The organism is Pseudomonas nitroreducens (assembly GCF_024170165.1).
Lineage (GTDB): Bacteria > Pseudomonadota > Gammaproteobacteria > Pseudomonadales > Pseudomonadaceae > Pseudomonas > Pseudomonas nitroreducens_C.
On record NZ_JALJXP010000014.1, the window covers coordinates 1 to 55,674 of the forward strand.

The window sequence follows — 55,674 nt, forward strand, 5'->3', positions numbered from 1 at the left end:
GCTGGACGAAAGGGAGCGAAGTAGGCGATATCTGAAGATGCGAGTGTCACCCATGTGACTGAACTCGTTTGTTACCTATGTGGTTGTCTCCTACACCCCTACATCCGGCTTTTCGCTTCGCGAAAAGTACCCTCGGTTCTTCGGAGTTTCAGGGGCCCGCTGCGAAGGGCCATCCCTGGCCCATCGCAGCTCTCGCGACATCCATGTCGCTCAACCCCTGAAACTCCGATCACCTTCAGCCTCCTGAAAGGGGCACTCCGGAGCATGCGGGTATTTCACTGGAAGTCTTTAAGAGCCAAGAGCTCGATGCGCTTTTCGTAGGAGCGAGCTTGCTCGCGAACTGCTGCGCTGCGAACTCACTTGTAGGGATCGGGCCACGCTCGCAAACAGCGTCCGTTGGTGCTGTTGAAAATCAAGCCTTCTGATCCGCCTGCCAAGCATCGATCACTTCCTGCGCCGCACGGAAGGCATCGATAGCCGCCGGAACACCGGCATACACCGCGCAATGCAGCAGCGCCTCGCGAATCTCTTCCACCGTGCAGCCGTTGTTCAGCGCGCCGCGTACGTGGCCTTTCAGCTCCTGCGGGCACTTGAGCGCGGTCAGCGCGGCCAGGGTGATCAGGCTGCGGGTCTTGAGCGGCAGGCCCTCGCGGTTCCACACGCCGCCCCAGGCGTGCTCGTTGACGAAGTCCTGCAGCGGTTGGGTGAACTCGGTGGCGTTGCCCAGTGCGCGGTCGACGAAGACGTCGCCCATCACTTCACGACGGACCTGCTCGCCGGCCTTGCGGTTTTCATTGCTCATGACGGGTTCCTTCAGAGTCCTTCCAGGCGCACGCGGGCGGTGCCGGAGCGCAGCATGTTGAGTTGGTCGGCAGCAGCCTTGGAGACGTCGATGATCCGCCCGCGGCCGAATGGTCCGCGGTCGTTGATGCGCACCACGACGCTGCGGCCGTTGTCGAGGTTGGTCACTCGCACCCGCGTGCCGAAGGCCAGGGTGCGGTGGGCGGCGGTCAGGGCGTTCTGGTTGAAACGCTCGCCGCTGGCGGTGCGCTTGCCATGGTGTGCCTTGCCGTAATACGACGCGGTGCCTTCGGCGCGGTAGCCGCGGCCGGAAACCTCCGAGTCGCTGTCGTATGACGTGGTGCTACAGCCGGCCAGCAGGGCCAGGCAGCCGACGAGGGCCATGGGTCGCAGCATCGAACCTCCGGACGTAAAAACGCCGGGCAAGCCCGGCGTCGTTGAAGTGTGGGCTCAGGCTTCGAGCTTCTTCTTCAGCAGTTCGTTCACTTGCGCCGGGTTGGCCTTGCCCTTGGCGGCTTTCATGGCCTGGCCGACGAAGAAGCCGAACATCTTGCCGCGCTTGGCTTCGTCGCTGGCGCGGTACTGTTCGACCTGCTCGGCGTTGGCCGCCAGCACGTCGTCCAGCAGCTTCTCGACGGCGCCCGAGTCGGTGTTCTGCACCAGGTCCTTGGCCTTGATGATCTCGTCGGGCGAGCCTTCACCCTCGGCCATGGCGGCGAACACGGTCTTGGCCGCCTTGCCGTTGATGGTGCCGTCCTTCAGACGCAGGATCATGCCGCCCAGGTGCTCGGCGGAAACCGGCGACTGCTCGATTTCCAGGCCGTCCTTGTTGAGCAGGCTGGAAAGCTCGCCCATCACCCAGTTGGCCGCCAGCTTGGCGTCGGCGCAGATAGCCTGGACCTGTTCGAAGTACTCGGCCATCTCGCGGCTGGCGGACAGCACGCTGGCGTCGTAGGCGGACAGGCCGTACTGGCTCTCGAAGCGCTCGCGCTTCTGGTCCGGCAGTTCCGGCAGCTGGCCGCGCAGTTCTTCGAGGAAGGCACGCTCGATCACCACCGGCAGCAGGTCCGGGCAGGGGAAGTAACGGTAGTCGTTGGCTTCTTCCTTGCTGCGCATGGAGCGCGTTTCGTCCTTGTTAGGGTCGTACAGGCGGGTTTCCTGCACGACCTTGCCGCCGTCCTCGATCAGCTCGATCTGCCGCTGCACTTCGTGGTTGATCGCCTTCTCGATGAAGCGGAAGGAGTTCACGTTCTTGATCTCGGCGCGGGTGCCGAACTCGGCCTGGCCCTTGGGGCGTACCGAGACGTTGCAGTCGCAACGCAGCGAGCCTTCGGCCATGTTGCCGTCGCAGATGCCCAGGTAGCGCACCATGGCGTGGATCGCCTTGACGTAGGCCACGGCTTCCTTTGCGCTGCGGATGTCCGGCTCGGAGACGATCTCCAGCAGCGGAGTACCGGCGCGGTTCAGGTCGATGCCGCTCATGCCGTGGAAGTCTTCGTGCAGGCTCTTGCCGGCGTCCTCTTCCAGGTGCGCGCGGGTGATGCCGACGCGCTTGACGGTGCCGTCTTCCAGGGTGATGTCCAGGTGCCCCTTGCCGACGATGGGGTGGTCCATCTGGCTGGTCTGGTAGCCCTTGGGCAGGTCCGGGTAGAAGTAGTTCTTCCGGGCGAAGACGTTGCGTTCGGCGATCTCGGCGTTGATCGCCAGGCCGAACTGGCAGGCCATGCGTACGGCCTCCTGGTTCAGTACCGGCAGGGTGCCGGGCATGGCCAGGTCGACCAGGCTGGCCTGGGTGTTCGGGGCGGCGCCGAAGGTGGTGGCGCTACCGGAGAAGATCTTCGATTGGGTGGAGAGCTGTGCGTGGATTTCCAGCCCGATCACGGTTTCCCATTGCATGTGTGTCGTCCTCAGAATCCAGCCGGTGCTTGTTTGTGCCAGTCGCTGACCAGTTGGTACTGGTGCGCGACGTTGAGCAGGCGGCCTTCCTGGAAGTACGGCGCGAGCAGCTGGACACCCACCGGCAGGCCGTCGACGAAGCCGGCCGGCATGGACAGGCCCGGGATGCCGGCGAGGTTGGCGGTGATGGTGTAGATGTCTTCCAGGTACTGGGCGACCGGGTCGTTGTTCTTCTCGCCCAGTTTCCAGGCCGGGTTGGGCGTGGTCGGACCGAGGATCACGTCGACTTCGGCGAAGGCGTTGGTGAAATCGTTCTTGATCAGACGGCGAATTTTCTGAGCCTTCAGGTAATACGCGTCGTAGTAACCGGCGGAAAGCGCGTAGGTGCCGACCATGATGCGGTTCTTCACTTCAGCGCCGAAACCTTCGGCACGGGAGCGCTTGTACAGGTCCTGGAGGTCCTTCGGGTCTTCGCAGCGGTAGCCGTAGCGAACGCCGTCGAAGCGCGACAGGTTGGAGCTGGCTTCTGCGGGCGCGATCACATAATAGGCAGGGATCGCGTGCTGCATGTTTGGCAGGGAGATCTCCTTGACCACCGCGCCGAGCTGCTTGAGCTGTTCGACCACCTTCATCACCGCGTCGGCGATGCGGCTGTCGAGACCGGCGCCGAAGTATTCCTTCGGCAGGCCGATGCGCAGGCCGGTCAGCGGTTTGGCCAGGGCGGCCAGGTAGTCGTCCACCGGCTGGTCGACGCAGGTGGAGTCCTTCGGGTCGAAGCCGGCCATGGCGCCGAGCATCAGTGCGCAGTCCTCGGCGGTGCGGGCCAGCGGGCCGCCCTGGTCGAGGCTGGAGGCGTAGGCGATCATGCCCCAGCGCGATACGCGGCCGTAGGTCGGCTTGATGCCGGTGAGGTTGGTCAGCGCGGCCGGCTGGCGGATCGAGCCGCCGGTGTCGGTGCCGGTGGCCGCCGGGATCAGGCGCGCGGCCACGGCGGCAGCGGAGCCACCGGAGGAGCCGCCCGGTACGCGGGAGGTATCCCAGGGGTTCTTCACCGGGCCGTAGTGGCTGGATTCGTTGGCCGAGCCCATGGCGAACTCGTCCATGTTCAGCTTGCCCAGGCTCACGGTGCCGGCGTCGGCCAGGCGCTCGACGACGGTGGCGTCGTAGGGCGAGACGAAGGCGTCGAGAATCTTCGAACCGCAGCTGGTGCGCACGCCCTGGGTGCAGAACAGGTCCTTGTGGGCGATCGGTGCGCCCAGCAGGGCACCGGTCTCGCCTTTGGCGCGCCGCTCGTCGGCCGCCTTGGCCTGGGCCAGGGCGTTTTCTTCGGTGACGGTGATGAAGCTGTTCAACTGCGGGTCGAGCTGCTGGATGCGCGCGAGCAGGGCAGTGGCCAGTTCCTGGGCGGAGAATTGCTTGTCGGCGAGTCCGCGGGCGACTTCGGCGAGGGTCAATTGATGCAGCATATGTCCGTGTCCTTAGCGCTTACTCGATGACTTTCGGGACGAGGTAAAGGCCGTCTTCCACGGCCGGCGCGATGGCCTGGTAGGCTTCGCGGCGGTTCTCCTCGGTGACTGCGTCGGCGCGCAGGCGCTGCGTGGCTTCCAGCGGGTGGGCCAGGGGCTCCACGCCATCGGTGTCGACCGCCTGCATGGCATCGATCAGGCCGAGGATGTTGTTGAGGGTGTCGGTGGTGCGCGAAATGTCGGCTTCCTCCAGGCCCAGGCGGGCGAGGTGGGCGATCTTTTCCACGTCGGAGCGTTCAAGCGCCATCGGGGTCTCCAGCTAGAGCGGCCCGGTTCGAACTGGACCTGGCCGGAAGGAATTGAGGGGGCAGGGAACAGAACCCGCGGCAGACGGTCGAAGGCCGCTGGGACGGGCCGGCAGGCCCGAAAAACGAGGAATCTAGCATAAATTGCCGCCTTGCCCAAAACCCCCGTCATTGTTAGAGTTTGCCGCACTTTTTTACCCGCGCACTTTTCACCCACGCGCCACCTATGGGTTTCTTTCCAATGTTCAAAAAACTGCGTGGCATGTTCTCCAGTGATCTGTCGATCGACCTGGGCACTGCCAATACCCTTATTTATGTGCGCGAGCGCGGCATCGTCCTGAACGAACCGTCCGTGGTCGCCATTCGTAGCCACGGCAGCCAGAAGAGCGTCGTAGCGGTCGGTACCGAAGCCAAGCGCATGCTCGGCCGTACCCCGGGCAACATTGCCGCCATTCGTCCGATGAAGGACGGCGTGATCGCCGATTTCAGCGTCTGCGAGAAGATGCTGCAGTACTTCATCAACAAGGTTCACGAGAACAGCTTCCTGCAGCCCAGCCCGCGAGTGCTGATCTGCGTGCCGTGCAAGTCCACCCAGGTGGAACGCCGCGCCATCCGTGAATCGGCCCTGGGCGCTGGCGCCCGTGAGGTGTACCTGATCGAAGAACCGATGGCCGCAGCCATCGGCGCCGGCCTGCCGGTGGAAGAGGCCCGTGGTTCCATGGTCGTCGACATCGGCGGCGGCACCACCGAGATCGCCCTGATCTCCCTCAACGGCGTGGTCTACGCCGAATCCGTCCGCGTCGGCGGCGACCGCTTCGACGAAGCCATCGTCACCTACGTGCGCCGCAACTACGGCAGCCTGATCGGCGAATCCACCGCCGAGCGCATCAAGCAGGAAATCGGCACCGCCTTCCCGGGCGGCGAAGTCCGCGAAGTCGACGTCCGTGGCCGTAACCTGGCCGAAGGCGTACCGCGCAGCTTCACCCTGAATTCCAACGAAGTGCTCGAAGCGCTGCAGGAATCCCTGGCGACCATCGTCCAGGCGGTCAAGAGCGCCCTGGAGCAGTCCCCGCCGGAACTGGCTTCGGACATCGCCGAGCGCGGCCTGGTGCTGACCGGTGGCGGCGCGCTGCTGCGCGACCTGGACAAGCTGCTGGCCCAGGAAACCGGCCTGCCGGTGATCGTCGCCGAAGACCCGCTGACCTGCGTCGCCCGTGGCGGCGGCAAGGCGCTGGAAATGATGGACCGTCATTCGATGGACCTGCTGTCCACCGAGTAAGTTGGACGTGGAGGTTGGTTGACGTTTTGCCCGTGCTGGTGAAACTTCAACCGACCTTGCACAGCTAGGAGCCGGTCATCAAACCGATATTCTCCAAAGGGCCCTCGCTGGGCGCGCGCCTTCTGGTGCTCGCTGTCCTGTCGGTCGCCTTGATGGTGGTCGATGCCCGCTTCGATTATCTGAAACCGGTACGCAGCCAGATGGGCCTCGTGCTGAGTCCCTTCTATGGCATCGCCGACTTCCCCGTTCGTGCCTGGGAAGGCGTGCGTGACCAGTTCACCAGCCGCAGCGAACTGCTGGCCGAGAACGAGCGCCTGAAGGCCGAGCAACTGCTGATGCAGCGCCGCCTGCAGAAGCTGGCCACCCTCACCGAACAGAACGTACGCCTGCGCGAGTTGCTCAACTCCTCCGCCCTGGTCGACGACAAGGTGCTGGTGGGCGAGCTGATCGGAGTCGACCCCAACCCCTTCACCCAGCGCATCCTGATCGACAAGGGCGAGAAGGACGGCGTGTTCCAGGGCCAGCCGGTGCTCGATGCCAGCGGCCTGATGGGCCAGGTGGTCGAGGTCATGCCTTACACCGCGCGCGTGCTGCTGCTGACCGATACCACCCACAGCATTCCGGTGCAGGTGAACCGCAATGGCCTGCGCGCCATCGCCGTGGGCACCGGCAACCCGGAACGCCTGGAGCTGCGCTACGTCGCCGATACCGCCGACATCAAGGAAGGGGACCTGCTGGTCAGCTCCGGCCTTGGCCAGCGCTTCCCCGCTGGTTATCCGGTGGCAGTGGTGAAGGAAGTGCTGCACGATACGGGCGGGCCTTTCGCCACCATTCGTGCCGTACCGACCGCCAAGATGAACCGCAGCCGCTATGTGCTGCTGGTATTCAGCGACAGCCGCACCCCCGAACAGCGCGCCACCGATGCTGCCGAGGCCCAGGCCGAGGCTGACCGCAAGGCTGCCGAGTCCGGCGCGCCGATACAGCCTGCACCGGGCGCCCCGGCAGCCCAGCCACATGACGGCGCGCAGCCCGCTGTCCCTGCCGCTCCCGCCGCGCAGCCTGCCCATCCGGCCGGCAGCAATGGTGCGGCCCCTGCCGCGCCTGCCGGTGCGCCGGCTGCGCACCCGGATGCAAGGACCCGCCACTGATGGCGGCGCAGGGCTCGAACAACGGCTGGGCCATCTGGCTCACCCTGCTGGCGGCGCTGCTGCTGTCGGTGGCTCCGATGCCCAGCTTCATGGAAATCGGCCGTCCGCTGTGGCTGGCGATGTTCCTCACCTACTGGGTGCTCTACCTGCCGCACAAGGTCGGCATGCTGACGGCCTGGGTGTTCGGCGTTGCCGAAGACGTGCTCTACGGCAGCCTGCTGGGGCAGAACGCCCTGATTCTCAGCCTGATCATCTGTCTGGTGCTATCGCTGCATCAGCGCCTGCGCATGTTCCCCATCTGGCAGCAATGCCTGGTGTTGCTGGTGGTCTTCGGTCTCGCCCAGCTGGTCCAGCTGTGGATCAGCGCCCTGACCGGCAACCGCCCGCCAACCCTGGTGTTCCTCCTGCCGGCACTGGTCAGCGCCTTGCTCTGGCCCTGGGTCTACACACTGCTGCGGGCCCTGCGGCTGCGCCTGAACATCAACTGATCGCCCCCTTGCGGGGGAATCGCCGGGTCCGCGCTGCGCAGGCCCGCTTCGGAGTCCCTGATGGCCCAGCTGTACCTCGCCTCCAGTTCGCCGCGCCGCCGCGAACTGCTCACCCAGATCGGCCTGCCGTTCCATATAGTGCCTGCGTCCATCGATGAAACGCCCGAGTCCGGCGAGTCGGCGCATGCCTATGTCGAGCGCCTGGCGCGCGGCAAGGCCCAGGCTGGGCTGAACTTCCTCGCCCAGCGTGCCGACGTCTGCGTGCTGGGGGCCGATACCGCCGTGGTGCTGGATGGCCGCATCCTCGGCAAGCCGGTGGATCGCGACGACGCCCTGGCCATGCTGCGGGCCCTGTCCGGCCGTGAGCACGAAGTGCTGACCGCCGTGGCGGTGGCCGATCGGGATCGCTGCGAAGCGCGCGTGGTCAGCAGTCGCGTGGTCTTCCGCGAGGTATCCGTCGAGGAAGCCGAGCGTTATTGGGAAACCGGCGAGCCGCAGGATAAAGCCGGTGGCTATGCTATCCAGGGGCTTGCGGCGGTGTTCGTCAGCCGCGTCGAGGGCAGCTACAGCGCCGTGGTCGGCCTGCCTCTTTGCGAAACCTCGGCATTGCTGGCTGACTTCTCCATTCCCAGCTGGCAGTCTTGATCGGAAAGTAGCGCTGGCACGACTCCGGGCGCGATAAGGAAGGGCGCATGAGCGAAGAGATCCTGATCAATATCACGCCGATGGAATCGCGCGTGGCGGTGGTGGAGAACGGCGTCCTGCAGGAGGTCCACGTCGAGCGCACGCTGCGCCGCGGGATCGTCGGCAACATCTACAAGGGCAAGGTCGTGCGCGTGCTCCCCGGCATGCAGGCGGCCTTCGTCGACGTCGGTCTGGAGCGCGCGGCCTTCATCCACGCTGCGGAGATTTCCAATCGCGAGGGTAGCGCCGTGGAGAGCATCGGTGCGCTGGTCCACGAGGGGCAGAGCCTGGTGGTACAGGTCACCAAGGACCCCATCGGCACCAAGGGCGCACGCCTCACCACGCACCTGTCGATCCCCTCGCGCTACCTGGTCTACATGCCGCGCACCAGCCATGTCGGCATTTCCCTGAAGATCGAGGACGAGCACGAGCGCGAGCGCCTCAAGCAGGTGGTCGCCAAGTGCGTCGAGGCCGAGGGTATCGTCGAGCGAGGTGGGTTCATCCTGCGCACTGCGGCCGAGGGCGCTGGTGAAGACGAGATCCTCGCCGATATCCGCTATCTGCGCCGCCTCTGGGACCAGATCGACGCGCAGATCCAGACCGTCGGCGCGCCGACGATGATCTACGAAGACCTCTCCCTGGCCCTGCGCACACTGCGCGACCTGGTGAATCCGCGCATCGAGAAGATCCGTGTCGATTCCCGGGAGAACTTCCAGAAGATCACGCAGTTCGTCGAAGAACTGATGCCGGAAATCGCCGACCGCCTGGAGCACTACCCGGGCGAGCGGCCGATCTTCGACCTCTACGGCGTCGAGGATGAGGTGCAGAAGGCGCTGGAGCGCAAGGTGCTGCTCAAGTCCGGCGGCTATCTGATCATCGACCCGACCGAGGCGATGACCACCATCGACGTGAACACTGGCGCCTTCGTCGGCCATCGCAACCTCGAAGAGACCATCTTCAAGACCAACCTCGAGGCGGCCACCGCCATCGCCCGCCAGCTGCGCCTGCGCAACCTGGGCGGGATCATCATCATCGACTTCATCGACATGGAAGACGAGGAGCACCGCCGCCAGGTCCTGCGGACCCTGGAGAAGCAGCTCGAACGCGACCATGCCAAGACCAACATCATCGGCATCACCGAGCTGGGCCTGGTGCAGATGACCCGCAAGCGCACCCGCGAAAGCCTGGTGCAGGTGCTCTGCGAGCCCTGCCCGAGCTGCCAGGGGCGCGGCATGCTGAAAACGGCCGAGACCATCTGCTACGAGATATTCCGCGAGATCCTTCGCGAGGCCCGGGCCTACCAAGCCAACTCCTATCTGGTGCTGGCCAATCAGAAGGTGGTAGATCGCCTGCTCGACGAGGAGTCGGGCAATGTCGCTGACCTGGAGCTGTTCATCGGTCGTCCCATCAAGTTCCAGGTCGAGGCCATGTATTCCCAGGAGCAGTACGACGTGGTCCTGCTTTGAGCAGCGGATCGCACAACCTGGGGGCTCGGCAGGAGGCCGTCGTGCAATGGGGTTTTTTGGAGCTTTGCCTGACGCACACTGTCAGACCTGGTTCGACATTGCCTGGCTGGGAGGCCGCTCGATGACCCTTCGCTTCACTGCACAGGCAGCCGGCTGACATGGAGCGCGCCGGCCGACTGTTCGCCACTTCCCTGCGCATCATCCTGGGCCTCCTGGCGCTGGGGCTGGTGTTGCTCGCGCTGTATGTCAGCCTTGGCCGGCAGCTGGTGCCGCTGGTGGCGGAGTACCGTGACGACCTGGCGCAGAAAGCCAGCGAGCAACTGGGCCTGCCGGTGGCCATTGGCGCGCTGGAGGGGCACTGGCGTGGTTTCAGCCCGATCATCGTGGTGCGCGATATCCAGTTGGGCGAGGGCAACGACTCCCTGCGCCTGGAACGGGTGCGCCTGACTCCGGACATCCTCGGCAGCGTGATGGCGCGCCAGCCGCGCATCGACAGCCTGGAACTGGAAGGCCTGCACCTGACCCTGCGCGAGGACGAGGACGGCAAGTGGCATGCCGACGGCCTGCCCAGCCGCGGCGGCGACACCGATCCACGCAAACTCATCGACCTGCTGCTGACTCCGCGTCGCCTGTCGCTGATGGACAGCCAACTGACCGTGCTGCCGCAGCAGGCCAACCCGCTGTCGCTGACCTACGTCGGCATGACCCTGCGCAGCAGCAGCCGCCAGCGTCTGGAGGCACGTCTCAGCCTGCCCGGCGGCGAGCCGGTGGCGGCGCGCCTGGAAACCCGCCTGAACCGTGACGACTGGGCGAAGAGTTCGGCCCAGTTGTACCTCAGCCTGCCGCAGGCCGACTGGGCCAAGTGGCTGCCCGAGCGCCTCACGGGTGCCTGGAAGCTGTCCCAGGCCAAGGCTGGCGGCGAGTTCTGGGCCACCATCGACAAGGGCGTGCCGGTGTCCGCGGTGGCGCGCCTGAACGCGCCGAAGATCGACGCGGCGCTGGGCGATCGCAAACCGGTGAGCCTGAGCGACCTGGGCGTCAGCCTGTTCTTCCAGCGGACTGGCGACGATTTCGAGCTGCGCGTCGCCGATCTGGCGGCGAACCTCGGCGAAACCCGTTGGGGCGAAGTGGAACTGGAGCTGACTCGCCGCATGAAGGGCGAGGAACACTGGCAGCTGCGCGCCGACCGCCTTGACCTGACCCCGCTGGGGCCGGCCATTACTGCCCTGGCACCGCTGCCGGACAAGGCCATCGAGTGGCTCGACGGCCTCAAGCCGCAAGGTGTGCTGCACAACGTCAACTTCGATTACTGGCCGCAGCGCGAGGGTGCCGAGCGCGTTGCCTATGCCACCAACCTGGAGAAGGTCGGCGTCAGCGCCTTCCATGACGTGCCCGCCGTGGCCAATGTCGATGGCACCCTGCGCGGCGACCTGGAAGGCGGCACACTGGATGCCAACGCCCAGAACTTCATGCTTCACCTGGCAACCCTCTTCCCGGAGCCCTGGCACTACCGCACCGCACACACGCGCATGTTCTTCCAGCTCAACGACGAGGCCTTCACCCTCGGCAGCCACCTGATGCAGGTGGAAGGCGAGGAGGGCACCATCGCCGGCGACATGCTGATCCGCCTGATGCGCGACCCGGCGCAGGAGGACTACATGGACCTGCGTGTCGGCATGAGCAACGGCGATGCGCGCTACACGGGCAAGTACCTGCCGACCGTCATCCCGCAGATGAGCAAGGACCTGGCCGCCTGGCTCAAGGGCTCGATCAAGAGCGGTCGCATCGAGCAGGGGTATTTCCTCTGGCAGGGCTCGCTGCAGAAGGGCTCGGCGCCCGAAGCCCACGCCATGAGCCTGTATTTCAAGGTCCACGACGGCGTACTCGACTACCAGCCGGGCTGGCCCGGCCTGAGCAAGGCCGAGGGCGAGGTGCGGGTCGAGGACAGCGGCGTCAGCATCAACGCCAGCAGCGGGCAGATCCTCAACAGCCAGGTGCGCGATGTCTCGGTGGAGATTCCCCATTCGGAGCCGGGCGAAGTCGCTCATCTGCACGTGAATGGCGACATCGACAGCAACCTCGTCGATGGCCTGAAGATCCTCCAGGATTCGCCGATCGGCGCGACCCATACCTTCGCCGGTTGGGAAGGCTCCGGCGATCTGAATGGTCACCTCAATCTCGACATTCCCCTGGCCAAGGGCGAGGCGAGCAAGGCACGGGTGATAGTCGACTTCGACACCGACAAGGCGAAGTTGAAGATCGCCAAGCCCGAGCTGAGCCTCGAACAGGTCAAGGGCAAGTTCCGCTACGACACCGACAGCGGCCTGAGCGGGCAGAACATTGCGGCTCAGGTACTGGGCGCTCGCGTCACCGGTAGCATTCGCGCCGAAGGCCGCAACGGCGTACCGCGTACGCGGGTGCTGGTGGGTGGCCAGGTGCCGGTCAAGTCCCTGCTCGAGTGGGGCAAGGTGCAGAAGCAGTTGCCGGTAGACGGGCGCATTCCCTTCCAGCTCAACCTGCTGCTCGACGGCAAGGACAGCCAGTTGCAGGTCGCCTCGAACCTGCAGGGCGTCACCATCGACCTGCCAGCGCCGCTGGGCAAGGCGGCGCAGGAGACCCGCGAGAGCGAGTGGCGCATGACCCTGGATGGCGCCGAACGGCGTTACTGGGCAACTTATGGCGACCGCGCCAGCCTGGCCTACGCCGCCCCGGTGGAGCAGCCGCTGGCCGGCCGTGGCGTACTGCGCCTGGGAGGCGATCCCGCCGTGCTGCCCAACTGGAGCGGCGTGCAGGTGCGCGGCAAGGTCGACGAGGTCGACGCCGACGCCTGGATGGCCGTCGCGAAGAAGTACTCCAACACCGGGGTCGAAGGCGCGGCTGGCCTGCTGCGCGGCGCGGACCTGCAGATCGGTCGCTTCAAGGGCTTCGGCCAGACCCTGGAAAACCTTACGCTGGATCTGGCGCGTGTCGACAACAGCTGGCAGGTCGGGCTGGTCAGCTCGCTGGTGTCCGGTAAGGTCACCCTGCCCGACAGCAAGGTGAAGCCGATCCAGATCGCCCTGGACCGCATCGACCTGCCCAAGGGCGAGGCCATCGATTCCGAGAAGGCGGTGGAAGCGCCGGACCCGCTGGCGAAGATCGACCCGCGTACCCTGCCACCGATGGACGTGACCATTCGCCAGGTGCTGAAGGCTGGCAAGCCGGTCGGCGCCTGGAGCTTCAACGTGCGGCCGACGTCCACCGGCGTTGGCTTCAACGACGTGAAGCTGGACCTGCGCGGCCTGTCGGTGAAAGGCAACCTGCGCTGGGACGGCATGGAGGCCAGTGCCCGCAGTACCTTCCAGGGACAGCTCGACGGCAAGAACCTGGGCGACGTGCTCAAGGCCTGGGACTTCGCGCCCAGCGTGACCAGCGAGCGCTTCCGCGTGGACATCAACGGCAACTGGCCGGGTTCACCGGCGGCGCTGAACCTGCGGCGTTTCGGCGGCACCCTGGACGCCAGCCTGCGCAAGGGCCAGTTCGTCGAAGTGGAGGGCGGCGCCAATGCCCTGCGCGTCTTCGGCCTGCTCAACTTCAACGCCATCAACCGCCGCCTGCGCCTGGACTTTTCCGACCTGCTGGGCAAGGGGCTGAGCTACGACCGGGTGAAAGGTGTGCTCACCGCCACCGACGGCGTCTACTTCACCCGCGAGCCGCTGCGCCTGGACGGCCCGTCGAGCAATCTGGAACTCAACGGCACCCTGGACCTGGCCCACGACCAGATCGACGCCAAGCTGCTGGTGACCCTGCCGGTGACCAATAACCTGCCGCTGGCGGCACTGATCGTTGGCGCGCCGGCCATTGGTGGTGCGCTGTTCGTGGTGGACAAACTGCTGGGCGACAAGGTCGCGCGCTTCGCCAGTGTGCAGTACAGCGTCAAGGGCCCGTGGCAGAGCCCGACCATCGCTTTCGAGAAACCTTTCGAAAAGCCTCATTGAGCCCCTCAATCGAGCACAAAGCCCGGGCTTCAGTTAGCATGAAACCCAGACACCGACGGAGCTCAGCATGTCCATTGCCGTCATCCAGATGGTCAGCCAGGACGATGTCCTGGCCAATCTCGCCGCCGCCCGTCGCCTGCTCGCGCAGGCCGCCGAGGGCGGCGCGCGCCTCGCCGTACTACCGGAAAACTTCGCCGCCATGGGCCGCCGTGATCTCGCGGACATCGGTCGTGCCGAAGCCCAGGGCAGCGGGCCGATCCTGCCCTGGTTGAAAAGCACCGCCCGCGACCTCAGGTTGTGGATAGTCGCCGGCACCCTGCCGCTGCCGCCCGAAGGCCAACCGGACGCGAAGGCCAACGCCTGTTCGCTGCTGGTGGACGAGCGTGGCGAAGTGGCGGCGCGCTACGACAAGCTGCACCTGTTCGACGTGGACGTCGCCGACGCCCGTGGCCGTTATCGCGAGTCGGATGACTACGCCTTCGGCCAGCGCGTGGTGATGGCGGATACGCCGGTCGGGCGCCTGGGCATGACGGTCTGCTACGACCTGCGCTTCCCCGAGCTCTACACCGCGCTGCGTGAAGCCGGTGCCGAACTGATCAGCGCCCCGGCAGCTTTCACCGCGGTGACCGGCGCGGCGCACTGGGAAATCCTCGTCCGCTCACGCGCCATCGAGACGCAGTGCTACCTGCTGGCGGCCGGGCAGGGTGGTACCCACCCCAAAGGACGGGAAACCTGGGGCCAGTCGGCCATCGTCGACCCCTGGGGGCGTATCCTGGCCGAACAGGCCAAGGGCGAGGCCGTGCTGCTGGCCGAGCGCGACAGCGAGGAACAGGCGGCAGTCCGGCAGCGAATGCCGATTGCCCGGCACAGAAGATTTTTCCCGCCGGTCGAACCTCGACCGGCGCGTACGGAGTGAATATGAGCGAACTGTTGTCATCCGTCAGTCAGCACCTGCTGGCCCCCGGTGGTCTGGATATCGACCAGCTGTCGCCGATCCTGCACGAGCTGAGCGGCCCCGGCATCGACGCCGCCGACCTGTACTTCCAGAGCCAGGTCTCCGAGTCCTGGATGCTGGAGGACGGCATCGTCAAGGAAGGCAGCTTCCACATGGACCAGGGCGTCGGCGTGCGTGCGCAGTCCGGTGAGAAAACCGGCTTCGCCTACAGCAACGCGATCAATCATGAAGCGCTGATCCAGGCCGCCCGCGCTGCCCGCTCGATTTCCCGTGCCGGGCAGAACGGCAAGGTACAGGCCTTCCAGGCCGTGGTACCGACCCGCCTCTACGCCGGCGAGAATCCGCTGGACGTGATGAGCCGCGCCGAGAAGGTGGAGCTGCTGCAGAAGATCGATGCTGCCACCCGCGCCCTCGATCCGCGCATCCAGCAGGTCACTGTCAGCCTCGCCGGCGTCTGGGACCAGGTGCTGATCGCCGCGGCGGACGGTTCGCTGGCCGCGGATATCCGCCCGTTGGTGCGCTTCAACGTCAGCGTCATCGTCGAGCAGAACGGCCGCCGCGAGCGCGGTGGTCACGGCGGTGGCGGGCGCACCGATTACCAGTATTTCCTCCAGGAAGACCGTGCCATGAGCTACGCCCGCGAGGCGCTGCGCCAGGCTCTGGTCAACCTCGAAGCGGTACCCGCCCCGGCCGGCAGCCTGCCGGTGGTGATGGGCGCCGGCTGGTCCGGCGTGCTGCTGCACGAAGCCGTGGGCCACGGCCTGGAAGGCGACTTCAACCGCAAGGGCAGCTCCAACTACAGCGGGCGCATCGGCGAGAAAGTCGCTTCCAGCCTGTGCACCATCGTCGACGACGGCACCATCGCCGGTCGCCGCGGTTCGCTGTCGGTGGACGACGAAGGCACGCCGACCAACTGCAACGTGCTGATCGAGAACGGCATCCTCAAGGGCTACATGCAGGACAAGCTCAACGCCCGCCTGATGGGCGTGGCGCGCACTGGCAATGGCCGTCGCGAGTCCTACGCGCACCTGCCGATGCCGCGCATGACCAACACCTACATGCTGGCCGGGCAGAGCGATCCGCAGGAAATCATCGCCAGCGTCGAGCGCGGCATCTACTGCGCGAACCTCGGCGGCGGCCAGGTGGACATCACCAGCGGCAAGTTCGTCTTCGCCACCAGTGAGGCCTACCTGATCGAGAACGGCAAGATCACTCGCCCGGTGAAGGGCGCGACGCTGATCGGCAACGGTCCGGAAGTGATGAGCCGGGTGTCCATGGTCGGCAACGACCTGGCGCTGGACAGCGGCGTGGGCACCTGCGGCAAGGACGGCCAGTCCGTGCCGGTCGGTGTCGGGCAGCCGACCCTGAAGATCGACGCGATCACCGTCGGCGGCACGGGCGGCTGAGGCCGTTGCCGGTGGGGCTGGAAGCGCGGGACGCGGCTGCTCAGCGCAGGCCGCGTTTCAGTTCGTCCAGCTCGCGGATGTACTTGAAGATCTTCCGCGCGGCGGCCGGAGGCTTGTTGTGAGCGGCCTCGTGCTGGGCGTGGCGGATCAGCTGCAGCAGATGCTGGCGGTCGCTTTCCGGGTATTCGCCGAAGAAGGCCGACAGCGCCGCGTCACCCCCGGTGATCAGGTGGTCGCGCCAGCGCTCCAGGGCGTGGAAGCGTTCGTTGTACTGGCGGGTGGAGGTGTCTACCTGCTCCAGCAGGGCGAGGATGGCCTCGACGTCCTGGTCGCGCATCAGCTTGCCGATGAACTGCCGGTGGCGTTTCTTGGCGGCGTTGGCCTTGTGCTTGGGAGCTTCTTCCAGTGCGCGGCGCAGCGGGTCGGTGAGCGGCATGCGGTCGAGCATGTCGGCCTTGAGCGTGGTCAGGCGCTCGCCGAGTTCCTGCAGCGCGTGCATTTCGCGTTTTACTTGCGACTTGCTCTTCTCATCGAAGGACGAGTCGTCATCGTGAATTTCAGCCATGGCGGGGGTCTCGTTGAAAACGCCGCCATGATAACGAGTCAGGGGCCGCTTGTCCGGCCCGCGCCGGTCGCCGCCGCCTGATGGCGGGGCCGGACCATGAACAGGAGAGGCATGCAATGAGCGAACACAACCCGGCAGTGAGCCCGGAGGTCCTTCCCGAGCTGCGCGAGCAGGTCGAGCGGATCATCGCCGAGGCCACCCGGCAGGGCGCCAGCGCCTGCGAGGTGGCGGTGTCGGTGGAGCAGGGGCTGTCGACCTCGGTGCGCCAGGGTGAAGTCGAGACCGTCGAGTTCAACCGCGACCAGGGCTTCGGCATCACCCTCTACGTCGGCCAGCGCAAGGGCTCGGCGAGCACCTCGGCGACCGGCGCGGACGCCATCCGCGAGACCGTGGCGGCGGCGCTGGCGATTGCCAAGCACGCCTCCGAAGACGATTGCGCCGGCCTGGCCGATCCGGCGCTGATGGCCCGCGACCTGCCGGACCTGGACCTTTACCACGGCTGGTCAATCACCCCCGACCAGGCCATCGAGCGCGCGCTGGCCTGCGAGGCCGCCGCGTTCGCCACCGACAAGCGCGTCACCAAGGCCGACGGCACCACGCTGAATACCCACCAGGGCTGCCGCGTCTACGGCAACAGCCACGGCTTCGTCGGCGGTTACGCCAGCACCCGCCACAGCCTGAGCTGCGTGATGATCGCCGAGCTGGAAGGGCAGATGCAGCGCGACTACTGGTACGACGTGAACCGTCGTGGCGAGCTGCTGGCCACGCCCGAGTCCATCGGCCGCCGCGCTGCCGAGCGCGCCGCCAGCCGCCTGGGCGCGCGCCCGGTGCCGACCGCCGAAGTGCCGGTGCTGTTCGCCCCGGAAGTCGCGGTGGGTCTGTTCGGGCACTTCCTCGGCGCCATCTCCGGCGGCAGCCTGTACCGCAAGTCGTCCTTCCTCGAAGGCGCACTGGGCCAGCGGCTGTTCCCGGAATGGCTGACCCTGGACGAACGCCCGCTGCTGCGCGGTGCGCTGGGCAGCGCCTCGTTCGACAACGACGGCCTGGCGACCTACGCCAAGCCCTTCGTCGAGGGCGGCGATCTGGTGTCGTATGTGCTCGGCACTTACTCCGGTCGCAAACTGGGCATGCCCAGCACGGCCAACTCCGGCGGCGTGCACAACCTGTTCGTCAGCCATGGCGACGAAGACCAGGCCGCCCTGATCCGTCGCATGGGCCGGGGCCTGCTGGTCACCGAGCTGATGGGGCAGGGCGTCAACCTGGTGACCGGCGACTACTCCCGTGGCGCTGGCGGCTACTGGGTCGAGAACGGCGAAATCCAGTTTCCGGTGCAGGAAGTCACCATCGCCGCCAACCTGCGCGATCTGTTCCGCAACATCGTCGCCATCGGCAACGACGTGGAGTACCGCGGCAACCTGCACACCGGCTCGGTGCTCATCGAAAAGATGATGGTCGCCGGCAACTGATCCAGCGGCCGCGGCCCCGCTGGCCGCGGCTTTCAGCCCTTCTTCAATTCCCTTCTCCAGACGAACCGCCCAGCGCATTGCGTTCGGGCGGCTTGTTTTTTTGATCTTCGCAAACAATAATCAATCTCATTATCGATTGAGGGATTGCCATGTTTGCCGAAGTCGACAGCTCGATCACTGACCGCTGGTACCGCCTGGGCACCCGCATCCGCTGCGCCCTGGAGCCGAATGAGCCGCGTCTGGTCGAGCAATACCTCGGCGAAGCGCGCTACCTGGCGGCCTGGGAGCCGGTACCGGCCTGGCGCCTGTTCGAGAAGTGCTTCGCGCTGCTGCTCGACAGCAGCCGCGACATCGCGCTGCCCTGGCATTGGCGCGTGCTCTGCCTGGATCACGCCTATCTCCCGCTGCGTGAACTGCAACGCCTGGCGACCTCGACCGCCCAGCGCCAACGTCTGTGCCTGCTGGCCCGGCGTATGGCGCAGCAGGAGATGGCGCCTTCCCTGAGACTGCAAGAAGGAATCGAGAATGACTGACAGCCGTATCGAACGTGACAGCATGGGTGAACTGCAGGTGCCGGCCTCGGCGCTGTATGGCGCCCAGACGCAGCGGGCGGTGAACAACTTCCCGGTGAGCGGCCAGCGCATGCCGCGTCCGTTCATCCGCGCGTTGCTGCTGGCCAAGGCGGCCGCGGCGCGCGCCAATGTCAGCCTGGAACAGCTGGATGCCGAGACCGGCGCGGCCATCGTTGCCGCCTGTGAGGAGCTGCTGGCTGGCGACCTGCAGCCGCACTTCCCGGTGGACGTGTTCCAGACCGGCTCAGGCACCAGCTCGAACATGAACGCCAACGAGGTGGTCGCCACCCTCGCCAGCCGCCGCCTGGGCAAGCCGGTCAATGCCAACGACCAGGTCAACTGCGGGCAGAGCAGCAACGACATCATTCCCTCGACCATTCACATCAGCGCCGCGCTGGAGATCCACCAGCACCTGCTGCCGGCCCTGGACCATCTGCACGCCACCCTGGAGAAGAAGGGCAAGGCAGTGCACCAGCACGTGAAGACCGGACGCACCCACCTGATGGACGCCATGCCGGTGCGCCTGAGCCAGGTGCTCGGCGGCTGGGCCCAGCAGGTCAGCCAGGCGTCGCAAGGCATCGAGGCGCAACTGCCAGCGCTGCAACAGCTCGCCCAGGGAGGCACTGCCGTTGGTACCGGGGTGAATGCCCATCCGCAGTTTTCCGCGCGCTTCTGCGAGGAGCTCAACGGCCTGACCGGCCTGGTGTTCCGCCCCGGTGACGATTTCTTCGCGCTGATCGGCGCCCAGGACATCGCTGTGGCCACCTCGGGCCAGCTCAAGGCCCTGGCCGTGGCGCTGATGAAGATCGCCAACGACCTGCGCTGGATGAACTCCGGCCCGCTGGCGGGCCTGGCCGAGATCGAGCTGGAAGCGTTGCAGCCAGGCTCCTCGATCATGCCGGGCAAGGTCAACCCGGTGATTCCGGAAGCCACCGCGATGGTCGCCGCCCAGGTGATGGGCAACGACACCACCATCGCCGTCGCCGGGCAGTCCGGCAACTTCGAGCTGAACGTGATGTTGCCGGTGATCGCCGACAACCTGCTGCACAGCATCCACCTGCTGGCCAACGTCAGCCGCCTGCTGGCGGACAAGGCCCTCGCCAGCTTCAAGGTCAATGAGGCGAGCCTGCGCGAGGCACTGTCGCGCAACCCGATCCTGGTCACCGCGCTGAACCCGATCATCGGCTACCAGAAGGCCGCGGAGATCGCCAAGCAGGCCTACCGCGAGGGCCGGCCGATCATCGATGTCGCTCTGGAAAATACTGATCTGGATCGCGCCCGCCTCGAACAACTGCTCGATCCCGAGAAGCTCACCGCCGGCGGACTCTGAGTCCGCCCCACCCGCTGGAGGAACCTGCCATGCGTCATTGGCAACGCACCATCGAACTGGGCAACCGCTGCTTCATTCGTCAGGAACTGATCGATGCCCGTGAGCACTACCTCCACGCCCTGGCGCTGGCGCAGGTGCTGCTGGATCGCTGGCACGACGCCGAGGAAGCGGTGATGGCCTTCGTCATCTCCCACCACAACCTCGGCGATCTGCACCTGCAGCTGGGCCAGCCGGAAGAGACCGCCGAGTACCTCTGCGCCTGCCACGAACGGCTGCTCGCGCTGGGTGAAGACCTGCGCAAATGCTCGGATCTGCGCGCCGCGGCGGTTCAGCACAGCCGCCGTACCTACGTCGAACTGCTGAACTTCATCGGCGAACACGGCACCTACCCGCGCACCCAGCGCCTGCTGCGCCGCCAGGGCGCGGTGGAGCTGCGTCCGGGGTTGTTTACCGCCGTGCATTCAATGCGCTACCACTGAGAAGGTTCGAAGATGCCCCACGTCCTGCCTGCCTTGCCCTACGCCTACGACGCCCTGGAACCGCACATCGATGCGCAGACCATGGAAATCCACCACAGCAAGCACCACCAGACCTACATCAACAACCTCAATGCCGCGCTGGAAGGCACTGAGTTTGCCGAAGTGCCGGTGGAGCAGTTGCTGCAGAAGTTAGACAGCCTACCGGCCGCCCTGCGCGGGCCGGTGATCAACAATGGCGGCGGCCACGCCAACCATTCGCTGTTCTGGACCGTGATGGCGCCGGACGGCGGCGGCCAGCCGCAGGCCGAGCTGCGCCAGGCGATAGATGCCGAGCTGGGTGGGTACGACGCCTTCTGCCAGGCCTTTACCAAGGCTGCGCTGACCCGTTTCGGCAGCGGCTGGGCCTGGCTGAGTGTCGATCCGCAGGGGCGGCTGCTCGTCGAGAGCAGCGGGAACCAGGACAGCCCGCTGATGCAGGGCAACCTGCCGATCCTCGGCCTGGATGTCTGGGAGCACGCCTATTACCTGCGCTACCAGAACCGCCGGCCGGAATACATAGCGGCTTTCTATAACGTGGTCGCCTGGCCGGAGGTGCTGCGCCGCTACCGTGTGGCGCAGCAGGCACGGGGTAAAGGATGAAACCGAAGGCGGCAGCATGCGTCTGATCGTGCAGAGTCTGCGTGAAAGCGGAGGGCGCAATTTGCGTTGGTTGCTGGGACTGGGCATCGTCCTCGGCGGCAGTGTGCTGGTGGTCTTGCAACTGATGGAGCTGGCTCGTCTGCAGCTCTCTCCGCCGATGTATCTGGCCCTGCACGGTGGCATGCTGTGCGCGCTCGGGACTGCCCTGGGTGCGCTGCCCGTGCTGCTGGTGCGCAGTATGCCGGCGCGCATAGCCGACGCCATGCTCGGCTTCGGCGCTGGCGTCATGCTGGCCGCCACGGCCTTCTCCCTGCTGCTGCCGGCGCTGGAGGCGGCGGAAGCTTCCGGGCGCCCGACCTGGCTGGCCGCGCTGCTGGTCAGTCTCGGTCTGGCGCTGGGAGCCTTCGGTCTGGCGGTGTTCGGTCGGGTGCTCGAGGATGCCCAGGCGAATATCCAGGGCGTGGCTGATGGCAAGGTGCCTGCGCGCATCCTGCTGTTCGTCGCGGCTATCGTCCTGCACAACATTCCCGAAGGCATGGCCGTAGGCGTTGCCGCCGGGGGAGAGGTGCAGGGCGCGAGCGGCCTGGCGCTGGGGATCGCGCTGCAGGATGTGCCCGAAGGGCTGGCGATTGCGCTGGTGCTGGCTGGGGCGGGTGTTTCGCGCAGCAAGGCAGCGCTGGCGGGTGCGGCTTCCGGGCTGGTGGAGCCGCTGTTCGCGGTGCTCTGCGCCTGGCTGATCGGCATCTCGCGGATGTTCCTGCCCTGGGGGCTGGCCGCGGCGGCGGGCGCGATGCTCTACGTGGTGGTGCGCGAGATCATTCCGGAATCGCAGCGGCGCGGCCACGCGGCACAGGCCACCCAGGGGCTGATCATCGGCTTCTGTCTGATGATGGTGCTGGATACGTCGCTGGGCTGATGGCCCGGCGCGTCACTCGCCTTCGTCGAAGTAATTGTTGATCAGGTCGACCAGCGCCTTGATTGCTTCGTCTTCCTGCTCACCCTCGGTGGCGAGGTGCAACTGGGTGCCTTTGCCGGCAGCCAGCATCATCACGGCCATGATGCTCTTGCCGTCCACCGTACTGTCCGGATTACGGCCCACGCGAACCTGGCAGGGAAACCGCCCTGCTACGCCGACGAATTTGGCTGCCGCACGGGCGTGCAGGCCAAGCTTGTTGATGATGGTGACTTCGAGGGCGGGCATCGCGAGGGGCTGTCCTTTTGTTGTCTGTCGCTGCTTAGCTCAGGTCGCGGTGGCGAATCTGTACGTTGGTGAGGGTTTCCTTGAGGGCCTGGCCAATGCGCTCGGCAATGTAGGTCGAGCGGTGCTGGCCGCCGGTGCAGCCGATGGCGATGGTCACGTAGGCCCGGTTGCTCGCGGCGAAGCGCGGCAGCCATTTGTTCAGGTAGGCGAGGATATCCTGGTACATCTCCTCGACGTCCGGTTGCGCCGCCAGGTACTCCTGGACTTCCGTTTCCAGCCCGGTGTGCTCGCGCAGCTCGGGTTTCCAGTACGGATTGGGCAGGCAGCGCACGTCGAACACCAGGTCCGCGTCCACCGGCATGCCACGCTTGAAGCCAAAGGATTCGACCAGGAACGCAGTGCCCAGTTCTGGCTTGTTCAGCAGGCGCAGCTTGAGCACGTCGCGCAGCTGGTAGAGGTTCAGGTTGGTGGTATTGAGCTTGAGGTCGGCCAGGTCGGCGATCGGCGCCAGCAGGTTCGACTCGTCGCTGATGGCCTCGGCCAGGGAGCGGGTGTCGGTGGTCAGCGGGTGGCGCCGGCGAGTCTCGGAAAAGCGTTTGAGCAGGGTTTCATCATCGGCATCGAGGTACAGCACGTCGCACTGGATGTGCTTGTCGCGGGCTTCCTGCAGCAGTTCGGGGAAGCGCTGCAGCTGGCTGGGCAGGTTCCGCGCGTCGATGGAGACGGCAACCTGCGGGTGCAGCAGCTCGGTATGCAGCAGTGCGCGCTGGGCCAGGTCCGGGAGGAGGCTGGCCGGCAGGTTGTCGATGCAGTAGAAGCCGTTGTCCTCGAGTACATTGAGCGCGGTGCTCTTGCCCGAGCCGGATCTCCCACTGATGATGATCAGGCGCATGATCAGTGCCCGTTGTTCTGGAAGTCCACGACGATCCGGTACAGGTCCTCGCCGTTGGCGGCGTGACGCAGGCGGTCGCGGACGTCGGAGCGGTCGAGCATGGAGGCGATCTGTCGCAGCAGTTCCAGGTGCTCCTCGGTGGCTGCTTCCGGCACCAGCAGCACGAATACCAGGTCGACCGGCGCGCCGTCGAGGGCGTCGAAGTCTACCGGGTGATCAAGGTGCAGGATGGCGCTGATCGGCGACTGGCAGCCGGGGAGGCGGCAGTGCGGAATGGCGATGCCATTGCCGAAGCCGGTGGAGCCCAGGCGTTCCCGGGCCACCAGGCTGTCGAAGATGTCTTGGGAATCGAAACCCGGCAGCTCGCGAGCCACCAGGTTGGCGATTTGTTCGAGGACACGTTTTTTGCTGCCGCCCGGCACGTTCACCAGGGAACGGCCGGGGGTCAGGATTTGCTCAAGTCGGATCATAGAGAGGGGTTAACGGACGCCAACACCTTGCTGGCGTTCGAGGTATTTTTCCTTGTGCTTGATCAGTTGGCGGTCGAGCTTGTCGGTGAGCAGGTCGATGGCCGCGTACATGTCTTCATGTTCGGCGCAGGCCACCACTTCGCCACCGGCGATGTGGAGGGTGGCTTCAATTTTCTGCTTCAGCTTCTCGACCTCCATGATGACCTGAACATTGGTGATCTTGTCGAAGTGGCGCTCCAGTCGGCCCAGTTTCTCGCCAACGTAGTCGCGCAGGGCGTCGGTCACATCCAGTTGATGTCCACTGATGTTGACTTGCATACCGCTTTCTCCTTGTTGCCGTGTGTAAGAGGCAGGTTAGGGTGCCTGCCGCCGGAACACTTTGGCGTGGATCAACGTCACACCAGTCGCTTGCGTTCGCTCGAGGGAGAGATTCCTAGGGACTCCCGGTACTTGGCGACGGTACGACGTGCCACTTGAATGCCCTGTGCCTCCAGTAAACCAGCGATCTTGCTGTCACTCAATGGCTTTTTCGGACTTTCCGCCGCGACCAGTTTCTTGATGATGGCGCGGATCGCGGTGGAGGAGCACTCGCCGCCTTCGGAGGTGCTGACGTGGCTGGAGAAGAAGTACTTCAACTCGAAGATGCCACGGGGCGTGTGCATGAATTTCTGTGTGGTGACGCGGGAAATGGTCGATTCGTGCATGCCGACCGCCTCGGCGATGTCGTGCAGCACCAGCGGCTTCATCGCTTCCTCGCCGTATTCGAGGAAGCCGCGCTGGTGCTCGACGATCTGGGTCGCCACCTTCATCAGCGTCTCGTTGCGGCTCTGCAGGCTCTTGATGAACCAGCGCGCTTCCTGCAACTGGTTGCGCATGAAGGTGTTGTCGGCGCTGGAGTCGGCGCGGCGCACGAGGCCCGCATACTGCGAATTGACGCGCAGGCGCGGCACCGCTTCCTGGTTCAGTTCCACCAGCCAGCGCTCGTTATGCTTCCGAACGATGACATCCGGGACCACGTATTCGGCTTCGCCGGACTCGATCTGCGAGCCGGGGCGCGGGTGCAGCGACTGGATCAGCTCGATGGTTTCGCGCAGTTCGTCTTCCTTGAGCTTCATCCGCCGCATCAGCTGGCTGTAGTCGCGGCTGCCGAGCAGGTCCAGGTGGTCGCTGACCAGACGAATGGCTTCGGCCAGCAGGTAGGTCTTGGTCGGCATCTGGCGCAACTGCAGCAGCAGGCATTCGCGCAGGTTGCGCGCACCGACGCCGGCAGGTTCGAGTTGCTGTACCCGGCGCAGCACGACTTCCACTTCATCCATCTCCACGCCCAGCTCCGGGTCGATGGAGGCGAGGATGTCGTCGAGGGATTCGTCGAGGTAACCGTCATCGGTGATGCCATCGATGATGCTCAGGGCGATCAGACGGTCGGTATCGGACATCGGCAGGAGGTTGAGCTGCCACAGCAGATGGCTTTGCAGGCTCTCGCCGGCAGAGGTACGGGAGGTGAAATCCCACTCGTCGTCATCATTGCTGGGCAGGCTGCTGGCGCTGGTCTGGTAGATATCTTCCCAGGCGGTATCGACCGGTAGCTCGTTGGGGATGCGCTCGGCCCACTGGTCCTCGTCGAGGCTGTCGGCGTTGGGCGTGGTGCTTTCCTGGAAATTGTCCTGGGAGCTGCTGCTGGTGCCGTTGGCGCCCGACTCGGCGCCGTCCGCCATGGGGTCGCTGTTGTCGAAGTCCTCGCCTTCTTCCTGGCGCTCCAGCATCGGGTTGGACTCCAGGGCTTCCTGGATTTCCTGTTGGAGGTCCAGCGTGGAGAGCTGGAGCAGTCGGATGGCCTGTTGCAGCTGCGGAGTCATCGTCAGCTGCTGGCCCATCTTGAGGACTAGCGATGGTTTCATGGCTGGAACTAGGCACCTTGTTCGCTGGCGCGAAGCGCGCCATATCCACGACTACGGACACCGGGGTGCCGCGAGGAAGCAAATTATATGCCTGAGTTTGGACGCTTTGCCTAGGGGCTGTCGACCTTTCGTTACAACCCGGTTGCGCCAGGGTGGATCAGGCAGCCGGATGCGTCGCGCAGCGGCTGACGAGCCGCGCCACGCTTGGGGCGGAGGTGCGGCTGCCGCGCCCAGGCCGGGCGCGGCGCAGGGGCTTAGAGACGGAACTCGTGGCCCAGGTAGACTTCCTTCACCAGGTCGTTGGCGAGGATGCTCTCGGCGCTGCCTTCGGCGATCAGTTGACCGTCGTTGACGATGTACGCCGTTTCGCAGATGTCCAGGGTCTCGCGGACGTTGTGGTCGGTGATCAGTACACCGATGCCCTTGGCTTTGAGGTGGTAGATGATCTGCTTGATGTCACCCACGGAGATCGGGTCGACGCCGGCAAAGGGTTCGTCCAGCAGGATGAACTTCGGCGAACTCGCCAGGGCGCGGGCGATCTCCACGCGGCGACGTTCGCCACCGGACAGGCTCATGCCGAGGTTGTCGCGGATGTGGTGGATGTGGAACTCCTCGAGCAGGCCTTCCAGGGCTTCCTGGCGGCCTGCGCGATCGAGGTCGGTGCGGGTCTCGAGGATCGCTCCGATATTGTCCGCCACCGACAGCTTGCGGAAGATCGAGGCTTCCTGCGGCAGGTAGCCGATGCCGGCGCGAGCGCGGCCGTGCATGGGCAGGTGGGTGACGTCCTGCTCGTCGATGCGCACGACGCCCTGATCGGCACGGACCAGGCCGACGATCATGTAGAAGCAGGTGGTCTTGCCCGCTCCGTTGGGGCCGAGCAGGCCGACGATCTGCCCGCTCTCGATGCTCATGCTGACGTCGCGGACGACTTGCCGGCTCTTGTAGCTCTTGGCGAGGTGCTGGGCGGTTAGCGTAGCCATTACTGCGCTTGATCCTGCTTTTTCTTGGGCTGGATGACCATGTCGATACGCGGGCGCGGCGTGGTCACCTGGGAACCGGTGGCGCGGCCTGCGTTGACGATCTGGCGCTGGGTGTCATAGACGATCTTCTCGCCTTCGAAGGTGTTGCCTTCCTGGATCACCTTGGCCTGGTCGATCAGCACGACGCGGTTCTGCGAGACGAAGTACTGGATGGTCAGGCCGTAGGCCTGGGTGATCTGCTTGTCCGGCGCCGGCTTCTGTTCGAAGTAGGCGGGCTTGCCGACCGAGGTGACGACTTCGATCTCGCCGTCCTTGTTCTGCTTGAGCGTAACGGTGTTGCCCGTCAGCTTCATGCTGCCCTGGGTGACCACCACGTCGCCGCGATACACGGCCACGCCCTGCTTGTCATCCAGTTCGGCGCTGTCGGCCTGGACGCGGATCGGCTGTTCCCGGTCGGTGGGAAGAGCCCAGGCGGCAGAGCTGCCGATGGCGGCGGCGAGGCTGAAAAGAAGGGGGAGGGTGTTAACGAGCCTCATGCTGACCTCTTACGTTGGACAGCAGGAGCATCCGGCTGTCTTTCAGATACGCTTTCATGCCAACTGCCGTGGTCACACCGTTGGGTTCGGTGATCTTCACGGGCTGGTCAGTCTGCGCATAGTCCTTGTCTGGGAACACCGTCATGCGCGAGGTGTTGAGCAGGAGTGTGCGTTGCTGTGCGTCGGTGCGCGCGACGCGCACGTCGTCGATCAGCTCGACCTGCTTGCCTTCGGGGGCCACTTCGGCGCGAACGCTCTGGACGTGCCACGGCTGCGGCTCATTCTCCCGGTGGAAGTAGAGGTCGGGCGTGGTAACCAGGGTCACGTCGCTTGCTTTCAGGTGTTCGAGTTTGTCGGCGGTCATCTCGTAGGCGAGGGAGCCGTCGATGCGGTACTGAACGCTCTTGGCATTCACCACGTAGAAATCGATGGCGTCGCTGGTTTGCGACTTGAGTTGGCGCTCGTTGAAGTCCAGGCGCACGTTCCAGTAATAGCCGAGGGCGATCAGCCCGATGGCGATCAGGGCGAACAACAGCTTCTGTTGGAATGTCTTGGGCATGTTCGGCTCTAGAGGTACGCGTTCTGGGCAGCTTCGAGGTTGCCCTGGGCGCGCAGGATCAGTTCGCAGAACTCGCGGGCAGCGCCTTCGCCGCCACGGGCCTGGGTCACACCGTCGGCGTGCTGACGGACGAAAGCGTCGCCGTTGGCGACTGCCATGCCGAGGCCGGCGCGGCGGATGGCCGGCAGGTCGGGCAGATCGTCACCCAGGTATGCAACCTCTTCATAGCGTAGATCCAGTTCGGCGAGCAACTCGTCGAGGGCGACCAGCTTGTCCTCACGGCCCTGGAACAGGTGGTTGATGCCCAGGTTCTGCGCCCGGCGCTCGACCACCGGGCTCGAGCGGCCGGTGATGATGGCGGTGCGCACGCCGGAATTCATCAGCATCTTGATGCCCTGGCCGTCCAGGGTGCTGAACGTCTTGAACTCGCCGCCGTCGGGCAGGAAGTAGAGCTTGCCGTCGGTGAGCACGCCATCGACGTCGAACACCGCCAGGCGGACCGCTTTCGCGCGTTGCAGCAGGTCGGCGGTCATTCAGATGACTCCTGCACGGGTCAGGTCGTGGACGTGCAGCACACCGACCGGGAGGTCCTTGTCGTCGACCACCACCAGCACGTTGATCTTGTGGTCGTCCATGATCTTCAGGGCCTCGGCGGCGAGCATGTCCGGGCGGGCGGTCTTGCCGTGCACGGTCATCACCTGGTCGATGGTCACCTGGCGCACGTCCAGGCCCTTGTCCAGGGTGCGGCGCAGGTCGCCGTCGGTGAAGACCCCGGCCAGGCGGCCGTCTTCGCCCAGGACGATGGTCATGCCCAGGCCCTTGCGTGTCATTTCCAGCAGGGCGCCACTGAGCGAGGTGCCGGGGGAAACCTGCGGCAATGCTTCACCCACGTGCATGATGTTTTCCACTTTCAGCAACAATCGGCGGCCCAGCGCGCCGCCCGGATGCGAGAAGGCGAAGTCTTCGGCGGTGAAGCCGCGGGCTTCCAGCAGGGCGATGGCGAGCGCGTCGCCGATCACCAGGGAAACCGTGGTGGAGGAGGTCGGCGCGAGGTTCAGCGAGCAGGCTTCGTGCTCGACGCTGGCGTCCAGGTTGACCGCGGCGGCCTTGGCCAGCGGCGACTCGGCGTTGCCGGTCATGCTGATCAGGGTGATGCCCAGGCGCTTGATCAGCGGCAGCAGGGTGATGATTTCCGCGGTGGAGCCGGAGTTGGACAGGGCGAGGACGACGTCGTCCTTGGTGATCATGCCCATGTCGCCATGGCTGGCTTCGGCCGGGTGCACGAAGAACGACGGCGTGCCGGTGCTGGCCAGGGTGGCGGCGATCTTGCGGGCGATGTGCCCGGACTTGCCCATGCCGACCACGACGACGCGGCCCTTGCAGTTCAGCAGCAGCTCGCAGGCCAGGGAGAAGTCGGCGCCAATGCGCGGCAGCAAAGCGTCGACCGAGTCACGCTCAAGGCGGATGGTGCGTTGTGCCGACTGGATGAAATCGTGTTTCTGGCTCATGTTCGAAAGGCGCGGGGCAAAATGAAGTGCGAGATTATAACGGGAAAGCGGCAAAGGCTTCATCTCCGGTATCTCAATGTTGATCGCATTTTGCTGAACTGTCCCTTAACGGCGGCTTAGCAGACCTTGGGGCGCTGCTTCGCGGAGTGTTATAGTTCGCGGCCGTTCGGCCTGCCGCGCCGTGTTTCTGCCGTATGACAGACGGGGCAACGGACAGCGCCGTGATGAAAGGAGTTCTATGAGCACCAATGACCAATACGCGGTCGAGCTGAAGGGCCTGAGCTTCAAGCGTGGCACGCGTAAGATTTTCGATAACGTGGACATCCGCATTCCACGCGGCAAGGTCACCGGGATCATGGGGCCGTCGGGGTGTGGCAAGACCACCCTGTTGCGACTGATCGCCGCCCAGCTGCGTCCGGCAAGCGGCGAGGTGTGGGTCAACGGGCAGAACCTCCCCACGCTGGGCCGCAGCGATCTGTTCGACATGCGCAAGCAGTTCGGCGTGCTGTTCCAGAGTGGTGCGCTGTTCACCGACCTCGACGTCTTCGAGAACGTGGCCTTCCCGCTGCGCGTGCATACCGAGCTGCCCGAGGACATGATCCGCGACATCGTGCTGATGAAGTTGCAGGCCGTGGGCCTGCGCGGGGCGGTCGAGCTGATGCCGGATGAACTGTCCGGCGGCATGAAGCGCCGTGTGGCGCTGGCCCGTGCCATTGCACTGGACCCGCAGATCCTGATGTACGACGAGCCTTTCGTGGGGCAGGACCCGATCGCCATGGGTGTGCTGGTGCGGTTGATCCGCCTGCTCAACGATGCCCTGGGGATCACCAGCATCGTGGTGTCCCACGACCTTGCGGAAACCGCGAGCATTGCCGACTACATCTATATCGTCGGCGACGGCCGCGTGCTCGGCCACGGAACGCCGGCCGACCTCAAGGGTCTCGATGATCCGCGGGTTCGCCAGTTCATGAAGGGTATTCCGGATGGTCCGGTGCCATTCCACTATCCTGCTCGCGATTACCGCGCCGACCTGCTGGGAGAACGTTGATGCGCAAGACTTCACCGCTCGAGCGAGTTCGCCTGCTCGGGCGCGCGGGCCTCGATGTACTCGAATCGCTGGGCCGTTCGACCCTGTTCCTGGTTCACGCCATCTTCGGTCGCCGTGTGCACAGCGGTGCCTTCCAGTTGCTGATCAAGCAGCTGTATTCGGTAGGTGTGCTGTCGCTGGCGATCATCGTCGTCTCCGGCCTGTTCATCGGCATGGTGCTGGCCCTGCAGGGCTACAACATCCTGGCGAGCTACGGCTCCGAGCAGGCGGTCGGCCAGATGGTCGCGCTGACGCTGCTGCGTGAACTGGGGCCGGTGGTGACCGGTCTGTTGTTCGCCGGGCGTGCGGGTTCCGCACTGACTGCCGAGATCGGCAACATGAAATCCACCGAGCAGCTGTCCAGCCTGGAGATGATCGGCGTCGATCCGCTCAAGTACATCATCGCTCCGCGCCTGTGGGCGGGCTTCATCTCGATGCCGCTGCTGGCAGCTATCTTCAGTGTTGTCGGCATCTGGGGCGGAGCCCTGGTCGCCGTGGACTGGCTGGGTGTGTATGACGGTTCGTACTGGTCGAACATGCAGAACAGCGTGCAGTTCACCAAGGACATTCTCAATGGCGTGATCAAGAGTGTGGTGTTCGCCTTCGTCGTGACCTGGATCGCCGTGTTCCAGGGTTATGACTGCGAACCCACGTCCGAGGGGATCAGCCGCGCCACCACCCGTACCGTTGTGTATGCCTCCCTGGCCGTGCTGGGGCTGGACTTCATCCTGACCGCCTTGATGTTTGGAGACTTCTGATGCAAACCCGCACCCTGGAAATCGGTGTAGGCCTGTTCATTCTGGCCGGCCTGCTGGCCCTGCTGCTGCTGGCCCTGCGTGTCAGCGGACTGACCATCGGCAATTCGGGCGATACCTACAAGCTGTATGCCTATTTCGACAATATCGCCGGCGTCACCGTGCGCGGCAAAGTCACCATGGCTGGCGTCACCATCGGCAAGGTCACTGCGGTGGACCTGGACCATGACAGCTATCGTGGTCGTGTGACCATGGAGATCAATCGCCAGGTCAACAACCTGCCGGACGACTCCACCGCTTCCATCCTGACCGCCGGCCTGCTGGGCGAGAAGTACATCGGCATCAGCGTTGGTGGTGATGAAGAGCTGCTGAAGGAAGGCGATACCATCAAGGACACCCAGTCGGCACTCGTGCTGGAAGACCTGATCGGCAAGTTCCTGCTGAATTCGGTCAATAAAGACGACTCGAAGAAATGAGGACTCATTCCATGTTGAAAACCTTGCGCCGTGGCTTTCTGGTTCTGCTCGCGATCCTGCCGCTATTCGCCCAGGCCGAGCAGACCGCTCAGCAGGTCGTGCAGCAGACCGTCGACAGCCTGCTGTCGGACCTGAAAACCAACAAGGCCAGCTACAAGGCCAATCCCCAGGCGTTCTACAACACCCTGAACCGCATTCTCGGTCCGGTCGTGGACTCCGAGGGCATCGCCAAGGGTGTGATGACGGTCAAGTACTCGCGTCAGGCGACTCCGGAGCAGGTCAAGCGCTTTGAGGAAACCTTCAAGAACAGCCTGTTCCAGTTCTATGGCAACGCGCTGCTGGAGTACGACAACCAGGACATCCGCGTGCTGAACAGCGGCAAGCAGGAGCAGGATCGCGCTTCGGTGAACATGGAAGTGGTCGGTGGCAACGGTGCCGTCTATCCGGTGCAGTACACCATGGTCAACCAGGGCGGCACCTGGCGCCTGCGTAACGTGATCATCAACGGCATCAACATCGGCAAGCTGTTCCGTGACCAGTTCGCCGATTCCATGCAGAAGAACCGCAACGACCTGGAAGCCACCATCGCTGGTTGGGGCCAGGTGGTCGCCAAGGCCAAGGACGCCGCCAAGGGCCAGCCGGAAGGCGGCGCAGAATGAGTCAGGGCAGTATCACGGAACGTAGCGAGGGCGATCTCGCCCTCGCCGGCGTACTGGACTACAGCACCGGCCCCGCGCTGCGTCAGCAGGGCGCTCGGCTGATCGCTGCCAGCAAGGCCGGCGCGCTGCGTCTGGACTGCTCCGCAGTGGAACGCTCCAGCAGCGTCGGATTGTCGCTGCTGCTGTCCTACACCCGTGATGCGCGCAAGGCCGGCAAGACGCTGCAGATCTCCGGCCTGCCCAAGGACATGCAGGAAATCGCCAAGGTTGGCGAGCTCCTGGAGATTCTGCCGTTACAGCATTGAAACACTGAAAGGGCCCTCCGTCCGCGACTTCCCCTGCCGGGGTTCGCAGGCGGGGGGCTTTTTTGTATCATGGCCGACCCGCGCGCGTAGGGCGCCGAACGAGGTTGAGCATGCAGGCCGTAGAAGTCAAAAACTTCCTGGAATCGAAACTCCCAGGTACCCAGATCGAAGTGGAAGGCGAAGGCTGCAATTTCCAGCTGAACCTGATCAGCGACGAGCTCGCCGGCCTGAGCCCGGTCAAGCGCCAGCAACAGATCTATGCCCACCTGAACGAGTGGATCGCCTCCGGCGCCATCCATGCCGTCACCATGAAATTCTTCAGCCGCGCCGCCTGGGCCGAGCGTTCCTGAGCCCACGGGGAAAATAGCAATGGATAAACTGATCATTACCGGCGGCACTCGTCTCGATGGCGAGATCCGCATCTCCGGCGCGAAGAACTCGGCGCTGCCGATCCTCGCCGCGACCCTGCTGGCGGACACCCCGGTGACCGTCTGCAACCTGCCGCACCTGCACGACATCACCACCATGATCGAACTGTTCGGCCGCATGGGCGTGCAGCCGATCATCGACGAGAAGCTCAACGTCGAAGTCGATGCCAGCACCATCAAGACTCTGGTGGCGCCGTACGAGCTGGTGAAGACCATGCGTGCGTCGATCCTCGTGCTCGGCCCGATGGTCGCCCGCTTCGGTGAAGCCGAAGTCGCGCTGCCCGGTGGCTGCGCCATCGGCTCGCGTCCGGTGGACCTGCACATCCGCGGCCTTGAAGCCATGGGCGCGCAGATCAGCGTCGAAGGCGGCTACATCAAGGCCAAGGCTCCGGCCGGCGGCCTGAAAGGCGCGCACTTCTTCTTCGATACCGTGTCCGTGACCGGTACCGAGAACATCATGATGGCCGCGGCGCTGGCCAACGGCCGCTCCGTGCTGGAGAACGCCGCGCGCGAGCCAGAGGTCGTCGACCTGGCGAACTTCATCAATGCCATGGGCGGTGACGTGCAGGGCGCCGGCACCGACACCATCGTGATCAACGGTGTGAAAAGCCTGGGCGGGGGCGCCAAGTACAGCGTCATGCCCGACCGCATCGAGACCGGCACCTATCTGGTCGCCGCGGCGGCCACCGGTGGCCGCGTCAAGCTCAAGGACACCGATCCGACCATCCTCGAGGCCGTACTGGCCAAGCTGGTCGAAGCCGGCGCGCACATCACCACCGGCAGCAACTGGATCGAGCTGGACATGAAGGGCAACCGGCCGAAGGCGGTGAACATCCGCACTGCGCCGTACCCTGCATTCCCGACCGACATGCAGGCGCAGTTCATCTCCCTGAACGCCATCGGCGAAGGCACCGGCGCGGTCATCGAGACCGTGTTCGAGAACCGCTTCATGCACGTTTACGAGATGAACCGCATGGGTGCGCAGATCCTGGTCGAGGGCAACACCGCCATCGTCACCGGCGTTCCGCAGCTCAAGGGCGCACCGGTCATGGCGACCGACCTGCGTGCTTCCGCCAGCCTGGTGATCGCGGCTCTGGTGGCCGACGGCGATACCATGATCGACCGCATCTACCACATTGACCGTGGCTACGAATGCATCGAAGAGAAACTGCAACTGCTCGGGGCGAAGATTCGCCGCGTGCCGGGCTAAGGCAGAACCAGACGATGCTGACGATTGCCCTGTCCAAGGGCCGTATCCTCGACGACACCCTGCCGCTGCTCGCAGCGGCAGGCATCGTGCCGACCGAGAATCCGGACAAGAGCCGCAAGCTGATCATCCCCACCACCCTCGATGACGTGCGCCTGCTGATCGTGCGCGCCACCGACGTGCCGACCTACGTCGAGCACGGCGCCGCCGACCTCGGCGTCGCGGGCAAGGACGTGCTCATGGAGTACGGTGGCCAGGGCCTCTACGAGCCGCTGGACCTGAAGATCGCCAACTGCAAGCTGATGACCGCCGGTGCGGTCGGCGCGCCGGAGCCCAAGGGCCGCCTGCGCGTGGCCACCAAGTTCGTCAATGTCGCCAAGCGCTACTACGCCGAACAGGGCCGCCAGGTCGACGTGATCAAGCTGTACGGCTCCATGGAACTGGCACCGCTGGTCGGCCTCGCCGACAAGATCATCGACGTGGTCGATACCGGCAACACCCTGCGCGCGAACGGCCTGGAACCCCAGGAACTGATCGCGCACATCAGCTCGCGTCTGGTGGTGAACAAGGCTTCGATGAAGATGCAGCATGCGCGCATCCAGGCCCTGATCGACACCCTGCGTGAAGCAGTGGAGTCTCGACACCGGGCGTAACTCTCCGCGCGGCCTTCCCGCCGCGCCCGCCTATCCGTGTCATAGCCAAATTTTCTCGGGTGCCCGCACGGAAGGCTTGATAGTCTTGCGGCGCCCGAGATCATGCCAATTAAAGAGGCCAGCTATGACCGCACCCTTCGCTATCCGTCGACTCAACGCCGCCGATCCGGACTTCGCGCGTCATCTGGACCATCTGCTCTCCTGGGAAAGCGTGTCCGACGAGTCGGTTAACCAGCGCGTGCTGGACATCATCGCCGACGTGCGCAAGCGCGGTGACGCTGCGGTGGTGGAGTTCACCCAGCGCTTTGACGGCGTCGAAGCCAAGACCATGGCCGACCTGATCCTGCCGCGCGAGCGCCTGGAGCTGGCCCTGACCCGTATTACCCCGGCCCAGCGCGAGGCGCTGGAAATCGCCGCCGAACGCGTGCGCAGCTACCACGAGAAGCAGAAGCAGGACTCCTGGCGCTACACCGAAGCCGACGGCACCGTGCTCGGCCAGCAGGTCACCCCGCTGGATCGCGCCGGTCTGTACGTGCCCGGCGGCAAGGCGTCCTACCCGTCTTCGGTGCTGATGAACGCCATTCCGGCCAAGGTTGCCGGCGTTGCCGAAGTGGTGATGGTCGTTCCGACCCCGCGCGGCGAAATCAACGAGATCGTTCTCGCTGCTGCCTGCATCGCCGGCGTCGACCGCGTCTTCACCATCGGCGGCGCCCAGGCCGTGGCTGCACTGGCCTACGGTACCGAGAGCGTGCCGCAGGTGGACAAGATCGTCGGCCCGGGCAACATCTACGTCGCCACCGCCAAGCGCCACGTGTTCGGCCAGGTCGGCATCGACATGATCGCCGGCCCCTCCGAAATTCTTGTGGTCTGTGATGGCGGCACCGATCCGGACTGGATCGCCATGGACCTGTTCTCCCAGGCCGAGCACGACGAGGACGCCCAGTCGATCCTGGTCAGCCCGGACGCGGCCTTCCTCGACAAGGTCGCCGCCAGCATCGAGAAGCTGCTGCCGACCATGGAGCGCGCCGAGATCATCCGCACCTCGCTGACCAACCGCGGCGCGCTGATCCTCGTCGCCGACCAGGAACAGGCCTGCCAGGTTGCCAACCGCATCGCCCCGGAACACCTGGAACTGTCGGTAGAAAACCCGGAAAGCTGGCTGCCGAAGATCCGCCACGCCGGCGCCATCTTCATGGGCCGCTACACCGCCGAGGCGCTGGGCGACTACTGCGCCGGCCCGAACCACGTGCTGCCGACTTCCGGCACCGCGCGCTTCTCCTCGCCGCTGGGTGTGTACGACTTCCAGAAGCGTTCCTCGATCATCTTCTGCTCCGCGCCGGGTGCTTCCGAGCTGGGCAAGACCGCTTCGATCCTGGCCCGCGGTGAATCGCTGACCGCCCACGCGCGCAGCGCCGAATTCCGTATCCTTGACGGCAAGAGTGAGTAATCGATGAGCAAATTCTGGAGTCCCTTCGTCAAGGAACTGGTGCCCTACGTTCCGGGCGAGCAGCCGAAGCTGACCAAGTTGGTCAAGCTCAATACCAACGAGAACCCCTATGGCCCGTCGCCGAAGGTGGTTGCCGCGATCCAGGCCGAACTGAATGACACGCTGCGCCTGTATCCGGACCCCAATGCCGACCGCCTGAAGCAGACCATCGCCGAGTACCACGGCGTGAAGACCTCCCAGGTGTTCGTCGGCAACGGCTCGGACGAAGTCCTGGCCCACGCCTTCCACGCGCTGTTCCAGCACGGCAAGCCGCTGCTGTTCCCCGACGTGACCTACAGCTTCTATCCGGTCTACTGCGGCCTCTACGGCATCGACTTCGAAGCGCTGCCGCTGGACGAGCAGTTCCAGATCCGTGTCGAGGATTACGCGCGCGGCAACGGCGGCATCATCTTCCCCAACCCCAACGCCCCCACCGGTTGCCTGCTGCCACTCGAAGCCATCGAGCGCCTGCTGCAAGCCAGCCCGGACAGCGTGGTGCTGGTGGACGAGGCCTACGTCGACTTCGGTGGCGAGACCGCGATTTCCCTGGTCAACCGCTACCCGAACCTGCTGGTGGCGCAGACCCTGTCCAAATCGCGCTCCCTGGCGGGTCTGCGGGTCGGCTTCGCGGTCGGCCACGAGGACCTGATCGAGGCGCTGGAGCGGGTGAAGAACAGCTTCAACTCCTACCCGCTGGACCGCCTGGCGCTGGCCGGCGCGGTGGCGTCCTTCGAGGACCAGGCCTACTTCGAGCAGACCTGCAACGCGGTCATCCACAGCCGCGAAAAGCTGGTCGCCGAACTCAATACCCTGGGCTTCGATGTGCTGCCGTCGGCGGCGAACTTCATCTTCGCCCGCCACCCGCAGCGCGACGGCGCCGAACTGGCGGCTGCCTTGCGCGAGGAGGGCGTGATCGTGCGTCACTTCAAGCAGCAGCGGATCAACCAGTTCCTGCGCATCAGCATCGGCACCGAGGAGCAGAACCAGGCTCTGATCGATGCCCTGCGGCTGAAGCTGTAAGGCAGTCGATGGAAAAGAAAACGGCGCCCTCGGGCGCCGTTTTGCATTGCTTTGGAACAGTGAGCGGGATCAGTTGGCGTTAGGAGCGGGCGGCGGGCGCAGGCCGACTTCGGCGTTGAGTGTCACCGGCTTGCCGTTGCGCAGCACTTCGATGGTGATCTTCTCGCCCGGCTTGGTGCGCGCCACCTGGTTCATCGAGCGACGGCCATCGCTGGCGGCCTCGCCATCGATGTTCAGGATGATGTCGCCCGGCAGCAGGCCTGACTTGGCGGCGGGGCCGTCGCGGTAGACGCCGGCGACAACGATGCCGGCCTTGTCCTTGAGGTCGAAGGACTCGGCCAGTTCCGGGGTCAGCGGCTGCACTTCGACGCCGAGCCAGCCGCGGATCACCTGGCCGTGCTCGATGATCGACTGCATGACCTCCAGCGCCAGCTTGGTCGGGATGGCGAAGCCGATGCCCTGAGAGCCGCCGGACTTGGAGAAGATCGCGGTGTTGATGCCGATCAGGTTGCCGTTGGCGTCCACCAGCGCGCCGCCGGAGTTGCCCGGGTTGATCGCCGCGTCAGTCTGGATGAAGTCTTCGTAGGTGTTCAGGCCCAGCTGGTTGCGGCCGGTGGCACTGATGATGCCCATGGTGACGGTCTGGCCGACGCCGAAGGGGTTGCCGATGGCCAGGCAGACGTCGCCGGTGCGGATGCCGTCGGAGCGGCCGAGCATGATCGAGGGCAGGTCCTTGAGATCGATCTTCAGCACCGCGAGGTCGGTCTCGGGGTCGCTGCCCACCAGGCGGGCGATGGTCTCGCGGCCGTCGCGCAGGGCCACGACGATCTGGTCGGCGCCAGAGGTCACGTGGTTGTTGGTCAGCAGGTAGCCTTCGGGGCTCATGATCACCGCCGAACCCAGGCTCGACTCCATGCGCTTCTGCTGCGGCAGGTTATCGCCGAAGAAGCGCCGGAACAGCGGGTCGTCAAGCATCGAGTTGTTCGGCTTGCTGACCATCTTGGTGGTGTACAGGTTGGCCACGGCCGGCGAGGAGCGGGTCACGGCGTCGGCGTAGCTGACCGGACCCTGTTGCAGGCGGCTGAGCAGCGGGGCTTGCTGCAGGTGCACTTCCTGCTGCGGAAGGCCGACCCATTGCGGGTTATGCTGGATGATCAGGAGCGCCAACAGGACGCCAACCAGCACGGGCCAGCCGAGGAAACGCAGGGCCTTCAGCATCGAAGAAAATCCTTGGGGTTGCTTGGCCGGGGGAGGGCCGATAGGGTGGCGGCCATTATACGGGCGGCGAGCCAAGAAAATAGACGCTCGCAGCCGATGTTGGAGGAATTTCGATGGCAATCGCACTGAGCACGCTGGTCGAGGAAGCGGACCGTTTTCTCGACGCGGCGAAGATCCAGGATTACTGCCCCAATGGCCTGCAGGTCGAGGGTCGCCCGCAGGTGCGTCGTATCGTTTCCGGCGTCACCGCCAGCCAGGCGCTGCTCGATGCTGCCGTGGAAGCGGACGCCGACGTGGTGCTGGTCCACCACGGCTATTTCTGGAAGGGCGAGGATGCCCGTGTAGTGGGCATGAAGCAGCGTCGCCTGAAGACCCTGTTGAGCCATGACATCAGCCTGTTGGCCTATCACCTGCCGCTGGATCTGCATCCTGAGGTGGGCAATAACGTGCAACTGGGCCGCCAGCTCGGCTTCGAGATCGAAGGGCCGCTGGAACCGGGCAATCCGCGCTCCATCGTGCTAGTTGGCTCGCTCGCCGAACCCATGCTGCCGAGCGATCTGGCGTTGCATGTGCGCGACGTGCTGGGCCGCGAGCCTCTGCTGGTGGATGGCGGTCAGCCAATCCGGCGTATCGCCTGGTGCACCGGTGGCGCGCAGGGCTATATCGACCAGGCGATTGCGGCTGGCGTCGACGCCTACCTGACTGGCGAAGTCTCCGAGCAGACCGTGCACAGCGCGCGGGAGAACGGCATCAGCTTCATCGCCGCTGGCCATCACGCCACCGAGCGTTACGGCGTGCAGGCGCTGGGGGACCACCTGGCCAAGCGCTTCGCCATCGAGCACCTGTTCATCGATTGCCCGAACCCGGCCTGACTCTTCGCGCCATGAAAAAAGCCGGCTCAATGAGCCGGCTTTTTTGTGTCTGCCTTTCAGCGATAGCCGTGGCGCTGGCGGTCGACCGCCTTGCCCAGTTCCCACACCGCCATGGCGTAGTGCGTGCTGTGGTTGTAGCGGGTGATGACGTAGAAGTTCGGCAGGCCGTACCAGTACTGGTAGGTGTTGCCCATGTCCAGGCGCAGCAGGCTGGCGCTCTGGTGGTTGCCCAGCGAGCCCTGCGGACGTAGCCCGGCGTTGGCCAGCACGCTGATCGGGTACTGGGTCTTGAAGCCGTCTTCCAGAGAGCGGGCCTGGCCGATGGCCGGAATTGCCACCGCATCCCCAGTCACCCAGCCGTGTTGCTTGAAGTAGTTGGCCACGCTGCCGATGGCATCCCGTGGGTTCCACAGGTCGCGGTGACCGTCGCCGTCGAAGTCCACCGCGTACTTTGTGAAGGAGGAGGGCATGAACTGCCCGTAGCCCATGGCGCCGGCGTAGGAGCCGCGCATCTCCAGCGGATTGTCGCCTTCTTTGCGTGCCTGCAGGAGGAACTGCTCCAGCTCGCCGCTGAAGAACTCGGCGCGGCGCGGGTAGGAGAAGGAGAGGGTGGCCAGCGCGTCGATGATCCGCGTCTTGCCCATCACGCGGCCCCAGCGGGTTTCCACGCCGATGATGCCGACGATGATCTCCGGCGGGACGCCATAGGTACGCGAGGCGCGTTGCAGGTCGGCTTCGTACTGATCCCAGAACTGCACACCCTTCTGCACGTTGTCGGGGGTGATGAACTTCTTCCGGTAACGCAGCCAGGCGCCGTTGGGGCCGCTGGGCGCGGTATAGGTCGGTGCCTGGCGGTCCATCAGGCGGATCACCCAGTCCAGCTCGCGGGTCTGGGCGAACAGGTCCTGCAGGTCCTGGCGGTTGAAGTCGTGCTGGCTCACCATGCGGTCGATGAAGCGCTGGGCACTGGCGTTGCCGGCAAAGTCGCCGCGTAGCGGGGTGATCGGCTGCACCGAGCCGAAAGCCGGGTGGGCGCTGGGCGTGATCAGGGTCGGTGCCTGCGGCTTCTGGGCCGGCTGCGGGGCGGGAGTCGGTTTGCTGCTGCACGCGGAGATGAGGACAAGCAGAGGCAGGGCGAAAGCGATGCGGCGCATGGGAAATCTTCTGGGACAGGAAAACGTGCCGCTATGCTAGCGCAGTGCCGGCCGGGCACAAGCCGGGAGAGCATCGTGGAAGCCGCTGACTCTGTTGCAGGAAAAGTCCCGAGGTCGTTTCCGAGATGGCATTTGAGGCTTTGCCGTGCCTCGGTCGAGCGCCTCGGGCGCGCCCCTTCAGACATCGGTTGAAAGCGGTTTTCACACTGAGCGCGTATGGCTATATCAGTATATTTTTTCGGTATAACCCGCCCGCCGGTTAGAGCCTTGCGCTGTGATAGAGTGCGCCCTCGTCTACGGCCCGCCGGCCGTCCATAAGCAATTCCGTGAGTAGCCATGGTCGACAAACTGACGCATCTGAAACAGCTGGAGGCCGAGAGCATCCACATCATCCGCGAGGTCGCCGCCGAGTTCGACAACCCGGTGATGCTGTACTCGATCGGCAAGGACAGCGCGGTGATGCTCCACCTCGCGCGCAAGGCCTTCTTCCCCGGCAAGCTGCCGTTCCCGGTGATGCATGTCGACACCCGCTGGAAATTCCAGGAGATGTACAAGTTCCGCACCAAGATGGTCGAGGAACTGGGCCTGGACCTGATCACCCACATCAACCCCGATGGCGTGGCTCAGGACATCAACCCCTTTACCCATGGCAGTGCCAAGCACACTGACATCATGAAGACCGAGGGCCTCAAGCAGGCGCTCGACAAGTACGGCTTCGACGCCGCCTTCGGTGGTGCCCGCCGCGACGAGGAGAAGTCCCGCGCCAAGGAGCGGGTGTACTCGTTCCGCGACAGCAAGCACCGCTGGGACCCGAAGAACCAGCGCCCCGAGCTTTGGAACGTCTACAACGGCAAGGTGAAGAAGGGCGAATCGATCCGCGTCTTCCCGCTGTCGAACTGGACCGAGCTGGACATCTGGCAGTACATCTACCTGGAACAGATCCCGATCGTGCCGCTGTACTTCGCTGAAGAACGCGAAGTCATCGAGATGAACGGCTCGCTGATCATGATCGACGACGATCGCATCCTCGAGCACCTCACGCCCGAGCAGAAGGCCAGCATCCAGAAGAAGATGGTGCGTTTCCGTACCCTGGGCTGCTACCCGCTGACCGGCGCGGTGGAGTCCACCGCTACCTCGCTGCCGGAAATCATCCAGGAAATGCTGCTGACGCGGACTTCCGAACGCCAGGGCCGGGTCATCGACCACGATGCCGCCGGTTCGATGGAAGAAAAGAAACGTCAGGGCTACTTCTAAGGTTCTCGCACCATGTCGCATCAATCCGATCTGATCAGCGAGGACATCCTCGCCTACCTGGCCCAGCACGAGCGCAAGGAACTCCTGCGCTTCCTCACCTGCGGCAACGTCGACGACGGCAAGAGCACCCTGATCGGGCGCCTGCTGCACGACTCCAAGATGATCTACGAGGACCACCTCGAGGCCATCACTCGCGACTCGAAGAAAGTCGGCACCACCGGCGATGACGTCGACCTGGCGTTGCTGGTCGACGGCCTGCAGGCCGAGCGCGAGCAGGGCATCACCATCGACGTGGCGTACCGCTACTTCAGCACCGCCAAGCGCAAGTTCATCATCGCCGACACTCCCGGCCATGAGCAGTACACCCGCAACATGGCCACCGGCGCATCTACCTGCGACCTGGCCATCATCCTGATCGACGCCCGCTACGGCGTGCAGACCCAGACCCGCCGGCACAGCTTCATCGCCTCGCTGCTGGGCATCAAGCACATCGTCGTGGCCATCAACAAGATGGACCTCAAGGGCTTCGACCAGGGCGTGTTCGAGCAGATCAAGGCCGACTACCTGCAGTTCGCCGACAAGATCAACCTGAAGACCAACTCCCTGCACTTCGTGCCGATGTCGGCGCTGAAGGGCGACAACGTGGTCAACAAGTCCGAGCGCTCGCCGTGGTACACCGGCCAGTCGCTGATGGAAATCCTCGAGACCGTGGAAGTCTCCGGCGACCGCAACCTCGACGACATGCGCTTCCCGGTGCAGTACGTCAACCGTCCGAACCTGAACTTCCGCGGCTTCGCCGGCACCCTGGCGAGCGGCGTCGTGCGCAAGGGCGACGAAGTCATCGCCCTGCCGTCGGGCAAGGGCAGCAAGGTCAAGTCCATCGTCACCTACGAAGGTGAACTGGAGCAGGCCGGCCCCGGCCAGGCGATCACCCTGACCCTGGAAGACGAGATCGACGTCTCCCGCGGCGACATGCTGGTGCATGCCGACAACCGCCCGCAGGTGACCGACGGCTTCGATGCCATGCTGGTGTGGATGGCCGAAGAGCCGATGCTGCCGGGCAAGAAGTACGACATCAAGCGCGCCACCAGTTACGTGCCGGGCTCGATTCCGAGCATCACCCACAAGGTGGACGTGAACACCCTGGAAGAGACCGCCGCCAGCGAACTCAAGCTCAACGAGATCGCCCGTGTGAAGGTCAGCCTGGATGCGCCCATCGCACTGGATGGCTACGGCGAGAACCGCACCACCGGCGCCTTCATCGTCATCGACCGCCTGACCAATGGCACCGTCGGCGCCGGCATGATCATCGCCGCTCCGCAGTCGAGCCACGGTACTGTCGCCCACCATGGTGCGAACGCCCATGTAGCTCGGGAAGAGCGCGCAGCACGTTTCGGCCAGCAACCGGCCAGCGTGCTGTTCAGCGGTCTTTCCGGGGCGGGCAAGAGCACCCTGGCTTACGCGGTGGAGCGCAAGCTGTTCGACATGGGCCGCGCGGTCTATGTGCTGGATGGCCAGAACCTGCGTCACGATCTGAACAAGGGGTTGCCGCAGGATCGCGCCGGTCGCACCGAGAACTGGCTGCGCACCGCTCATGTGGCCAAGCAGTTCAACGAAGCCGGTCTGATCAGCCTGTGCGCCTTCGTCGCCCCGAGCGCCGAAGGTCGCGAGCGCGCCAAGACCTTGATCGGCGCCGAGCGCCTGATCACCGTCTACGTCCAGGCTTCCCCGCAGGTCTGCCGTGAACGCGACCCGCAGGGACTGTACGCCGCTGGCCAGGACAACATCCCGGGCGAGTCCTTCCCGTTCGACGTGCCGCTGGATGCCGATCTGGTGATCGACACCCAGAGCCAGTCGGTGGAAGAGGGCGTCAAGGCGGTCCTCGACCTGCTGCGCCAGCGCGGCGCGATCTGATCGCACAGCGCTGAACGGAAGAAGCCCCGCACCTGCGGGGCTTTTTCTTTTGCCTTCTGCAGGAGCGAGCTTGCTCGCGAACCTCCGGAAGCCCGCTGCCCAGGCAATCTCGGCGAGCTAGTCCGCGGGCCGCCCCGCGCACATTCACTGGCAGATGGCTATTGCCGGCAGCCTGCACCTGCTTAATAATGAGACTGATTATTATTTGCTAAATAGCAGGTGCGGCGGTGTCGCTACTGGGTCGTACACAATTCGCGGATCACGACATGCACCGCCTCTACGCCGATCACCATGGATGGCTGCAAGGCTGGATCCGTCGCAAGACCGGCTGTTCGCAGCGCGCGGCCGACCTGGCGCAGGACACCTTCCTGCGAGTGCTCATGGTGCGTGCCAAGGGCGTTGCGGTGTACCTCGACCAGCCGCGCACCTATCTTGCAACCATCGCCCGCGGCCTGGTCATCGACCACTGGCGTCGCCAGCAACTGGAGCAGGCGTGGCTGGAGTCGCTGGCCGCTCAGCCTGAAGCGGTGAATTCATCGCCGGAACAGCTGGCGCTGATCCTGGAGACCCTGCAGCAGGTCGATGCCATGCTCCTGCGCCTGCCGGCCAAGGTGCGCCGAGCGTTCCTGCTGGCGCAGATCGATGGCTTGCCCTACCGCGAAATCGCCGTGGAGCTGGACGTGTCCGAGCGCATGGTGAAGAAGTACCTCGCCCAGGCCTTCGTGCATTGCGCGGTGCTGGAGGCGGAGTTGGACGGGGTGCTGGTGGAATGAATCGCAGCGACGGCAAGCTCAGCCATGCGAGCCTGCAGCAGGCGGCAAACTGGTACGTGCTGCTGCAGGACGAGGACCCTTCCGCGAAAATGCACGCGCAATGGCGCCAGTGGCTCGACCAGCACGCCGAGCACCAGGCGGCCTGGCATTACGTCGAGCGCATCGGCCAGCGCTTCGCGCCGCTGCAGGGCGAGCGGCAACTGGCGGGGCGCGTGCTCAAGGCCAGCGGCGAGCGCCAGCTCTCGCGACGCCAGGGACTCAAGAGTCTGCTGGTGCTCAGTGGTGGTCTGATGCTCGGCTGGGGTACCTGGCGCGGCACTGCCCTGCCGAGGCTGGTGCAGGGCTGGAGCGCGGACTACAGCACCAGCACCGCCGAGACCCGCGAAGCGATCCTGGCAGATGGCACCCACCTGTGGCTCGCGGCCGTCAGTGCGGTCGATGCCGACTTCGGCCCGGACCAGCGCCTGCTGCGCCTGCGCTTCGGCGAAGTGCTGGTGGACACCGCCAAGGATGCCGCGCAGCGCCCCTTTCTGGTCGACACCGAGCACGGGCGCCTGCGCGCCCTGGGCACGCGCTTTGCCGTCAAACAACTGGGCGATGCCACGCGCCTCAACGTCTACAGCGGCGCCGTGGAGATCTGCACCGCCGACAGTGGCGAACGGCTGGTGCTGCAGGCTGGTCAGCGTGCCGACTTCAGCCGCCTGGCCATCGGTCAGGTCGAGGCGGCCCAGACGGCCGGCGAGTCCTGGGTGCGCCATGTGCTGACTGCCGAGGACATGCCGCTGGGGCAACTGGTCGAGGAGCTGGGGCGCTACCGCCACGGCCACCTGGGCTGCGACCCGGCGGTGGCGCATCTGCCGGTGATGGGTGCCTTCCCGCTGGACGACACCGACCAGGCCCTGCGCCTGCTGGCGGCCGCACTGCCGGTGAAGGTCCAGCGCCTGGCCTCGTGGTGGGTGAGCATCGAGGCCGCCTGAGGCGTCGCAGGAAATATTCTGCCGGCGCGGTTCCCTTTTGCCTTTCTGGTTCGGTCATTCCACAGAACAGCACTTCCACCCATTGCACCGAACCAGGGAATCCCATGCATTCGCCCACTCAAAACCCCTGCCGCTTCGCCCGGCGGCCGCTGGCGCTGGCCATCTCGTTGTCGTTCTGCAGCCTCGCCGTGCTGCCGCTGATTTCATCCGTTCAGGCCGCTTCCAGCAGTGAGCAGACGCTGCGCGAGTACCACATCCAGCCCGGCGCCCTGGCGACCTCGCTCAACCAGTTCAGCAGCCAGGCGGGCATCTACCTGGTTGGCCACAACGACCTCACCGCCGGCAAGACCAGCAAGGGCCTCGATGGCCGCTACAGCGTCGAACGCGCCCTGGCGCTGCTGCTCGACGGCACCGGCCTGCAGGCGGTGGCGCAGGACTCCGGCGGCTACGTGCTGCAGCCGGACCCCAACGGCACGGTGCTGCAGATGGATTCGACCTCGGTCATCGGTACCGGCGCTGACACGCAGATGGATGACAACGGCTACAACGCCAAGGTCAGTTCTACCGCCGGCAAGACCAGCACCTCGCTGGCCGAGACGCCGCGCTCGATCTCGGTGGTGACCCGGCAGCGCATGCAGGACCAGCAGTCACAGACGCTGACCGACGTGCTCGGCTACGTGCCGGGCATCTTCGCCCCACCGTTTGCCGCGGGTGATGGCCTGGCCGGCGACCTGTTCTTCATTCGCGGCTTCAATGCCACCGACTGGGGCTACGGCCTGCTGCGCGACGGGCTGCGCGTGCAGGGCAACCGCTACGACACCACCAGCGAGCCTTATGGCCTGGAGCGCGTCGAAGTGTTCCGCGGGCCGACCTCGATCCTCTATGGCGAGAACGCTCCCGGTGGCATCGTCAACCTGGTCAGCAAACGCCCGACGGCCGACCCGCGCGGCGAGGTGCAGCTCACCTATGGTTCCCATGACCGCAAGCAACTGGGCGTCGATGTTTCCGGCCCGCTGACCGAGGAGGGCAACATCCTCGGTCGTGTGGTGATGCTGGGGCGTGATTCCGATACCCAGGTCGATCACCAGCCCGATGACCGTCTCTACATTGCCCCGTCGATGACCTTCAACTTCGACGATGCCACCACGCTGACGCTGCTCTCGACCTATCAGCGCGACCGCACGCTGATGGAGCTGGGCTACCCGGCGGCTGGCACCCTGCTGCACAACCCCAACGGCAAGATCGACAAGGACACCCTGTCCGGCAATCCGGACTGGGACAAGTTCGAGCGCGAGGCCTGGACCCTGGGCTACGAGTTCAGCCACCAGTTCAACGACACCTGGCAGTTCCGCCAGAACTCGCGCTACATGCAGTCGCGCATCGACCGCCGGGAAATGTGGCCGGGCAGCCTGAACGACGGCGGCTTCGGCACCAACGTCAACAACACCGCGTACGACCGCTACAACAAGTCGATGACCTACTCGCTGGACAATCAGTTCGAGGGGCACTTCCAGTCCGGCGAACTGGCCAACACCGTGCTGCTGGGCGCGAGCTTCGACCGCACCTCGTTCAACCAGGACTGGGACGCCGGTGCCGGCGGCTCGGTCAACGTGTTCGATCCGGTGTGGACGACCAAGCCGACTACGCCGATCCACGTGCAGGACGCGCTGCTGGAGCAGAAGATGTACGGTCTCTACGGCCAGTTGCAGACACGTTACGACAACTGGATCGCCCTGCTTGGCGGGCGCCTCGACGAGGTCAACAGCCAGTACCGCAACCGCGCCGGCACCACCAACGGCCTGGCCGACCTCGACTACTGGGACCACGACTTCACCTGGCAGGCTGGCCTGATGTACCAGTTCGACAACGGCCTGTCGCCCTATGTCAGCTACTCCACCGCCTTCGCCCCGACCCAGCAGACGTCGAGCAAGTCCGGCACCCTCGATCCGACCACCAGCGAGCAGTACGAAATGGGCGTGAAGTACGAGCCCAAGGGCTGGAATACCTCGATGACCGCCTCGGTCTATGACCTGCGCAAGACCGACGACGTGATCTACGACAGCACGGTCGGTGACTACCGGCAGGTGGGTGAAAGCCGTTCCAAGGGGCTGGAGCTGGAGGTCAATAGCGACATCACCGAGAACCTCAGCCTGACCGCGTCCTACACCTATACCGACTCGCGGATCACCAAGGACTCCCCCGGCTCGTTGCTGGAGGACCACCAGATGACCGGCGTACCGCGCAACCAGGCCTCGGCGTGGGGCACCTACCGCTTCCTCGACGGCTACCTCAAGGGGCTGCGTGTCGGCGGCGGCGTACGGCACTTCGACAGCACCTTCGCCTACACCCCGGCGTCCCTGTACGGCAAGCTGGATACCGGCGACGTGACCCTGGTGGACGCCCTGGTCGGCTATCAGCTCGACGAGCACTGGTCCGCCGAAGTGAACGCGAAGAACCTGCTGGACAAGGAGTACGTCGCCGGCTGCAACAACGCCGGTCGTTGCTACTGGGGCGAGGAGCGCACGTTGCTGGGCAGCGTGACCTTCCGTTGGTAATCCTGGCGGTATGAATGAAAAAGCCCCGCATCGGCGGGGCTTTTTCTCTGGCGCGAGGTATCAGTACTTGCTCTTCAGCCCGTACGTCTCGTCCAGGGTGCCCGGGCCGTCGCCGGTCTTGGGCGCGTAGTCGCGCGGCGCTTCGTTGTTCGCCGGCGGGGTCAGGCGCTCGCGGCGCTCGGGGTACTCGTCGGCGTGCAGGGCGGCCAGCAGGCGCTGCTTGGTCTGTTCGTCCAGGGCCAGGCGCTCGGCGCCCTCGGACAGGTGCTCCTGCACATCCTGATAGCTCTGGGTGAGCTTCTTCATCAGGCTGGCGGAGGTGCTGAAGTGGGTCACCACTTCGCGCTGGTAGCTATCGAAACGATCCTGCATGTCGTCCACCTGACGCTGCAGCTTGTTGGGCGCGGCGTTGGGCAGAAGGCGGGCGATCAGAAAGCCGATGCCGACCCCGACGATCAGGGCGAGTAGCGGCAGCAACCAGGTGGTGAGGGACTGTTCCACGCGAATCCTTCCTCTATAGACGGCTTTGCTTTACGTTAGCGGCTTGCACCTGTGCTTGTATACCGTGGCGAATGCTTCGCCGCCTGCGCAGGTATTGAGCTAGACGAGACGACCCGCCACGGGGTCACGGAGCTGTTGTTTGACCACCCGCGAAACTCCCCTGTTCCTCGACGGCCCCGACGGCCAGCTGGAAGCCCTGCACCTCGCCACGCCAGACGCCAAGGGCGTCGCGCTGATCTGCCATCCGCATCCGCTGTTCGCCGGTACCCTGCAGAACAAGGTGGTCGCCACCCTGCAGCGCGCCGCACGGGATGCAGGATACGCCACCCTGCGTTTCAATTTTCGTGGCGTGGGTCAGAGCGCCGGCAGTTATGCCGAGGGGCGCGGCGAGATCGAAGACGTGCTGGCCGCCGCGCACTGGCTCGCCGAGCAGCATCCGGGCCTGCCGTTGACGCTGATGGGCTTCTCCTTCGGTTCCTGCGTGGTCGGCAACGCCGCCGGGCGCCTGGAAGAGCAGGGCGCAGACCTCGCGCAACTGTTCATGCTGGCGCCGCCGGTGGAGCGCTTCGATGTCGACCTGCCCGAGCGTTGCCCGCTGACGGTGATCCAGCCGGAGGCCGACGAAGTGGTCACCCCTGAGCGCGTGTACGCCTGGAGCGCCGGCCTGAGCAAGCCCCACGAACTGATCCGCATCCCCGAGTGCAGCCATTTCTTCCACGGCAAGCTGATCGAGCTCAAGGACCTGATACAGGCCCGGCTCGCCTAGGTCGGCCAGCCGCGTTACCATCCGGCCCGCCATTTCATTTGTGTTGATTCCTGGATTCCCATGACGACCCGTATCCTGACCGGCATCACCACCACCGGTACTCCGCACCTGGGCAACTACGCCGGCGCCATCCGCCCGGCCATCGTCGCCAGCCGCGATCCGCAGGCAGATTCCTTCTACTTCCTGGCCGACTACCACGCGCTGATCAAGTGCGATGACCCGGCGCGCATCCAGCGCTCGCGCCTGGAGATCGCCGCCACCTGGCTGGCCTGCGGCCTGGATGCTGACAAGGCGACCTTCTATCGCCAGTCCGATATTCCCGAAATCCCGGAACTGACCTGGCTGCTGACCTGCGTCAGCGCCAAGGGCCTGCTCAACCGCGCCCACGCCTACAAGGCCTCGGTGGACAAGAACGTCGAGGCCGGTGAAGACCCGGACGCCGGCGTCACCATGGGCCTGTACAGCTACCCGGTGCTGATGGCCGCGGACATCCTGATGTTCAACGCGCACAAGGTGCCGGTCGGCCGCGACCAGATCCAGCACGTGGAAATGGCCCGCGACATCGGCCAGCGCTTCAACCACCTGTTCGGCAATGGCAAGGAGCTGTTCACCCTGCCCGAAGTGGTGATCGAGGAAGACGTGGCGACCCTGCCGGGCCTGGACGGTCGCAAGATGTCCAAGAGCTACGACAACACCATCCCGCTGTTCGGTAGTGCCAAGCAGCTCAAGGACGCCGTCGCACGCATCGTCACTGACTCGCGAGCGCCAGGCGAGCCGAAGGACCCGGACAATTCGCACCTGTTCACCCTCTACCAGGCCTTCTCCACCCGCGAGCAGGAGGCCGCGTTCCGCGCCGAGCTGCTCGATGGCCTGGCCTGGGGCGAAGCCAAGCAGCGCCTGTTCGAGCTGCTCGACAACGAGCTGGGCGAAGCCCGCGAGCACTACCACGCGCTGATCACCCGCCCGGCCGACCTGGAGGACATCCTCCTGGCCGGCGCCGCCAAGGCCCGTCGCATCGCCACCCCGTTCCTCGGCGAGCTGCGCGAAGCCGTCGGTCTGCGCTCGTTCCGCGAGCAGGTGCAAGTGGCCAGCGAAGGCAAGAAGAAGGCCGCCAAGGCCGCGCGCTTCGTCAGCTTCCGCGAGGACGACGGCTTCCGCTTCCGCCTGCTGGATGCCGCTGGCGAGCAACTGCTGCTGTCCATCGCCTTTGCCGATGGCAAGGCTGCCGGCCAGGTGACCAAGCGCCTGCAGGCCGAGGAGCTGGACCTGCACGCCGAGCTGAACGCCTTCAGCGTGCGCCTGGATGGCGAAGCCGTGGCTTACAGCCCGGAGTTCGCCACCGACGCGGAGCGCGACGCCGCCATGCAGCGTCTGCGTGAGGCTCTCGCTCCCCAGGAGTAAGGGCTGGCAGGCCGGTTCCGACTACCGGCCAATTGCCAAGCAACGGGGGCGCCGCTAAAGTGTGCGCCCCCGTTTTCGTTGCCTTGCTACCGATCATGACGCCTCTTCAGCGCTACCAGGAAGACCTCAAACGCCCCGATTTCTTCCACGACGCCGCGCAAGCGAACGCCGTGAAGCACCTGCAACGCCTCTACGACGACCTCGTCGCGGCCGATAAAGGCAAGGGCGGCCTGTTCGGCAAGCTGCTGGGCAAGAAGTCCCATGAGCCGGTGAAGGGCCTGTATTTCTGGGGTGGCGTCGGCCGTGGCAAGACCTACCTGGTGGATACCTTCTTCGAAGCGCTGCCCTTCAAGCAGAAGATGCGCACGCACTTCCACCGCTTCATGAAGCGCGTCCACGAGGAAATGAAGACCCTCAAGGGCGAGAAGAACCCGCTGACCATCATCGGCAAGCGTTTCGCCGACGAGGCCCGGGTGATCTGCTTCGACGAATTCTTCGTCTCCGACATCACCGACGCGATGATCCTCGCGACCCTGCTGGAAGAGCTGTTCAAGAACGGCGTCAGCCTGGTGGCGACTTCCAACATCGTGCCGGACGGCCTGTACAAGGACGGCCTGCAGCGCGCCCGCTTCCTGCCGGCCATCGCCCTGGTCAAGAAGTACACCGAAGTGGTCAACGTCGACAGCGGCGTGGACTACCGCCTGCGCGCCCTGGAGCAGGCCGAGCTGTACCACTGGCCGCTGACCGAGCAGGCCGAGCAGGCCATGACCCGCGACTTCAAGGCGCTGACCCCGGAATGCGCCGCGGCCACCCGTGACGACGCACTGATGATCGAGAACCGCGAAATCCGTGCACGCATCACCTGCGATGACGTGGCCTGGTTCGAGTTCCGCGAGTTGTGCGACGGCCCGCGCAGCCAGAACGACTACATCGAACTGGCGAAGATCTTCCACGCCATCCTGATCTCCAACGTCGAGCAGATGGGCGTGGCCAAGGACGACATGGCCCGCCGCTTCATCAACCTGGTGGACGAGTTCTACGACCGCAACGTCAAGCTGATCCTCTCCGCCGAGGTCGAGCTCAAGGACCTGTACACCGGTGGCCGCCTGGAATTCGAATTCCAGCGCACCCTGAGCCGCCTGCTGGAAATGCAGTCCCACGAATACCTGAGCCGTCCGCACCGTCCCTGATGGCCGGATGAATGAAAAAGGCTGCCCGTGGGCAGCCTTTTTGTTTGGGCTCTTTGCAGGAGCGAGCTTGCTCGCGAACATTTCACCGGCAGCTCCGGTACTGGGTGGTTCGCGAGCAATAACGATGGCGTCCCCCTCGCTCCTACGAAAAGCAGATTCGGCGTGACAGGTAGCGATCAGCGCTGCGCCATCTCCTGCTGCGCCTTCTTCAGCAATTGCTGGGCATGGGCGACTTCCAGCGCCTCCATGGCGTTGATCGGCTTGATCGCCACGGCTTTCTTCAGTTGCTCCAGCGCTTTCTGCTCCTCGTCCTCGCCGTACACATAGCCCAGCGCGTTGGCGTATTCGTAATGGCCGATGGGCAGGTCGTCGGAGGCGCGGAAGGAGCGGGCGAAGTATTGCTCCATCTTGTCCGCGCTGACCCCGTAGGTCATCTTGCCCACCAGCTTGCCGACCTTGCGGATCACGCCGGCCTCATAGCCGCCGTAGAGCGCCAGGGCAAACGGCTGGTTCGGCTGCTTGGCCAGCAGGGCGTCCAGTTCCTTGGGAATCTCGCTGGTGTAGCCGCGCTTGAGCACCACTGGCACCGGCAGGTCCTCGGCCAGACGGGCCTTGGCGTAGGCGCGGCCGAACTGGGCAATGGGGTCGGCGTTGAGCAGCGGGCCGGCCTCGTCGGTGTAGCTGATGACTTCCTCCAGCAGGCGCTGCTTCTCGTCCTGGTCCGGCGCGAGGAACATGGCGTAGAGCACCTGGGCGAACATGCCTGGCACCTGTCCGCCGACGCCCAGCGCCAGGCCATCCTTCCTGGCCTGGGCGAAGTCGCCGCGGAACACCTTGCGCCACACGTCCTGCAGCTTTTCGGCGTAGACCTGCGCCTCTTCCGGCTTGCCGCTGAAGCCAGTGCCGGCGGTGACGGTCTTCTCCAGGGCATCGGGGTGCTTGGTGGCCATGGTCACCACCCAGTCCGCATCCGGGAAGGGGTAGTTGGCGCCGAAGCCGCGGGTCAGTCGCGGCCAGGCTTCACGCAGCTTGTCGCCGCTGTAGTCGAAGGCGCTCTGGTCGTAAGGGAAGGGTTTCCAGGTGTCATCCGCCACAGCGTTCAGGCTGAAGACGGCCAGCAGGGCAAGCAGAAAGCGGCGCATGGCGATATCCCGTTGGGTTCTTGTTGTCGAGTGCTGCTCCCGATCATAGGGCGGCACCCGAGTCCGTGAACCCATCCTAGGGATGGCCTGTTTCAGGCTTCCTTCTGTTCGTACTGGCGCCGGTAATGATTCGGTGAGAGCCCGGTGTGCTGTCTGAACAGGCGCGCGAAGAAGCTGGCATCGTCGTAGCCGACTTCATAGCTGATGGTCTTGATGCTCTTGCGGCTGGTGGACAGCAGGTTGCGCGCGGTCTCGATGCGCAGGCGCTGCAGGTAGTGCAGCGGCTTGTCGCCGGTGGCCGCCTGAAAGCGCCGCATGAAGTTGCGGATGCTCATGCCGTGTTCGCGGGCCACGTCCTCGAAGCGGAACTTGTCGCAGAAGTGCTCCTCCAGCCAGTGCTGGATCTGCAGGATCGCCGGGTCGTGGTGCAGCTTCTGCCCGCCGAACCCCAGGCGGCCCGGCGTGTAGGTGCGCTGTACCTCGTAGAGGATGTCGCGGGCCACGCCCTGTGCCACGGTGGCGCCGCAGAAGTGCTCGATCAGGTAGATGTACAGGTCGCGCACAGAGGTCAGGCCGCTGGCGCTGTAGATGTTGTCGGCGTCGGCGATGTGCTTGTCCTGGTTGAGCAGCACCCTGGGGTAGCGTTCGGCGAATTCGCGGAAGAAGCGCCAGTAGGTAGTCGCTTCCTTGCCGTCGAGCAGGCCGGCCTCGGCCAGCCAGAACACTCCCGAGACCTCGCCGCACAGCACGCAGCCGGCCGCATGGCGCTCGCGCAGCCAGGGCATCACCTGCGGGTAGAGGGTCAGCAGTTCGTCGAAATCGCCCCAGAAGGCCGGGAGGATGACCAGTTCCGGCTCGTCGAGGGCGCCGTGTACCGGCAGCAGGTCGCCGCTGAAGCTCATCACCGGCTGGCCGTCGGGGCTGACGATGCGGGTCTCGAAGCTGGGCTGCAGGCCGAGGCCCTGCTGGCGGCCATGACGCAGGGCGGCCATGTGGAAGAAGTCCCTGGCCTGCATCAGGGTGGAGCCGAACACGCCATGGGTGGCGAGGATGCTGACGCGGCGCAGCACGCGGGAAGCTGGGTTGGGCATCGGTTCTTGTACTTCTTATGGATGTCTTTGCATGACGCTAAAGCGGTCATGATGCGGCTGGATCGTCTTATTTTTTGGCGAAAGTGTCCAGTGCAGAGCGGTTCGTGCTTGGCCTACAGTCGGCCTTCCAATAATTCCTACAACCGATCCGCAGGTGCACCGCATGATTCCGAGAACCCTGTTCAGTTCCGACCACGAGCTGTTCCGCGACAGCGTCCGCAAGTTCCTCGAACAGGAGGCGGTGCCCTTCCACGCCCAGTGGGAGAAGGACGGTCACGTCGACCGCCAGCTGTGGAACAAGGCCGGTGAAGCCGGGATGCTCTGCTCGCACCTGCCCGAGGCCTACGGCGGCATGGCGGCGGACTTCCTCTACAGCGCCGTGGTGATCGAGGAAATCGGTCGCCTGGGCCTGACCGGCATCGGCTTCTCGCTGCATTCGGACATCGTCGCGCCCTACATCCTTCACTACGGCAGCGAAGCGCTGAAGCAGCGCTACCTGCCGAAGCTGATTTCCGGCGAGATGGTCTCGGCCATCGCCATGACCGAGCCGGGCGCCGGCTCCGACCTGCAGGGCGTGAAGACCACTGCGGTACTGGATGGCGACGAGTACGTGATCAACGGTTCGAAGACCTTCATCACCAACGGCTGGCTGGCCGACCTGGTGATCGTGGTCGCCAAGACCGACCCCAAGGCCGGCGCCAAGGGCACCAGCCTGTTCCTGGTGGAGGCGGGGACGCCGGGCTTCAGCAAGGGCAAGCGCCTGGAAAAGGTCGGCATGAAGGCCCAGGACACCTCCGAGCTGTTCTTCCAGGATGTGCGCATCCCCAAGGAAAACCTGCTGGGCAAGGACGGGCAGGGCTTCATCTACCTGATGCAGGAGCTGCCCCAGGAGCGCCTGACCGTGGCCCTCGGCGCCCTGGCTTCGGCCGAGGCCGCGCTGAAATGGACGCTGGACTACACCCGCGACCGCAAGGCTTTCGGCAAATCCGTCGCGGATTTCCAGAATACGCGCTTCAAGCTCGCGGAAATGGCCACCGAGATCCAGGTCGGCCGCGTGTTTGTTGACCGCTGCCTGGAGCAGCATCTGGAAGGCAAGCTGGATGTGCCTACGGCGGCGATGGCCAAGTACTGGACCACCGATCTGCAGTGCAAGGTGCTCGACGAGTGCGTGCAGCTGCACGGTGGCTACGGCTTCATGTGGGAGTACCCGATCGCCCGCGCCTGGGCCGACGCGCGGGTGCAGCGCATCTATGCCGGCACCAACGAGATCATGAAGGAGATCATCGCCCGCGCACTGTAAATGGCGCGGACGAAAAAGCCCGGCATTGGCCGGGCTTTTCGTTTCACGCAGGCGATCAGGGCGCCGGGTTCGGCTGGTCCTTGTGGATCGCCTCGATGCCGGCCAGCACCTCGTCGGAGAGCTGCAGGTCGAAGCTGCCGAGGTTCGCCTCCAACTGCTCGAGGCTGGTCGCACCGATGATATTGCTGGTCACGAACGGCCGGCTGGTGACGAAGGCCAGGGCCATCTGCGCCGGGTCCAGGCCGTGCTCGCGGGCCAGGTTCACGTAGCGGTCGCAGGCGCTGGCGGTCTGCGGGTTGGTGTAGCGGGTGAAGCGGCTGAACAGGGTGATCCGCGCATTGGCTGGGCGCGCGCCGCCGAAGTACTTGCCCGAGAGCATGCCGAAGGCCAGCGGCGAGTAGGCCAGCAGGCCGATCTGCTCGCGGATGGCGATTTCCGCCAGGCCCACTTCGAAGCTGCGGTTGAGCAGGTTGTAGGGGTTCTGGATCGACACGGCGCGCGGCCAGCCGCGCTCCTGGGCGATC

56 protein-coding genes (1 of these 56 only partly in view) are annotated in these 55,674 nt (G+C 65.1%); 34 read left to right on the top strand and 22 right to left on the bottom strand.

Annotated elements, in window-relative coordinates; all coding sequences use genetic code 11:
* Positions 1–412 precede the first annotated feature (412 nt).
* The 5 genes from J2T47_RS23865 to gatC are packed head-to-tail and all read right to left on the bottom strand — an operon-like array spanning position 413 to position 4,470.
* A complete protein-coding gene (locus J2T47_RS23865; protein ID WP_253452500.1) occupies positions 413–802 on the bottom strand; it encodes a carboxymuconolactone decarboxylase family protein in 390 nt (129 codons plus the stop codon).
* Between the two features lie 11 nt (positions 803–813).
* On the bottom strand, positions 814–1,197 hold the full coding sequence (locus J2T47_RS23870; protein ID WP_253452502.1) for a septal ring lytic transglycosylase RlpA family protein: 384 nt from the start codon (positions 1,195–1,197) through the stop codon (positions 814–816).
* A 54-nt stretch (positions 1,198–1,251) separates the two neighbouring features.
* A complete protein-coding gene (gene gatB, locus J2T47_RS23875) occupies positions 1,252–2,697 on the bottom strand; it encodes an Asp-tRNA(Asn)/Glu-tRNA(Gln) amidotransferase subunit GatB (protein WP_253452504.1) in 1,446 nt (481 codons plus the stop codon).
* Between the two features lie 11 nt (positions 2,698–2,708).
* Complete coding sequence (gene gatA, locus J2T47_RS23880) at positions 2,709–4,163, bottom strand: Asp-tRNA(Asn)/Glu-tRNA(Gln) amidotransferase subunit GatA (protein WP_138212268.1); 1,455 nt, start codon at positions 4,161–4,163, stop codon at positions 2,709–2,711.
* Positions 4,164–4,182: 19 nt separating this feature from the next.
* Positions 4,183–4,470 carry an Asp-tRNA(Asn)/Glu-tRNA(Gln) amidotransferase subunit GatC gene (gene gatC / locus J2T47_RS23885; protein WP_015475813.1) on the bottom strand — a complete coding sequence of 96 codons (288 nt, stop codon included), beginning with the start codon at positions 4,468–4,470 and terminating at the stop codon, positions 4,183–4,185.
* A 239-nt stretch (positions 4,471–4,709) separates the two neighbouring features.
* Here gatC and mreB point away from each other — a divergent pair, with 239 nt between their 5' ends.
* From mreB to tldD, 8 genes are all read left to right on the top strand, one after another.
* The gene (gene mreB / locus J2T47_RS23890; RefSeq protein ID WP_017518164.1) at positions 4,710–5,747 is read left to right on the top strand and encodes a rod shape-determining protein MreB; all 1,038 of its coding nucleotides are present in this window, start codon (positions 4,710–4,712) and stop codon (positions 5,745–5,747) included.
* A gap of 86 nt (positions 5,748–5,833) precedes the next feature.
* Positions 5,834–6,895: a rod shape-determining protein MreC gene (gene mreC / locus J2T47_RS23895; protein ID WP_367399516.1), complete on the top strand. Its 1,062-nt coding sequence runs from the start codon at positions 5,834–5,836 to the stop codon at positions 6,893–6,895.
* On the top strand, positions 6,895–7,383 hold the full coding sequence (gene mreD, locus J2T47_RS23900; protein WP_081517443.1) for a rod shape-determining protein MreD: 489 nt from the start codon (positions 6,895–6,897) through the stop codon (positions 7,381–7,383). The genes mreC and mreD overlap by 1 nt, the downstream gene beginning before the upstream one ends.
* A 60-nt stretch (positions 7,384–7,443) precedes the next feature.
* Entirely contained in the window at positions 7,444–8,028 is a 585-nt protein-coding gene (locus J2T47_RS23905) for a Maf family protein (protein WP_253452508.1), read from the top strand.
* Positions 8,029–8,075: 47 nt separating this feature from the next.
* A complete protein-coding gene (gene rng / locus J2T47_RS23910; protein ID WP_170859513.1) occupies positions 8,076–9,533 on the top strand; it encodes a ribonuclease G in 1,458 nt (485 codons plus the stop codon).
* 158 nt (positions 9,534–9,691) lie between these two features.
* Positions 9,692–13,510 (top strand): YhdP family protein, encoded by a 3,819-nt coding sequence (locus tag J2T47_RS23915; protein ID WP_253452510.1) that lies wholly within the window; start codon positions 9,692–9,694, stop codon positions 13,508–13,510.
* A 67-nt stretch (positions 13,511–13,577) separates the two neighbouring features.
* Positions 13,578–14,426 (top strand): carbon-nitrogen hydrolase family protein, encoded by an 849-nt coding sequence (locus J2T47_RS23920; protein WP_253452511.1) that lies wholly within the window; start codon positions 13,578–13,580, stop codon positions 14,424–14,426.
* 2 nt (positions 14,427–14,428) lie between these two features.
* On the top strand, positions 14,429–15,871 hold the full coding sequence (tldD, locus tag J2T47_RS23925; RefSeq protein WP_253452514.1) for a metalloprotease TldD: 1,443 nt from the start codon (positions 14,429–14,431) through the stop codon (positions 15,869–15,871).
* Between the two features lie 40 nt (positions 15,872–15,911).
* Here tldD and yjgA read toward each other — a convergent pair whose 3' ends face one another.
* A complete protein-coding gene (gene yjgA / locus J2T47_RS23930; protein WP_024766553.1) occupies positions 15,912–16,436 on the bottom strand; it encodes a ribosome biogenesis factor YjgA in 525 nt (174 codons plus the stop codon).
* Between the two features lie 116 nt (positions 16,437–16,552).
* On the opposite strand from yjgA, the gene pmbA reads away from it, so the two are divergent.
* From pmbA to J2T47_RS23960, 6 genes are all read left to right on the top strand, one after another.
* Positions 16,553–17,902 carry a metalloprotease PmbA gene (gene pmbA, locus J2T47_RS23935; protein ID WP_192290027.1) on the top strand — a complete coding sequence of 450 codons (1,350 nt, stop codon included), beginning with the start codon at positions 16,553–16,555 and terminating at the stop codon, positions 17,900–17,902.
* A 149-nt stretch (positions 17,903–18,051) separates the two neighbouring features.
* Positions 18,052–18,435: a FagA protein gene (locus tag J2T47_RS23940; protein ID WP_253452516.1), complete on the top strand. Its 384-nt coding sequence runs from the start codon at positions 18,052–18,054 to the stop codon at positions 18,433–18,435.
* Positions 18,428–19,804, top strand: a complete 1,377-nt coding sequence (gene fumC / locus J2T47_RS23945) for a class II fumarate hydratase FumC (RefSeq protein WP_253452518.1) — start codon at positions 18,428–18,430, stop codon at positions 19,802–19,804. Before J2T47_RS23940 ends, fumC begins: the two co-directional genes overlap by 8 nt.
* Before the next feature lie 29 nt (positions 19,805–19,833).
* Positions 19,834–20,283: a hypothetical protein gene (locus J2T47_RS23950; RefSeq protein WP_081517451.1), complete on the top strand. Its 450-nt coding sequence runs from the start codon at positions 19,834–19,836 to the stop codon at positions 20,281–20,283.
* A 12-nt stretch (positions 20,284–20,295) separates the two neighbouring features.
* On the top strand, positions 20,296–20,922 hold the full coding sequence (locus tag J2T47_RS23955; RefSeq protein ID WP_253452519.1) for a superoxide dismutase: 627 nt from the start codon (positions 20,296–20,298) through the stop codon (positions 20,920–20,922).
* A 22-nt stretch (positions 20,923–20,944) separates the two neighbouring features.
* Positions 20,945–21,838 (top strand): ZIP family metal transporter, encoded by an 894-nt coding sequence (locus J2T47_RS23960; RefSeq protein WP_437181013.1) that lies wholly within the window; start codon positions 20,945–20,947, stop codon positions 21,836–21,838.
* Between the two features lie 12 nt (positions 21,839–21,850).
* Here the strand turns inward: J2T47_RS23960 and J2T47_RS23965 are convergent, their stop codons facing one another.
* The 10 genes from J2T47_RS23965 to J2T47_RS24010 all read right to left on the bottom strand — a co-directional run bounded on the left by J2T47_RS23965 (position 21,851) and on the right by J2T47_RS24010 (position 28,966).
* Positions 21,851–22,123 carry an HPr family phosphocarrier protein gene (locus J2T47_RS23965; protein WP_253452523.1) on the bottom strand — a complete coding sequence of 91 codons (273 nt, stop codon included), beginning with the start codon at positions 22,121–22,123 and terminating at the stop codon, positions 21,851–21,853.
* A gap of 34 nt (positions 22,124–22,157) precedes the next feature.
* A complete protein-coding gene (gene rapZ / locus J2T47_RS23970) occupies positions 22,158–23,015 on the bottom strand; it encodes an RNase adapter RapZ (RefSeq protein WP_045209584.1) in 858 nt (285 codons plus the stop codon).
* 2 nt (positions 23,016–23,017) lie between these two features.
* The gene (ptsN, locus tag J2T47_RS23975; RefSeq protein ID WP_037009823.1) at positions 23,018–23,485 is read right to left on the bottom strand and encodes a PTS IIA-like nitrogen regulatory protein PtsN; all 468 of its coding nucleotides are present in this window, start codon (positions 23,483–23,485) and stop codon (positions 23,018–23,020) included.
* A 9-nt stretch (positions 23,486–23,494) separates the two neighbouring features.
* The gene (gene hpf / locus J2T47_RS23980; protein WP_017518151.1) at positions 23,495–23,803 is read right to left on the bottom strand and encodes a ribosome hibernation-promoting factor, HPF/YfiA family; all 309 of its coding nucleotides are present in this window, start codon (positions 23,801–23,803) and stop codon (positions 23,495–23,497) included.
* Positions 23,804–23,880: 77 nt separating this feature from the next.
* Complete coding sequence (locus tag J2T47_RS23985) at positions 23,881–25,383, bottom strand: RNA polymerase factor sigma-54 (RefSeq protein ID WP_253452525.1); 1,503 nt, start codon at positions 25,381–25,383, stop codon at positions 23,881–23,883.
* A gap of 254 nt (positions 25,384–25,637) precedes the next feature.
* Positions 25,638–26,363 (bottom strand): LPS export ABC transporter ATP-binding protein, encoded by a 726-nt coding sequence (lptB, locus tag J2T47_RS23990; RefSeq protein ID WP_253452528.1) that lies wholly within the window; start codon positions 26,361–26,363, stop codon positions 25,638–25,640.
* Positions 26,363–26,899 carry a lipopolysaccharide transport periplasmic protein LptA gene (gene lptA, locus J2T47_RS23995; RefSeq protein ID WP_017518148.1) on the bottom strand — a complete coding sequence of 179 codons (537 nt, stop codon included), beginning with the start codon at positions 26,897–26,899 and terminating at the stop codon, positions 26,363–26,365. Before lptA ends, lptB begins: the two co-directional genes overlap by 1 nt.
* Positions 26,886–27,458 (bottom strand): LPS export ABC transporter periplasmic protein LptC, encoded by a 573-nt coding sequence (gene lptC / locus J2T47_RS24000; RefSeq protein WP_253452530.1) that lies wholly within the window; start codon positions 27,456–27,458, stop codon positions 26,886–26,888. Before lptC ends, lptA begins: the two co-directional genes overlap by 14 nt.
* Before the next feature lie 8 nt (positions 27,459–27,466).
* Entirely contained in the window at positions 27,467–27,991 is a 525-nt protein-coding gene (locus J2T47_RS24005; RefSeq protein WP_253452532.1) for a KdsC family phosphatase, read from the bottom strand.
* Complete coding sequence (locus tag J2T47_RS24010; protein WP_253452534.1) at positions 27,992–28,966, bottom strand: KpsF/GutQ family sugar-phosphate isomerase; 975 nt, start codon at positions 28,964–28,966, stop codon at positions 27,992–27,994.
* Positions 28,967–29,204: 238 nt separating this feature from the next.
* Here J2T47_RS24010 and J2T47_RS24015 point away from each other — a divergent pair, with 238 nt between their 5' ends.
* The 10 genes from J2T47_RS24015 (at position 29,205) to hisC (ending at position 37,042) form a co-directional block, all read left to right on the top strand.
* Entirely contained in the window at positions 29,205–30,014 is an 810-nt protein-coding gene (locus J2T47_RS24015; protein WP_253452536.1) for an ATP-binding cassette domain-containing protein, read from the top strand.
* Positions 30,014–30,811, top strand: a complete 798-nt coding sequence (gene mlaE / locus J2T47_RS24020) for a lipid asymmetry maintenance ABC transporter permease subunit MlaE (RefSeq protein WP_045209589.1) — start codon at positions 30,014–30,016, stop codon at positions 30,809–30,811. Before J2T47_RS24015 ends, mlaE begins: the two co-directional genes overlap by 1 nt.
* Positions 30,811–31,284, top strand: a complete 474-nt coding sequence (gene mlaD / locus J2T47_RS24025) for an outer membrane lipid asymmetry maintenance protein MlaD (protein WP_045209590.1) — start codon at positions 30,811–30,813, stop codon at positions 31,282–31,284. The genes mlaE and mlaD overlap by 1 nt, the downstream gene beginning before the upstream one ends.
* Positions 31,285–31,295: 11 nt before the next feature.
* The gene (locus tag J2T47_RS24030; protein ID WP_253452538.1) at positions 31,296–31,943 is read left to right on the top strand and encodes a Tgt2/MlaC family protein; all 648 of its coding nucleotides are present in this window, start codon (positions 31,296–31,298) and stop codon (positions 31,941–31,943) included.
* Positions 31,940–32,248 (top strand): STAS domain-containing protein, encoded by a 309-nt coding sequence (locus J2T47_RS24035; RefSeq protein ID WP_253452540.1) that lies wholly within the window; start codon positions 31,940–31,942, stop codon positions 32,246–32,248. The genes J2T47_RS24030 and J2T47_RS24035 overlap by 4 nt, the downstream gene beginning before the upstream one ends.
* 110 nt (positions 32,249–32,358) lie before the next feature.
* Positions 32,359–32,598, top strand: a complete 240-nt coding sequence (locus J2T47_RS24040; protein WP_017518139.1) for a BolA family protein — start codon at positions 32,359–32,361, stop codon at positions 32,596–32,598.
* A 19-nt stretch (positions 32,599–32,617) separates the two neighbouring features.
* Entirely contained in the window at positions 32,618–33,886 is a 1,269-nt protein-coding gene (gene murA / locus J2T47_RS24045) for a UDP-N-acetylglucosamine 1-carboxyvinyltransferase (RefSeq protein ID WP_253452542.1), read from the top strand.
* Positions 33,887–33,900: 14 nt separating this feature from the next.
* On the top strand, positions 33,901–34,536 hold the full coding sequence (hisG, locus tag J2T47_RS24050; RefSeq protein ID WP_017518137.1) for an ATP phosphoribosyltransferase: 636 nt from the start codon (positions 33,901–33,903) through the stop codon (positions 34,534–34,536).
* A 124-nt stretch (positions 34,537–34,660) separates the two neighbouring features.
* The gene (gene hisD / locus J2T47_RS24055; RefSeq protein WP_253452544.1) at positions 34,661–35,983 is read left to right on the top strand and encodes a histidinol dehydrogenase; all 1,323 of its coding nucleotides are present in this window, start codon (positions 34,661–34,663) and stop codon (positions 35,981–35,983) included.
* Between the two features lie 3 nt (positions 35,984–35,986).
* Positions 35,987–37,042 carry a histidinol-phosphate transaminase gene (gene hisC, locus J2T47_RS24060; RefSeq protein WP_253452546.1) on the top strand — a complete coding sequence of 352 codons (1,056 nt, stop codon included), beginning with the start codon at positions 35,987–35,989 and terminating at the stop codon, positions 37,040–37,042.
* Between the two features lie 69 nt (positions 37,043–37,111).
* Here the strand turns inward: hisC and algW are convergent, their stop codons facing one another.
* A complete protein-coding gene (gene algW, locus J2T47_RS24065) occupies positions 37,112–38,260 on the bottom strand; it encodes a Do family serine endopeptidase AlgW (RefSeq protein ID WP_138521262.1) in 1,149 nt (382 codons plus the stop codon).
* Positions 38,261–38,373: 113 nt separating this feature from the next.
* Here algW and J2T47_RS24070 point away from each other — a divergent pair, with 113 nt between their 5' ends.
* Positions 38,374–39,132, top strand: a complete 759-nt coding sequence (locus tag J2T47_RS24070; protein WP_253452548.1) for a Nif3-like dinuclear metal center hexameric protein — start codon at positions 38,374–38,376, stop codon at positions 39,130–39,132.
* 56 nt (positions 39,133–39,188) lie between these two features.
* Here the strand turns inward: J2T47_RS24070 and mltB are convergent, their stop codons facing one another.
* Positions 39,189–40,286 (bottom strand): lytic murein transglycosylase B, encoded by a 1,098-nt coding sequence (gene mltB, locus J2T47_RS24075; protein ID WP_253452550.1) that lies wholly within the window; start codon positions 40,284–40,286, stop codon positions 39,189–39,191.
* Positions 40,287–40,622: 336 nt separating this feature from the next.
* On the opposite strand from mltB, the gene cysD reads away from it, so the two are divergent.
* The 5 genes from cysD (at position 40,623) to J2T47_RS24100 (ending at position 47,759) form a co-directional block, all read left to right on the top strand.
* Complete coding sequence (gene cysD / locus J2T47_RS24080) at positions 40,623–41,540, top strand: sulfate adenylyltransferase subunit CysD (RefSeq protein ID WP_253452551.1); 918 nt, start codon at positions 40,623–40,625, stop codon at positions 41,538–41,540.
* Between the two features lie 12 nt (positions 41,541–41,552).
* Entirely contained in the window at positions 41,553–43,454 is a 1,902-nt protein-coding gene (gene cysN, locus J2T47_RS24085; protein ID WP_253452553.1) for a sulfate adenylyltransferase subunit CysN, read from the top strand.
* Between the two features lie 266 nt (positions 43,455–43,720).
* Complete coding sequence (locus J2T47_RS24090) at positions 43,721–44,227, top strand: sigma-70 family RNA polymerase sigma factor (protein ID WP_253452555.1); 507 nt, start codon at positions 43,721–43,723, stop codon at positions 44,225–44,227.
* Positions 44,224–45,204, top strand: coding sequence for a FecR domain-containing protein (locus J2T47_RS24095; RefSeq protein WP_253452557.1), 981 nt, complete (start codon positions 44,224–44,226; stop codon positions 45,202–45,204). The genes J2T47_RS24090 and J2T47_RS24095 overlap by 4 nt, the downstream gene beginning before the upstream one ends.
* A gap of 104 nt (positions 45,205–45,308) precedes the next feature.
* The gene (locus tag J2T47_RS24100) at positions 45,309–47,759 is read left to right on the top strand and encodes a TonB-dependent siderophore receptor (RefSeq protein ID WP_253452559.1); all 2,451 of its coding nucleotides are present in this window, start codon (positions 45,309–45,311) and stop codon (positions 47,757–47,759) included.
* Positions 47,760–47,819: 60 nt separating this feature from the next.
* Here J2T47_RS24100 and J2T47_RS24105 read toward each other — a convergent pair whose 3' ends face one another.
* The gene (locus J2T47_RS24105) at positions 47,820–48,260 is read right to left on the bottom strand and encodes a YhcB family protein (RefSeq protein WP_045209602.1); all 441 of its coding nucleotides are present in this window, start codon (positions 48,258–48,260) and stop codon (positions 47,820–47,822) included.
* 139 nt (positions 48,261–48,399) lie between these two features.
* Between J2T47_RS24105 and J2T47_RS24110 the strand changes: the two genes are divergently transcribed.
* The 3 genes from J2T47_RS24110 to zapE all read left to right on the top strand — a co-directional run bounded on the left by J2T47_RS24110 (position 48,400) and on the right by zapE (position 51,617).
* A complete protein-coding gene (locus J2T47_RS24110; protein ID WP_253452560.1) occupies positions 48,400–49,026 on the top strand; it encodes an alpha/beta hydrolase in 627 nt (208 codons plus the stop codon).
* Between the two features lie 60 nt (positions 49,027–49,086).
* Entirely contained in the window at positions 49,087–50,427 is a 1,341-nt protein-coding gene (locus tag J2T47_RS24115; RefSeq protein ID WP_253452562.1) for a tryptophan--tRNA ligase, read from the top strand.
* A gap of 95 nt (positions 50,428–50,522) precedes the next feature.
* The gene (gene zapE / locus J2T47_RS24120; protein WP_253452564.1) at positions 50,523–51,617 is read left to right on the top strand and encodes a cell division protein ZapE; all 1,095 of its coding nucleotides are present in this window, start codon (positions 50,523–50,525) and stop codon (positions 51,615–51,617) included.
* Between the two features lie 176 nt (positions 51,618–51,793).
* Here the strand turns inward: zapE and J2T47_RS24125 are convergent, their stop codons facing one another.
* Both J2T47_RS24125 and J2T47_RS24130 read right to left on the bottom strand, forming a co-directional pair.
* Positions 51,794–52,759, bottom strand: a complete 966-nt coding sequence (locus tag J2T47_RS24125; RefSeq protein ID WP_253452566.1) for a hypothetical protein — start codon at positions 52,757–52,759, stop codon at positions 51,794–51,796.
* 92 nt (positions 52,760–52,851) lie between these two features.
* Complete coding sequence (locus J2T47_RS24130; RefSeq protein ID WP_253452734.1) at positions 52,852–53,751, bottom strand: GlxA family transcriptional regulator; 900 nt, start codon at positions 53,749–53,751, stop codon at positions 52,852–52,854.
* Between the two features lie 253 nt (positions 53,752–54,004).
* Here J2T47_RS24130 and J2T47_RS24135 point away from each other — a divergent pair, with 253 nt between their 5' ends.
* Complete coding sequence (locus J2T47_RS24135) at positions 54,005–55,150, top strand: acyl-CoA dehydrogenase family protein (RefSeq protein WP_253452568.1); 1,146 nt, start codon at positions 54,005–54,007, stop codon at positions 55,148–55,150.
* A 55-nt stretch (positions 55,151–55,205) separates the two neighbouring features.
* Here the strand turns inward: J2T47_RS24135 and J2T47_RS24140 are convergent, their stop codons facing one another.
* Positions 55,206–55,674 carry the 3' end of an NADP(H)-dependent aldo-keto reductase gene (locus J2T47_RS24140; RefSeq protein ID WP_253452570.1) on the bottom strand. 569 nt of this gene lie beyond the right edge of the window, so 469 of the gene's 1,038 nt are visible here — the last part of the coding sequence; the start codon falls outside the window, past its right edge; its stop codon occupies positions 55,206–55,208.

Coding starts and splice junctions, on each gene's coding strand:
- J2T47_RS23865 (WP_253452500.1), bottom strand. CDS start 802: ATGAGCAATGAAAACCGCAAGGCCGGCGAGCAGGTCCGTCGTGAAGTG.
- J2T47_RS23870 (WP_253452502.1), bottom strand. CDS start 1,197: ATGCTGCGACCCATGGCCCTCGTCGGCTGCCTGGCCCTGCTGGCCGGC.
- gatB (WP_253452504.1), bottom strand. CDS start 2,697: ATGCAATGGGAAACCGTGATCGGGCTGGAAATCCACGCACAGCTCTCC.
- gatA (WP_138212268.1), bottom strand. CDS start 4,163: ATGCTGCATCAATTGACCCTCGCCGAAGTCGCCCGCGGACTCGCCGAC.
- gatC (WP_015475813.1), bottom strand. CDS start 4,470: ATGGCGCTTGAACGCTCCGACGTGGAAAAGATCGCCCACCTCGCCCGC.
- mreB (WP_017518164.1), top strand. CDS start 4,710: ATGTTCAAAAAACTGCGTGGCATGTTCTCCAGTGATCTGTCGATCGAC.
- mreD (WP_081517443.1), top strand. CDS start 6,895: ATGGCGGCGCAGGGCTCGAACAACGGCTGGGCCATCTGGCTCACCCTG.
- J2T47_RS23905 (WP_253452508.1), top strand. CDS start 7,444: ATGGCCCAGCTGTACCTCGCCTCCAGTTCGCCGCGCCGCCGCGAACTG.
- rng (WP_170859513.1), top strand. CDS start 8,076: ATGAGCGAAGAGATCCTGATCAATATCACGCCGATGGAATCGCGCGTG.
- J2T47_RS23915 (WP_253452510.1), top strand. CDS start 9,692: ATGGAGCGCGCCGGCCGACTGTTCGCCACTTCCCTGCGCATCATCCTG.
- J2T47_RS23920 (WP_253452511.1), top strand. CDS start 13,578: ATGTCCATTGCCGTCATCCAGATGGTCAGCCAGGACGATGTCCTGGCC.
- tldD (WP_253452514.1), top strand. CDS start 14,429: ATGAGCGAACTGTTGTCATCCGTCAGTCAGCACCTGCTGGCCCCCGGT.
- yjgA (WP_024766553.1), bottom strand. CDS start 16,436: ATGGCTGAAATTCACGATGACGACTCGTCCTTCGATGAGAAGAGCAAG.
- pmbA (WP_192290027.1), top strand. CDS start 16,553: ATGAGCGAACACAACCCGGCAGTGAGCCCGGAGGTCCTTCCCGAGCTG.
- J2T47_RS23940 (WP_253452516.1), top strand. CDS start 18,052: ATGTTTGCCGAAGTCGACAGCTCGATCACTGACCGCTGGTACCGCCTG.
- fumC (WP_253452518.1), top strand. CDS start 18,428: ATGACTGACAGCCGTATCGAACGTGACAGCATGGGTGAACTGCAGGTG.
- J2T47_RS23950 (WP_081517451.1), top strand. CDS start 19,834: ATGCGTCATTGGCAACGCACCATCGAACTGGGCAACCGCTGCTTCATT.
- J2T47_RS23955 (WP_253452519.1), top strand. CDS start 20,296: ATGCCCCACGTCCTGCCTGCCTTGCCCTACGCCTACGACGCCCTGGAA.
- J2T47_RS23965 (WP_253452523.1), bottom strand. CDS start 22,123: ATGCCCGCCCTCGAAGTCACCATCATCAACAAGCTTGGCCTGCACGCC.
- rapZ (WP_045209584.1), bottom strand. CDS start 23,015: ATGCGCCTGATCATCATCAGTGGGAGATCCGGCTCGGGCAAGAGCACC.
- ptsN (WP_037009823.1), bottom strand. CDS start 23,485: ATGATCCGACTTGAGCAAATCCTGACCCCCGGCCGTTCCCTGGTGAAC.
- hpf (WP_017518151.1), bottom strand. CDS start 23,803: ATGCAAGTCAACATCAGTGGACATCAACTGGATGTGACCGACGCCCTG.
- J2T47_RS23985 (WP_253452525.1), bottom strand. CDS start 25,383: ATGAAACCATCGCTAGTCCTCAAGATGGGCCAGCAGCTGACGATGACT.
- lptB (WP_253452528.1), bottom strand. CDS start 26,363: ATGGCTACGCTAACCGCCCAGCACCTCGCCAAGAGCTACAAGAGCCGG.
- lptA (WP_017518148.1), bottom strand. CDS start 26,899: ATGAGGCTCGTTAACACCCTCCCCCTTCTTTTCAGCCTCGCCGCCGCC.
- lptC (WP_253452530.1), bottom strand. CDS start 27,458: ATGCCCAAGACATTCCAACAGAAGCTGTTGTTCGCCCTGATCGCCATC.
- J2T47_RS24005 (WP_253452532.1), bottom strand. CDS start 27,991: ATGACCGCCGACCTGCTGCAACGCGCGAAAGCGGTCCGCCTGGCGGTG.
- J2T47_RS24010 (WP_253452534.1), bottom strand. CDS start 28,966: ATGAGCCAGAAACACGATTTCATCCAGTCGGCACAACGCACCATCCGC.
- J2T47_RS24015 (WP_253452536.1), top strand. CDS start 29,205: ATGAGCACCAATGACCAATACGCGGTCGAGCTGAAGGGCCTGAGCTTC.
- mlaE (WP_045209589.1), top strand. CDS start 30,014: ATGCGCAAGACTTCACCGCTCGAGCGAGTTCGCCTGCTCGGGCGCGCG.
- mlaD (WP_045209590.1), top strand. CDS start 30,811: ATGCAAACCCGCACCCTGGAAATCGGTGTAGGCCTGTTCATTCTGGCC.
- J2T47_RS24030 (WP_253452538.1), top strand. CDS start 31,296: ATGTTGAAAACCTTGCGCCGTGGCTTTCTGGTTCTGCTCGCGATCCTG.
- J2T47_RS24035 (WP_253452540.1), top strand. CDS start 31,940: ATGAGTCAGGGCAGTATCACGGAACGTAGCGAGGGCGATCTCGCCCTC.
- J2T47_RS24040 (WP_017518139.1), top strand. CDS start 32,359: ATGCAGGCCGTAGAAGTCAAAAACTTCCTGGAATCGAAACTCCCAGGT.
- murA (WP_253452542.1), top strand. CDS start 32,618: ATGGATAAACTGATCATTACCGGCGGCACTCGTCTCGATGGCGAGATC.
- hisG (WP_017518137.1), top strand. CDS start 33,901: ATGCTGACGATTGCCCTGTCCAAGGGCCGTATCCTCGACGACACCCTG.
- hisD (WP_253452544.1), top strand. CDS start 34,661: ATGACCGCACCCTTCGCTATCCGTCGACTCAACGCCGCCGATCCGGAC.
- hisC (WP_253452546.1), top strand. CDS start 35,987: ATGAGCAAATTCTGGAGTCCCTTCGTCAAGGAACTGGTGCCCTACGTT.
- algW (WP_138521262.1), bottom strand. CDS start 38,260: ATGCTGAAGGCCCTGCGTTTCCTCGGCTGGCCCGTGCTGGTTGGCGTC.
- J2T47_RS24070 (WP_253452548.1), top strand. CDS start 38,374: ATGGCAATCGCACTGAGCACGCTGGTCGAGGAAGCGGACCGTTTTCTC.
- mltB (WP_253452550.1), bottom strand. CDS start 40,286: ATGCGCCGCATCGCTTTCGCCCTGCCTCTGCTTGTCCTCATCTCCGCG.
- cysD (WP_253452551.1), top strand. CDS start 40,623: ATGGTCGACAAACTGACGCATCTGAAACAGCTGGAGGCCGAGAGCATC.
- cysN (WP_253452553.1), top strand. CDS start 41,553: ATGTCGCATCAATCCGATCTGATCAGCGAGGACATCCTCGCCTACCTG.
- J2T47_RS24090 (WP_253452555.1), top strand. CDS start 43,721: ATGCACCGCCTCTACGCCGATCACCATGGATGGCTGCAAGGCTGGATC.
- J2T47_RS24095 (WP_253452557.1), top strand. CDS start 44,224: ATGAATCGCAGCGACGGCAAGCTCAGCCATGCGAGCCTGCAGCAGGCG.
- J2T47_RS24100 (WP_253452559.1), top strand. CDS start 45,309: ATGCATTCGCCCACTCAAAACCCCTGCCGCTTCGCCCGGCGGCCGCTG.
- J2T47_RS24115 (WP_253452562.1), top strand. CDS start 49,087: ATGACGACCCGTATCCTGACCGGCATCACCACCACCGGTACTCCGCAC.
- zapE (WP_253452564.1), top strand. CDS start 50,523: ATGACGCCTCTTCAGCGCTACCAGGAAGACCTCAAACGCCCCGATTTC.
- J2T47_RS24125 (WP_253452566.1), bottom strand. CDS start 52,759: ATGCGCCGCTTTCTGCTTGCCCTGCTGGCCGTCTTCAGCCTGAACGCT.
- J2T47_RS24130 (WP_253452734.1), bottom strand. CDS start 53,751: ATGGCCGCCCTGCGTCATGGCCGCCAGCAGGGCCTCGGCCTGCAGCCC.